Genomic DNA, 57,671 nt, shown 5'->3' with positions numbered 1-57,671 from the left:
CCTGCGGGAGACTACGGGGTGGGGGACAGCTTGGTTTCAGGGCTTGGACAGGGACGAAGGACGGAAGACGGAGGACGGAAGAGAAACCCGAACAAAAGCCGAATTCACCTTCGTCCTATCACCTTCGTCCTCTGTCATTCCCTGAGGTGCTCCAACGCCTCCCGTAACTCGTGGCGTGCCCGGTGGATGTAGGTCTTCACCGTGCCCAGGGGGAGGTCCAGCGTGGCGGCGATTTCCTCGTAACTCCGGCCCTCGACGTGGCGGAGCATGATGCAGTTGCGGTATTCGGGTCGCAGCTTGCCGATGGCCTGCTCGATGATGGCGCCCAGCTCCCGGGAGGCCAGTTCGTCGAGAGGGGACTCGCCCTGGTCGGCCAGCTCAAACGAGGTGGACTCCACCTCGGTGGAGGTGGCGGCGTGCGGGGAGCCGTCCATCGAGACCGTCTCCAGCTGCCGACGCCGCAGGTGATCGATGGCGACGTTGTTGGCGATCTTGAACAGCCAGCTCGAGAACTTGAACTCGGGCCGGTACTTGTCGAGGTGGTTGAGGACCTTGATGAACGCGTCCTGCGCGAGGTCCTCGGAGGCCGCGGTGTCGCGCACCATCCGGTAGATGAGCGAATAGACGGGGCGCTCGTAGCGCCGGATCAGCTCACGGAACGCGGGTTCGCGTCCCTGCTGCGCCAGCACCACGACGTCGGCGTCGGGAAGATTCGGAAGGTCGAGTGCAGGACGGGGCATTCGCTCTGGGGAAACTTGCCCGCGTGAAAGTCGTCGGGCAACTTTCGAGGCTATGACGACAGCGCTAGACCGCGAGACGCGGGAGGCCGAAGTCGCCGCCTCGAACGCCTCGGCGACGGGGAAGCGCACGTACGTGCAGCGGATCTTCTCCGAGATCGCGCCGCGCTACGATCTGCTCAACCGCCTGCTGTCGCTTGGGATCGACCGCCGCTGGCGCGCGCGGGCGCTCAAGCGGCTGGCGTGGACGGCCGCTCCGACTGGGACCTACCTCGACCTCTGCGCGGGCACTCTGGACGTTGGCGCCACGCTCGCCACGCGCGAGGGATTCGGCGGCCACATCGTCGGCGCCGACTTCGCGCAGCCCATGCTGGTGGCGGGATCAGGAAAGGCTCCCCGCGCGGTGCTGCAGCCGGTGGTGGCCGACGCGCTGTCCCTCCCGCTGCGCGACAACGCCTTCGACGGCGCCATCGTGGCCTTCGGCATCCGCAACGTCGCGGACCTGGACAAGGGCCTCGCGGAAGTGCTGCGAACCCTGAAGCCCGGTGCGCGGTTCATCATCCTGGAGTTCTCGACGCCACGCGTGCCGATGGTGCGCGCGGCGTACCTGTTCTACTTCCATCGCATCCTACCGCTCATCGGGCGACTGATCAGCGGGCACAAGACCGCTTACACCTACCTGCCGCGCTCCGTGGCGAACTTCCCAGAGACGGGTAAGCTGGCCGAGGCGATGACGCGCGCCGGCTTCCGCGACGTCAGCTGGGAGACGCTGACCTTCGGGATCGCGGCCGTGCACGTGGGGACCAAGTAACGTGACGCTCGACACCCTGCAGCAGTTCATCGCCGCCATCGAGGCGCGCGGCGAACTGCGCCGCATCACGCAGCCCGTGAACGTGCATCTCGAGATGTGCGAGATCACCGACCGCGTGATGAAGATGCCGGGCGGCGGGCCGGCCCTGCTGTTCGAGAAGCCGGTGCTGCGCGACGGTTCCATCTCGCAGTATCCCGTCGGCATCAACCTCTTTGGGTCCATGACCCGCATGGCGATGGCGCTCGGTGTCGAGCGGCTCGACGAGCACGGCGACCGCATCACGAAGCTGCTGGACCTCAAGGTGCCCGAGGGATTCCTCGGCAAGCTGCAGCTGCTGCCGCGCCTGATGGAGGTCGCCAAGTTCCCGCCGAGGATGGCGTCCGGCACGCCGGCCTGTCAGGAGATCGTCTGGCAAGGCGACGACATCGACCTCGACAAGCTGCCGGTGCTCACGACCTGGCCCGAGGACGGCGGTCCGTTCCTCACGATGACGGCGGTGGTGAGCAAGGATCCGCAGCGCGGCATCCGCAACGTGGGGATGTACCGCGTGCAGCAGATGGGCAAGCGGCACGTCGCGATGCACTGGCAGCGCCACAAGACGGGCGCTGCGCATTGGCGCGAGATGGCGGAGAAGGGCGAGAAGATGCCGGTGTGCATCGTCATCGGTTCCGACCCGGCCTCGATGTATTCGGCGTCGGCGCCGCTGCCGCCGAACATCGATGAGTTTATTTTCGCGGGATTCCTCCGTCGTGCCCCGGTGCAGCTCACGAAGGCCGTGACCTGCGACCTCGAGGTGCCGGCCGACGCGGAGATCGTGATCGAGGGCTACATCGATCCCAAGGAAGCGCTGGTGGTCGAGGGCCCGTTTGGCGACCACACGGGCTACTACTCAGAGGCCGACCTGTATCCGCGCGTGCACGTGACCGCCGTGACGATGCGCAAGAACGCCGTGTATTGCGCGACCATCGTCGGGCGCCCGCCGATGGAGGATTTCTACCTCGGCCACGCCACCGAGCGAATCTTCCTGCCGCTGCTCAAGCTCACGACGCCGGAGATCGTGGACTACCACATGCCGGCCGAAGGGATCTTTCACAACCTCGTGTTCGTGAGCATCAAGAAGCACTATCCCGGTCAGGCCTACAAGGTGATGAACGCGCTCTGGGGTGCGGGGCTGATGTCGCTGGCCAAGGTGCTGGTGGTGGTGGACGATTGGGTGGACGTGCGTAACCCGCAGGAAGCCTGGTGGGTGGCGCTGAACAACATCGATCCCGAGCGCGACACACGTTTCACCATGGGGCCAATCGATGTGCTCGACCATTCGAGCCGTGCGTTCACCTACGGGTCGAAGATGGGCATCGACGGCACGAAGAAGTGGCCCGAGGAGGGCTTCACGCGCGACTGGCCAAAGGTGATCGAGATGGATGCCGAGACGAAGGCCAAGGTGGATGCGATGTGGCCGTCGCTGGGACTGGGGAACGCGAAGTGAGCAACGCCTCGGCAGTAGGCGCGAAGGCACGCGAGGGCCAGACCTTCTCGGGGGAGTCCACGTTCGCGCGCTGGATGAGCTTTGTGAAGCTGCCGCATACGGTGTTTGCGCTGCCGTTTGCCTTGGTGGGTGTGACGCTGGCCTCGAAGCTCGCGCCGATCTCACTGGGGATGCTTGGCTGGGTGGTGCTGGCGTTCACCAGTGCGCGTTGGGTGGCGATGGCGGTGAATCGCATCGTGGACCGCGAGTTCGACGCGCAGAATCCGCGCACCGCGCAGCGCGAGATCCCGCGCGGGGCGATTCGGGTGCGCGATGCCTGGCTCACGGTGGTGGTGGCGGCGGCGCTATTCGTGTGGGCGGCGGCGCAGCTGAATCCGCTCTGTCTCTACCTCTCGCCTGTCGCACTGGCCTGGGTGTGCTTCTACTCCTTCACCAAGCGCTTCACGCGCTACGCGCACCTTGTGCTCGGCCTTGGCCTCGCGATTGCCCCGGTGGGCGGCTTCCTCGCCGTGACCGGCCTGTGGAGCGAACCGTGGTGGATGTTGATCGCCCTCACGGTGGCGGTGATGACTTGGTCCGGCGGCTTCGACGTCCTGTATGCGTTGCCGGACGTCGAGTTTGATCGCTCACAGGGACTGCACTCGATTCCGGCGGCAGTGGGTGTCCCGCGCGCCGTTGCGATCGCGCGCTTGCTGCATGTGACCACGGTGCTCGCGCTCGCGGCGACCGTGTGGGTCACGGGAGGCGGGTGGTTCGCCTGGGCTGGCGTCGCTACGGCCGCCGTGTTGCTCGGCTACGAGCACTCGCTGGTGAAGTCCGACGATCTCAGCAAGCTGGATGCGGCGTTCTTCACCATGAACGGTGTGATCTCCATGACGTTCTTCGCGTGGATGCTCCTCGACCGGATCTTCGGTTGATGTCGCGCGCTGCTGCGGGCCACGCGCCAATCGTGATGGCGATGACTGGGGCCTCCGGTGCGCCCTACGGCATCCGCCTGCTCGAGCAGCTACTCGTGGCCAAGCGACAGGTCTCGCTGATCGTCAGCTCGCACGGGTTCCGGCTGCTCAAGACGGAAAGCGATGTGGCGGATCTTGATGCGCTGCGCTCCGTCGTGGGCGCGGAGCGCTTCGACCGCTGCGTCACCGTCTATGACGATGGCGACCGCGGCGCGGCGCCGGCGTCGGGATCGCATCTCGCAGGTGGGATGGTCATCTGTCCTTGCTCGATGGGCACGCTGGCGAGCATCGCGGCGGGGACATCGCGCTCGTTGGTGGAGCGTTCGGCGGACGTGGCGCTCAAGGAGCGGCGTCCTCTCTTGCTCGTGACCCGCGAGACGCCCTTGTCGCTGATCCACCTCGAGAACATGCGCCGGCTCACGATGGCTGGCGCCACCGTGATGCCCGCCGCGCCGGGCTTCTACCACCGGCCGACGCAGGTGTCGGAGCTGGTGGATTTCATCGTGGCACGCGCACTCGACCACTTGGGCGTCGAGAACTCACTGGCCCCGCGCTGGGGCGCGCACGCGGACGAGGCGTGAGTCCACCGATCCGCGTGGGACTCATTTCTGACACGCACGGCCTGCTGCGACCCGATGTCCACGAGGTCTTTGCCGGCGTCTCGCAGATCCTGCACGCGGGCGATGTCTGTTCCGACACGATTCTCGACGAGCTAGCCCTGATCGCACCCGTGCAGGCCGTGTGGGGGAACTGCGATAGCCCGTGGGACCCGGCGTTGCGGGAGTCGCTGGACGTCTCGATTGGCGGCCTCCGCATTCACGTGCAGCACGGGCACGAGCTGGGGCGCCCGAAGCCCGCCAAGGTCGCGGCCGCCTACGACGCCGACGTTTGCGTGTATGGCCACACGCACGCGCAGGTGATTGAGCGCGTCGATGGGCGTCTGATTGTGAATCCTGGTGCGGCGGGGCCGCGGCGGTTCGACCTCGAGGCCTGCGTGGCTATCCTGACGATTGCCCACGGCAAGGCTGAGGCCGAGCTGGTTCCGCTGGCCGAAATGTAGGTCGCCCGAGTGAACGCGCTGGCCGCGCTGGCTTGCGCGCGATGGAACCTATTTCTTGGGGCCGAACGCCTTCACGGCATCAAGGAACGCCGCGGGGTCCACGGGCTTCTGCAGGAACGCGGCTGCACCGTGTTTGCGGACGCGCTCGTGTGCAGCGGGATCGGCGGTCGCCGTGAGCACGAGGACCGGAATCGCGGTCGTTTTTGAGGACTGCTTCAGCTTGCTGAGTGTCGCGTGTCCATCGCCGGCGGGCATTTGGAGGTCGAGCACGATCAGGTCGGGTGCGGGACTGCGCATCGCCGCCATCATCGTGCTGGCGCCATCGAATGCGGGGACTGCGGTGTGGCCTCCCGATCGGAGGACCTCGCACAGCAGGGTGGAGAGCTGTCGGTCGTCGTCGGCCACGAGAATGCGCATCCGAGGAAGATTCCCGGGCCGCCGTCCGCTCGCAAGAGCCGACCGCTGGAGGGGTGCGGTGTCGCAGCTACGGCAAGCGCCGCAGCGACATCGTGATGATTCGCATCGGCGCCGCGCCCTCGCGCAGGAACTCGCCGATCTCCTCCCAGGTGTCGCTCGCACCGCGCCAGATGGTGTAGCGCACGCGTCCGCCGGGCACGGGGAAGCCCCACACGAGACTGTCGCCGCGCATTTCGACGCTAGGGACCACACTGCGTCCGTCGCGGTGCGTGCGCATCGCCAGCGCGCCCGACTCGTCCAGCCACAGCGTGGCGGCGGCCTCGAAGTTGATCGTGCCAGTCTGCGGGTCCCGGCCCGTTCCACGGATGATCAGCACCGTCCCGCTGGCCCCGCGCACGACGTCCTCGTGCTGGCGCACGGCGATGGGCTGTCCGGGACCGGAGACCACGCGCGCGTCGCCCTCCCATTGGCCGACCATCCAATCGACGGCGGCAAGCGCGGTGTTCGCCTTGGCGATGGCCTGCGCGGCGGCGGGGTCCTGGGCCTGCACGGATGCGGCGGCCGCCAGCGTGCAGAAGGTGATGGCCAACAGCTGGCGCAGGACGACGGTCAGGCGATGCGGCATTGGATCCTCAGGTCGGGGACGGTGCAGGCTACACTCGCGGCAAGTCGGGGCGCTTGTATCTGCGCGACATCCCGCTTGGCGCGCCAGGCTCAGGGGCGCACGCCGCGGTGATCCGTGCGTCCGAGGCTGTGCGCCACGTGCGAGGGTGGAAGCCCCGTGAGCTGCACGAACTCGCGCGTGAGGTGGGCGTGGTCCACGAACCCCGTCTCCGCCGCGATGCGCGACCAGGTGCCGTCCTGGCGTTCGAGTCGCTGCGCCAGCGCGCTCCGCAGGCGGCGCACGCGCGCCCACTCGCGCAGCGTGAGGCCGGTTGCCGTGGGGAAGCGTCGCTGCAGCTGGCGCAGCCCGACGCCGAGATCCTCGGCGAGCCGGCCCATGCGCAGCTCACCGCCCTCGGCGGCAATCCGTTGGATGGCCGCGCGCACGATCGCGTCGGGTTCGTCCGCGTCCGCGAGTCTCGTAGAGGCCCACGCGTCAAGCGAGGCGACACAGCCGCGCATCGCGGACTCCGAGAGCGCGTCTTGCGGGACGCGAAGCGACTCGCGAAGCCCGTCGGCCCACCGAGCGAGCGCGATTGGCGCTGGACCGAGCTTGTCTCGGAGCTCCCGAGCCGGCACACCAAAGAGGCGGCCGGTCGCATCGGGCCAGAAGCGCAGGCCCAGCAGCGTCACGCCCGGCGTGATCGGCGGCTGAAAGGCGACGATGCGCGGGCCCGTGCAGAGCAGGGGGCCGCGCACCGCGCCGGCCGCGATGGGCAAGGCCAAGCTGAGGCAGCCATCCGGCCACACGGTGTACGGTTGCGATGGATCCGGCGCACGCTCCGCGCGAAAGCTCCAATACGACATCACCCACTGACGCGTGGCGTCAGTGGGTGAGTATTCCGAGTATTGGAAGGCTGTGGCGGTCACGCCCAAGCATACATCGCGGCGCTAGCCGATGGTCAGCCCCAGTCGCAGCGTTCGCCCCATCTGCGGCAGTCCGCACTTGTCGTACATCGCCCGGTCAAAGACGTTGTCCATCTGCAGGGTGGCGCGGATGGCACGCCAGGCGCGCGATGCCGACCAGCGACGGGTGAGCCCGAGGTCCAGCGCCTCGGCGCCCGACTGCTCACTGAGCGATGGCGATGAGGGATTTGAGCACTGCGTGGCGCCGATGAAGCGCGCGCGCGCCTCGCCCTCGAGCCCGGCGAAGAGCGGCGCGGTGAGGAACAGCGAGCCGAAACGCTCCGGCACATCCTCCGGCATGCGCTGCGTGGGGTCGGAGATCGTGGCGTCCTCGATGCGGGCGCGCTGCAGCGTGAGGTCGCCGCGAAGGCTGGCGCCCCAGAGCATCGTGCCGGCGGTGAGCTCGACGCCGGTGCTCTTGAAGCGGTCGCGATTCACGCGTTGGAACTGCGTGCTCGGCAGGGTGATGCGCACGACGGCGTCGTCGATCTGCTGCGTGAAGGCGACGACCTGCACGTCCATCAGGCCGCGGACGAAGCTTGCGCCGACCTCGCCACTGCGGGCCGTCTCGGGGCGGAGCGCCGGGTTCGGTTCGAAGCGATTGAGCGCGCCGGAGTAGAGCTCGCGCAGCGCGGGGAATCGCTTGCGCTCGCTGAGTGAGGCGTGGAGGCGCAGTCCCCGCTGCGGCAGCAGCCACGTGGCGCCGCCGCGCCAGCCGAGTCCGGACTTGCGACCCAGGGGCGTGCGGCCGCCGGCTTCGGTGGTCGTGGCGGCGTCCTGCGAGAGGCCGGCGGTGAGCGTCAGCCTGTCCATTGGGCGATAGTCGAGCTCGGAGGCCAAGCTTGTGAGCCGCTGGCGATACGTCGCGGTCGGATTCGTATTGACCGTCTCCAGATACCGAACCTGGGCATCCGTGAAGCTGCCGCGCAGCACGAAGCGCTCGCCGAGCTGCTGGTCGAAGGTGCCGCGCAGCGAAAGCGTGCGGTCCTCGCCGCGCTCGGTGCCCGTCACGCTGGAGTAGGTCCGGTCGCCGTAACTGTTGATGGCGATCGTGCCCTCCGTGAGGCCGACCGAGAGCTCGGCGTCGCCGATGCCGAGGCGGCTCCTGATGGCGCCGGTGCCAGCCGAGATGGCGCCGATGCGCCGGTTGACCTCAGGATTCCGCCAAAGGCGCGGCGATGCGACGTGCATCTCAGGGGCGACGCCGCGCTCGCCGTCGAGCATGCTCACGAAGCCCGAGAGATAGCGGCCCTGGGCGTGCTCATAGCGAAGGCCGGCGAAGGCGTCGAGCGAGCGGTTGTCGGTGTTGAGCCGCAGGGCATCGGTCGTGCCCGCTTCGTCGAGCGATCCCGGGCGCACCATCCCGGGCGTGTCGCGCCAGCCAGCGCCGACCCGTGCCTGCAGCGTGCTGGTTGCCGAGTGCTTGAGCGCGCCGCCGGCGGTCAGTGCCGTGCGGGCCGCGCCGAACTGGTCGATCTGAAGGTCCGCGCGCGTGACGCGGGCGGGGGCGCGGAACGCATCGTGCTGCTCCCAGAGCCGCGCGCTGACCACGCCACCAATGGCGTTCGGGCCGGCAAGCAGCGACGAGAGGCCGCGCACGTAGTCGACACTCTGAGCCCCGGTGAGCGGGATGGCCGAGACGTCGGCGCGCGCGTCCCAAGTCAACGAGAGGGGGACGCCCTCGAAGAGCACGGCGGCCTGCCGCGACTCGGAGCCGCGGACGGAGATCTCGTTCTCGCCGCGCGAGTTCTGGCGGATATAGACGAAAGGCAGGCGGCGCATCACCTCGCTCATCGACGGGGCGACGACGGCACCGGGCATCGCGTCCGGCGCGATGGTGACGGCGGCGGCGCTGCCGATGACGCGTGGCGCGTATGCGGCGCGGACGCGAAGGGCTTCGACGGCCTGGGCACTGTCTCGCGCGGTGGAGTCTGGACGGGCCTGGGCGTCCACGGCGGCGCCGCCCAGGGCGAGCAGCGCGAGAATGAGGCAGGATTGACGAGTGGTCACGCTGGAACCTACGCAGGATCTGGCCGTCCCGTTGCCGAGTCGGTGGTCCGATCGGCTCAGGCGCTCTGGCCCGCTACCGCTTGGGTCGGGAAGGGGGTGGTACGGTCCAACTCCTTGGGAAACTTCCGGAACCAGCCGGCAACGAGCAGCACTTCGTCGACTTCGTGGCCCGGCACCGTGCGCTCAACGAAGCGGCCACCCCGGGTCAGCTCGGCGATGCGCCGTGCGAGCAGGGCGCGTCCCGCCGCGTCGCGCGGGGTGGGCAGCTCGTCGCGGATGCAGCCGCGACGCACGATGTAGGTGCGGTCATTGCCGTCCACGCCCGGCAGGTCGTAGGTGAACGACAGCGACTCCAGTGCGAATCGCAGACGCACGAACTGTTCGCGCAGGCCCTCGAGCCGCTGGAGCTTGTCGCGCCAGAAGGCGGCGCGTTCGAAATCGAGCGAGTCGCTGGCGGATTCCATGCGGCCGCGCAGGAGATGCATCGGGGCGTCGTCGGCCCCTTCAAGGAAGGCGCGGGCCGCGGCAAACGCGGCGTCATACTCGCGCTCCTTCACGGCGGCCACGCAGGGCCCGAGGCAGCGGCCGATCTCGTGGCGGATGCAACCGGGTGTGCGCGGGGCAACGTTGGGAAACTCGACCTGGTCCGCGAAGAACATCGGCGTGCCGAGGGCACAGTCGCGGAGTCCCAACGCGTCGTTGAGCTCGCGGATGGCGTCGCCAAGTTGCAGGGCGCCGCGGAAGGGGCCGTAGTAGGTGCCGTGCTCGTCCTGTCCCGCCGCGCGCACCACCTGCAGCCGCGGGGCCGGCCCGCGCGAGATGCGCACGAAGGCGTGGTACCGCGCGTCGCGTTTCATCGCGACGTTGTAGCGTGGCTTGAGCTGCTTGATGAGGCGCAACTCGCGTAGGAGCGCGGCGAACTCACTGGGCTGCTGTTCCCAGGTGACCGTCGCGGCCTCGCGCAGGATCCGCGCGCCCTTGTCCTTGGGATACTGCGCGCGGAAGTAGCTGAGTAGTCGGGTGCGAAGCGCCTTGGCCTTTCCGACGTAGATGACCTCGCCTTCCGCGGAGGTCATGCGATACACCCCGGGGACGTTGCGCGCGGTGTCCTTCACCACCGCGAGCAGGTTGTCGATGCGCATCTCGACATCCTTGGGCGGGGCGAGCGGACCGCGGCGGCGACGACGGCGGGGGCTCATCGCTGGCAGCTCCCGCACCACACGGTGCTCCGGCCTTCCAGCCGATGCGTCTCGCGCAGCGGTTCGCCGCAGCGCGGGCAGGGCAGTCCACCGCGGCCGTAGACCTGCAGCTGTGCGGCGAAGCCGCCACGGCCACCGTACGCGTCCTGATAGTCGCGAAATGTCGTGCCGCGGGCGGCGATGCTGGCGCGGAGGATCTCGCGTAGCGCGGCGAGCAGCGCTGCTCCCTGTGCGCGCGACACGCGGGCCGCGGCGCGCGTGGGACGCAGTCCCGCCGCGAACAGCGACTCGTTGGCGTAGATGTTGCCCACGCCTGCTAGACGAGCTTGATCCATCAACACGGACTTCACGGCGCGACGCGACCCCCGAAGGATTCCCGAAAATCGCTCGGCGGTGAGGGCTGGGTCAAGCGGCTCGGGGCCGAGGCTCTGGTCCCATGCGGTGAACTGCGCCGGACTGAGCAAGGCGACCGTGCCGAGGCGGCGGACATCGCGGTAGGCGAGTCGACGGCCATCGTCGAGTGACACGAGGATGCAGGAGTACGGGTCACCCTCGGCGCCCGTCGCGGCGGCCGCTCGCGGCCCGTGGTCTCGCGAGCTGAGGGTGCGCGGGCGCTCCGCGTCGCGCAGCAAGAGCGCGCCGGTGAAGCGTGGGGTGACCACGACGCTGCCGCGCTCGCCGAGGCCAAGCACAATCGACTTCGCGCGCCGCCAGACCCGCACGATCGTCGTACCGGTCAGTGCGCCTTCAAATGACGCGGCCTCGCGCGCGGCTGCCGCTCCGCGCAACGCGCGTCCTCCCCGCGTCGGGTCGCGCAGCACGTCCGCTCGCAGCACCTCGACCGAACGCACAACGGCGCCGCGGAGGGCGCCGTCGAGGTCGCGGGCAATGGTTTCGGTCTCTGGGAGTTCGGGCACGGCGATGAGACGCGTGCGCCTACTGCATCCGTGCGAGTTCGCGCCAGCCGATATCACGGCGGTACTGCCGGCCCTCGAAGCGCACATCCGCCGCACTGCGGCCGCTCAGGGACTGCGCCTTCTCCAGGGACTCGGCGACCGCGGTCACGGCCACGACGCGTCCGCCAGCGGTGAGTAGCTCGTGGCTCTTCGCGTCGCGCTTCGTGCCGGCGTGGAAGACGGTCACGCCGGCGCATGGAGCGGGCAGCGCGATCACGTCGCCCGAGCGCACGCTACCCGGATATCCCTCGGCGGCCACGACGGTGGTGACCGCTGCCCCTGGATGCCACGCGAACGGTTGGAAGCTCTCGACGCTGCGCCCCTCTGCAATCGCCTGCATCGGCGCCAGCAGCGACGACTTGAGCATCGGCAGGATGGCCTGCGTTTCGGGATCGCCGAACCGGCAGTTGAACTCAACGACCTTGGGGCCGTCCTTGGTGAGCATCAGCCCGGCGTAGAGCAGCCCGGTGAACGGACAGCCCGCGTCGCGCATGGCGCGGAGTGTGGGCAACAGAATCTGTTCTGTCACCTTCGCAAGCAGTGCCGGCGTCGCAAGCGACACTGGCGTGTAGGCGCCCATCCCGCCCGTGTTCGGTCCAGTATCGCCCTCGCCAATCCGCTTGTGATCCTGCGCCGCGAGCATCGGTAGGACGTGCGTGCCGTCGGTGAGCGCAAAGAGCGAGAGTTCCTCGCCCTCCATAAACTCCTCGACCAGCACCTCGGCGCCCGCATCGCCGAACACCTTGGCGTCGAGCATGTCGTCGATGGCTGCCTCAGCCTCGGCCGGCGTCTGCGCAACAATCACGCCCTTGCCCGCGGCGATGCCGCTGGCCTTCACGACCACGGGTGCGCCGAGTCGGCGGACCTCGGCCTTTGCTTCGGGAATCGTGGTGAACGTGCGCGCGGAGGCCGTGGGAACGCCGGCCTTTAGCATCAACTCCTTGGCGAAGCGCTTGGAGGTCTCGATGCGCGCAGCGTCCTGCGTGGGGCCAAACACGGCGAGGCCGGCGGCGCGGAAGCGATCCACGATGCCGAGCGCGAGTGGCGCCTCCGGCCCGACCACGGTAAACGCCACGGCTTCGCGCTGCGCCAGCGCGAGGAGGCCTGCGATGTCAGTCGCTGAGACAGCCTCGCATCGCCCGAGTTCGGCGATGCCGGGATTGCCAGGAGCCGCGATGATCTCGGCGGCGGGAGCGTCCTGCTTGAGCTTCCAAGCGAGGGCGTGTTCGCGACCCCCGCCGCCGACGATCAGGATCTTCAACGGCTGGCGCCTCGCACGGCGTCGGTGAAGGCATCGCGGGCGCGCTTGACCGTGTCACCAACCTTCTCGGCGGCGGCCTTCGCCTGGTCGGCGTAGTAGTTGGCGCCCTGCTTGATGTCGTCGCCGAGGCCCTCGCCACGCTTCACGTCGGCGCGGCGCGTGTACTCGCCCGCGAGGATGCGCGCGTACTCGCCGCTCGCCGTCCAGCGCTGCAACTCACCGGCGCGAATGGTGGCGAACGGATGCGTCTGGAAGGCCGTGTTGATGGCCTTGAGCACCGTGTCCCAGGCGGAGTCGTCGTACTCGTACTCGCGGCTCTGCTCCTTGAAAGCGTCGAGATTGAGCGTGTCCCCGAACTCGCGCCCGCCGGCCAGCTTCATCAGCGTGGTGAGCACCAAGTCGGGATCCTGCACGCCGAGCAGCGCGGCGCGGTCGCAGGAGAGCTCGCTCTTGCGGTACCACTCGAGGATGGCGAGCTGGAAGGGCAGGATGGCCACGCCGGCAAGGAAGGGCAGATTGCCGATGCCCAGCATCAGGATGATCTGCGCGATCGTGCGATACGTGACGTGCCCGCTCATCACGTGGCCGAGTTCGTGCGCGAGGATCGAACGCAGCTCGTCGGCTGTGAGGTGTTCGATGGCCGCCGAGTTGATGACGACGAAGGGCTCGCCGAAGCCGACCGCACCCGCATTCACGTTGGGCGAGGCGGTGACGAAGAGCTGCGGCCGCGTGGGCCAATCGAGTGTCTGCAGGACCTCGGTCCACATCGCGTCGAGCTGCGGACGCTGCGTGGGGCCCACGCGCACGGCGCTGGCAGTGAACAGATGGCGCACGCCGCGCTCGCCGAAGGCCTTGGCGAAGGCGTTGACGGCGGTGTCGAAGCCAGGGAGGGCGCGCATCGCCGAGAGGGCGGCGCGGTCCGCGGGATGCTCCCAGGTCTTGGACGCGATGTCGGTCAGGATGGTGCGGGCCATCGGAGTCTCCTTCGGGGTCAGAGCCCCTTGAAAGCCTGCTCGAGGTCCTCGAGCAGGTCCTGCGGGTCCTCAACGCCGCATGAGAAGCGGAGCAGGCCGTCCGTGATGCCGATCTCCGCGCGGCGCGCCGGGTCCACCGAGGCGTGTGTCATCCCCGCCGGCTGACATACCAACGATTCCACACCGCCCAAAGATTCGGCCAGCGTGAAGACCTTGAGGCGGGTGACGATCGTGTTGGCATTGGCCTTGGAGCCGGTCTCGACGGAGACCATGCCGCCGAAGCCGCTCATCTGGCGCTTGGCCAGTTCGTGCTGCGGGTGCGAGGCCAGCCCAGGATAGAACACCTGCTCGGCGCCGACGCGCTTGGCCAGCCAATCGGCGACCTGCCGGCCGTTGGCATCGTGGGCCCGCATGCGGAGCGCCAGCGTCTTGGTGCCGCGCAGGGTGAGCCAGGCATCCATAGGGCCGGGTACTGCCCCTGCAGAGTTTGCGATGAACTGGATCTTCGCCGCGAGTTCGTCGTTGTTCGTGACGGCGACGCCACCGATGAGATCCGAGTGGCCGTTGAGGTACTTCGTGCTCGAATGCCAGACGATGTCGGCGCCGAGCAGGAGCGGCGACTGGAAGATTGGCGTGGCGAAGGTGTTGTCGACGATGGTGAGCGCGCCGGCCTTCTTGGCGATCTCGGCGGCGGCCTTGATGTCGGCCAGCTGCATCAGCGGGTTGGTCGGCGTCTCCAGCATCACCGCGACCGTCTTCTTGGTCATCGCGTCGGCGATGTGCTGCGGGTCGCGCATGTCCACCCAGGTGAACGACAGCCCGAAGTGCTGCAGCAGCTTGTCGAAGAGCCGGAAGGTGCCGCCGTAGACGTTGGCGCCGATGACGATGTGGTCGCCCGTCTTGAACAGCATCATCAGGGAGTTGAGGCAGCCCATCCCCGACGAGAACGCGAAGCCGTGCTGCGCGCCTTCGAGTGCGGCGACGTTGCGCTCGAGCGCCTCGCGGGTTGGGTTCTTGCCGCGCGCGTACTCGTAGCCCTTGTTGACCCCCAGCGCTTCCTGCGCGTAGGTGGAGGTCTGGTAGATCGGGGGCATGATGGCGCCCGAGGTAGCGTCGGGGCGTTGGCCGGCGTGGATGGCGCGGGTGGCGAGTCGCGCGGCGAGGTCTTCGGGGAAGATCTTGGTCATTGCCACAATCTAGCTGGAATCACGAAGGCTGGTCGTGAGCTGTCGCGGCCCACTACGCCCCGCGCTCGGTCACGGTACGACCCAGAAGCTCCCGCGAACCCGAATCGCCTTGATGGTCGTCCCGTCGGTTGTTGCGGCCTCGAAGTCAAAGCGCCCGAACAGCTTGGACGGGGTGGACTCGAGGATCTCAAGTTCGCCGGCCCGCACCAGGTAGTACTCGGCGAGCAGCGGATTCCCAGATGCGGGAACCCTGACCGTCGGCACGAGTGGTGGCTGAAAGGCCAGCGCGCCGTAGACGATGGATCCCGTGAGCAGCGCGCACTCGGGACTCGCGAGGTCGGCGGTGGACCCAAACTTGATGGCAACGTCACCCTCGGTGGGCTCCAGTGCGACGTCGGGACAGAGCAGGGCCCCAGGCGAGGTCTCGAGTGCGGCGGAGCCGCTCACTGAAGCAGCGACCGCGCCGCTTACCACCGCGGAGAATGCCCCAGGGGTCGCGACGAGCTCGATCTCGGGCTCCGTGGACGGCAGGCACGCGCTGGCGATGCAGCTGCACGCAATGAGTGCCAGGGCTCCGCGTCGGGTTGGGACTCGAATCATGTGTGGTGGAAGAAGGCCGGCGTTCGTGCGGCGACGCGCCTGAACTTCGTCGCTCCGCGGCCACTAGGGCAAGCGCCGGGACTTCGGGCAGCGTGTGCGGAGCTCGACGGTGTCGTGCCGGCACTGTGATGCGAGATCACGGAGGGGGCCAGGAACGTGCTAACGTATGGACATGACCGACATTCTGTCGCTGGCCGAGGCCCTGGCCCAACTCGAAACACCCGCCTTGCTGCTCGACCTCGAGCGCCTCGACCGCAACATCGCGCGCCTGGGGGGGCACTTGGCTGCGCTGGGCGTTCCGTTGCGCCCTCACGTGAAGACCGCCAAGAGCGTGCCGATCATCCGACGCGTGCTCGAGGGGCAACCGGGTGGCGTCACCGTCTCCACGCTGCGCGAAGCCGAGGCCTGCTACCAGGCGGGCATTCCTGATCTCCTCTACGCAGTGGGCCTCGCGCCGCAGAAGCTCCCACACGTGGCCGCATTGCGCGCCCGGGGTGCGTCGCTGACCTGCATCCTCGATAGCGTCGCGATGGCTACGATGGTCGCGGAGTTCGCTGCATCCCGGGCACTCAGCGTCCCCGTGCTGATCGAGATCGACAGCGACGGGCACCGCTCCGGCGTAAAGCCCGATGCGCCCGAACTCCTTCAGATCGCGGCCGCGCTCGGCGACAACCTGCGAGGGGTGCTCACGCACGCCGGCGAGTCCTACGGCTGCGTGACCGCAGACGCGAAGCGTGCGATGGCGGAACAGGAGCGCGCCGCCGCGGTACTCGCCGCCGAACGGCTCCGCGACGCGGGCTTCCGCTGTGACACGGTCTCCGTGGGCTCGACCCCAACCGCGTTGTTCGCCGAGCGGCTCGATGGCGTCACGGAGGTGCGCGCGGGCGTTTACGTCTTCCAGGATCTGGTGATGGCGGGCATCGGTGTCTGCGACGTGGATGACATCGCCATCTCGGTGCTTGCCACGGTGATTGGACACCAGGTGAAGAAGGGATGGCTCATCACGGATGCGGGTTGGATGGCGCTCTCGCGCGACCGCGGCACGGCGACTCAGGCCGTGGACCAGGGCTATGGGGTGGTCTGCGACGTGCTTGGCCAGCCGATTGACGGGCTGGTGGTGCACAGCGCCAATCAGGAGCACGGAATTGTCACGGCGCGTGGTGGCGGCGCCTGCGATCTCGCGCGATTCCCCATCGGCACGCCACTGCGCATCCTCCCCAATCACGCCTGCGCCACGGCCGCGCAGTTCGGGGAGTACCAGGTGCTCGCCGATGGCGCGTTGCAGGTGGAGCGCTGGGTCCGCTTCAACCACTGGTAGTGGCGCCCGCGCGGGCTTCAAGAACCGCCGCCGCGCGACCGACACTTGAGGGAAACCCTCCCGTGGTCGTGAATGGCTGAAACCGAGCAGCGCCGCGAGTACTATCGGCTGGAGTATCCGGTCATTGAGCGTCCGTCCTTCGTGATGAAGGAGCGGCGGCTTGAGGTATCCGACCTCTCCGAACGTGGCGTTGCCCTGGTAGTGACGCCTGAGACGCCGGTGTTCCCGCTCGGCTTCGAGCTTGAGGGCACCATTGCCTTCCGACACTCGACGCCGCTTGAGGTGAAGGGGCGCGTGGTCCGCCATCAACCCGGCTTGATCTGCGTGCAACTGGTGGACCAAGTCGTGCCGTGGAACAACGTGCTCGCCGAGCAGCGCGCCATCCTCAAGCGCTACAGCGTCGTCGGCTGACGCGGGCCGCGGCCTAGTGCGGCGCGGCCGTGCTCTCGATCCACGGGCCAAGCGACTCCCGCACACGCCGCCACGCCGTGCCCACCGCCCAGCCGGCCAGGGCCGCCAGCTCCTCGAGGCTCGGGTCGGCCTTCTCACCCAGCGACTGCAGGATGCGGCTGCGCATCCGCATCACGATTGGCGTGCCGACCGTGATCCCGTTGAAGTAGGGATCGTAGCGCGTGCCGATGCCTTCGATCAGCGCTGCCGTGCGCGCGAAGTACACGAGGTCGCGCGGGAGGATGACCGGGAAGTCATAGAGCGAAGTCATCACCTGGTCGGCGAGCATCGTCTCCATGCGTTCCTTCGTGGTGCTGCGCTTGATGCTCAGCTCCACCAACACCTCGGACAGGCGCAGGATCTCGCCGGGGTCGGCGCCAGGCGCGATGAGGCCGAGGCGGCGGAAGCCATCGGCGACCGCCGCCGGGTCGCGGCGGATCGAGGCGAAGACCGTGCGGATCAGCGCGAGCCGCAGGTGCGCCGGCACCCGCACCATCATTCCGAAGTCGAGCAGGACAAGCCGGCCGTCGGTGGAGAGCAGCAGGTTGCCGGCGTGTGGGTCGGCGTGGAACAGGCCGTCCACCAGCATCATCTGCACGTAGACCTCCAGCACCAGTCCGGCCAGGCGCATGGCGTCCGCCGAGTCGGGCGGCAGGCGGTCAACACGGCGGCCCTCGATGAACTGCAGCACCAGCACACGCTGCCGTGTCAGCTCGTGCATCACCTCGGGAATCACCACGCGTGGGTTCGTTGCGAAGTTCGCGCGCACTTCGGTCGCGTACTCGGCCTCGAGCCGAAAGTCCATTTCTTCGCCGATGCGCGTGGCAAACTCTTCCACCAGCGCCTGGACGCCGAGCACGTGTGGCACGGGCCAGCGTCGTGCCAAGCGCAAGGCAATCGCTCGCGCGCTGACGAGGTCGCGCGCCACCGCCTGCTCCACGCCGGGCCGCAGCACCTTCACGGCGACATCGCGGCCACGCCAGCGGGCGCGGTGCACCTGGCCGAGGGACGCTGCGGCGATCGGCGTCGTGTCCAACGCCTCAAACACCTGCGACGGTTCGACGCCGTAGGCCTCGCGCATCTGGCGCTCGATCTCGGGCCAGGGAACGGGCGGCACCTGATCGGTCAGCGAAGCAAGTTCGCTGAGGTATGGCTCGGGAATGAGGTCGGCCCGCGCGCTGAACACCTGCGCGAGTTTCACGAAGGTTGGGCCCAGCGCGACCACGCGCGCGACGAGGCGCCGCGCGCGTCGGCGATGAAACTCCGGTGTGCGCGTCACCGGTCGCCCGAACCACAGCCAGCGGCGGTAGTCGCGGACGAACGAGAGGGCCAGTGGCCCGAGAGCGAGGAGGACTCGAATCGTGTGCACGGGTCTTCCAGACACCTAACGTCCGACCGTGGCGTTCGGTGTCGGGCCGATGCCTACCAGCGGATGGCGGTGGCCGGGCCCGTCTCGAAGCGCGTGGTGCGCACGTCGCGTGGCTCGCGGCTGCGACCGATGATCCGGTCGAAGGTCGAGAAGCGGAGCACCAGCGCGCGGTCGCCCGGACCGCGCGAGAGCGGCACGCCCAGATCCACGCGGTAGACGCGACGGCCGCCGGACGGATAGGCGCCGTACAGCGAGACGCCCACGGACGACATCAGTGGGGAGTCCACGCCGAAGGGGACGTCGCGCGCCCAGAGCTGGCCGACATCTGCAAAGGTCCCGACCGCCAGGTCGAAGCGCGCCGCGCTGCCCGTCACTAGCCAACGATCCTCGGCGCGCGCGACGATGCGTTGCCCGCCGGCCCGCTGCGACTCGCCGTAGCCGAGCAGACCGCCCTCGACGTCGCGCATGGTCAGCTGTGAGGGCAGGGGATGCCCCTCGAGCACGCTGCCCTGCAGCGTGAGGGTGCTCGTGCGACGCTCCGAGCGCAGGCGGAACCAGGTGAGGTGCACGTGGCCGACGCCGAAGCGCCAGGTGCCGTCGCCGAGGGCCTGGCGGATGCGGCCCTCGAAGTTCGCCTGCAGCGAGACGAACGAGCGTGGCGTGCCGGCGCCCAGGTAGAGTCCGCTGGCGATCAAGTCATCGCGGTCAGGGCCGATGCCTGGACCGAACACGAGCGTCAACTCGGCGCCCTGCGCAATGTCCTGTTCCGCCCGTAGTGCGTCGAAGCGGCCCGCGCGACGGAAGCGCAGCGCGCGCAGGCCCACCAGCGCCGCCACGTGGTGCGACTGAAAGACCCCGTAGTGCGCGTCGAGGGTCGTATCCGTCACGGGCTGCAGCCCCGAATCCGTGACGAATACCAGGTTGCGATCCGCTTCCGTGTAGGAGCCGAGCATGGCGAGTCCCGCGATGCCGATCAGGCCGCGGCCCGGACGGCCGATGCGCTGCAGCACCCCGAACTGATAGGCGCTGCGCTGCACACGCGCGGCGGCCGTCTCCGCCGTGTTGCGATAGACGTTGTCGTATCGCTCCGCCGTCGAGAGCTGCAGCAGGAAGGCATTGGCCTGTGCCTCGGCCAACAGGGGCTGCACCAGCGTAAGCCGCGCGTGGCCGCCCAGTGGGGCGAAGGCGCCCGAGACCGTGAGGTCGCGCGGCCCGCCCAGGAAACCGGGCTGCCCGTAGTGCGCCCCGATGCCGTCACGGTAGGCGTCGCCGCGCTGAAGGGAGCCAATCAGCGTGGTCCCACGCTCCTGGAAGTCGAGCGTGCCGAGCCGGATCTCATCGAGCTTGAGGCCGCGCAGTCCACCGCCAACGACCAGGGGAAACTCGTTCACGACGTCCACGCGAATCCGCACGCGCCCGTTGCCGTCCGCCACGGGTGTGATGGCTGCCGAGGCCACGAAGGGCAGGCGGCGGATCAGGCGTTCGGAGTCCGCGCGATTCTGCTCGAGGCAGGGCGCGTCCTCGCGGATGCGCAGGTAGGCCCGGATGACGTCTGTGTCGGCGTTGTCGAGGCGTCGGCCGCGGGCAGAGGGGTCGGTGGCCTGGCGCTCGCCCGCCCGCAGGCCGCGGGCGGCGGGTGCGTAGCGGTAGACGTCGATGCGGGAGATGGTCTCGCCGTTGCACGTCGCGAACTCCGGCTCGACGACAGGCGTGACGGCCGCTGGGGGAGCGTCGGCGACGAACACGGCCGGAACTTGGCGGCCCGTCTCCGGCCCGGCAAGACAGCCCGCGTGCGCCGCGCCATATTCCGCGCGTGCGAGCGTCCCAATGGTTCCTGCACGAGCGCGGCCCAGCGCCCGTGTCGCTGTTCTCGGAGGCGGATCGTGCCGCGCTCGCGGCGGCGCGCAGGCTGGCGCCGACGCCGCTGCATCGTGCCAAGGGCCTGGCCGGCAGCCTCGGCCTCAAGTCGCTGCGGCTCAAGGACGAGACGGCGCGCGAGGACCTACCGGCGTTCAAAATCCTCGGGGCGGGATTCGCGATGGCGGAGTTGCGTCGACGCGGCCTTCTGGCAGCGGGCGCGACCGTCGTCTGCGCCAGCGAGGGCAACCACGGACGCGCGGTGGCGCGCTCGGCGCGCGAGCTTGGGCTCCGGGCGCGTGTGTACGTCGCGGCGCAGGTGAGCGGGGAGCGTGCGGAGGCGATTGAACTCGAAGGCGCGGAGCTTGTGCGCGTGGACGGCAGCTACGACGACGCGGTCGCGCGCGCCGCCGCCGACGCGGCCCGCGATGGCTGCACGGTCGTGTCCGACACCTCGTACGAGGGCTACGAGGAGATTCCCCGGCTGATCATGCTCGGCTACACGCGGCTGATGGACGAAGCGAGCGTGCAGTGGAAGAAGAAGCCGCCTGAGCTTGTGGTCGTGCAGGGTGGTGTCGGCGGCCTGGCGGCGGCGGTGGCGAGTTGGTACGCGATGCACCCCGAGCGACCGCGGCCACGGCTCGTGGTGGTCGAGCCGCTCGGCGCGGCTTGCCTGTTGGCGAGTGCGCGCGCCGGTGCCTTGACGACGGTTCCCGGACCTCACGACACGATGATGGGCGGCCTGCGCTGTGGCGCCGCGTCGTCGGCGGCGTGGCCGGCAATCGCGGCGGGATTCGATGCCTTTGTGGCCATTGACGACGAGTGGGCGCGCCGCGCGATGCGGTTGCTCGCGCGTCCCCCCGGCGAGGACCCGGCGATTCCCGTGGGAACGTCCGGAGCGGCGGGCGCAGGGGCGCTGCTGGCCCTGCGCGAAGAGCCAGGGCTACAGGAGCTTCGCGACGCATTGGGCATCACGCCGCGCACACGGGCCATGGCCCTGCTCACGGAAGGCGTCACCGAGCCGGCGCTGTACGCCGAGATCGTGGGCGGCACCGGCCGCGCGCGGCTGCGCTAGAGGCACGGCCCCTTGCCACGTTCGCTAACGTTCCAAGGATGAGCGCCTCCACCGCCGCGTACCTCGCCGTCGCCGCCGTCACCGGCCTGCCGCTGCTGGTACTGGTTGCGTTGGCGACGTCGCCCCGTCCGTTGGGACGCGTGTTGCCGTGGCTGGTGTCCTTCGGCGCGGGCGCGTTGATCGGCGCGGCCGTGTTTCATCTGTTGCCCGAGGCCTACGAGCGCCATCCTGACGTTCGGTTCGTCGCGATCGCAGTCGTAGCGGGCGCAGTCGGAAGTTTCATCCTCGAGCGACTGCTGCACCGCCTGCAGCACACGTCTCACGAGACGCCGGCGCCCGCACCATCGCTCTCGGCGTTCGACGATCCCGCCATGGTCGCGGTGAGTGCCATCGCCGACGGCGCGCACAACTTCGTGGACGGTGCGCTGATTGCCGCCGCGTTCCTGGCCGGCGAAGGCAGTGGCCTCACCGTCGCCCTCGCGATGCTCGCCCACGAACTACCGCGCGAGATCGGGACCTTTGGCGTCTTCGTGCACTACGGCACGCGGCCGAGCCGGGCACTGCTTCTCTCGCTGCTGACGGGTGCGCTCGCGTTCCTCGGGGCCGGCTTCACCTTCTGGCTTGGCGCGGCGACCGCGACGGTCGCCGAGTTGCTCGTGCCCTTCGCTGCCGGTTCGTTCCTTTTTGTCGGCGCCGCCGTGAGCATTTCGCAACTCAAGGCCCAGCGCACCTGGGATCTTCCCTTGCCGCAGCTCGCGGCCAGCGCCGCCGGTTTCGCCCTCAGCGCCCTCGCCGCCGCGTTCGGCGGTCACTGACCCCTCTCTCGCGTGAGGAGGATGTTGATGCGCCATCTGTTCCTGCTGGCCGCCCTCGGCCTGCCGATTGCCCTGCCCGCGCAGTCGGCGCGGCCGAGCCGGACCTATCCGCAGCTTGAGGCACTGTTCGCCGAGTGGCGTGCCTTCGAGCAGCCGCCGCGAGTCGACGGCGCGCCGGACTACTCGGCGGCCACCAACGCGCGCCGGTTGCAGGAACTCTCGGCCTGGCAGGCCCAGCTGCGCGCGCTCGACACCACCGGGTGGAGCGTGCCGGAGCAGGTGGACTGGCACCTGGTGCGCGCCGAGATGAATGGGATGCAGTACCACCTGTCGGTGCTCAAGCCCTTCGCGCGCGACCCGGCGTACTACGCGTCGGTACGCACGGCCGAGAGCGACACGCCGGCAGAGGAAGGCCCGACGATCCACGGTGCCATCCGGCTGTGGCAGTATCCCATCTGGCCGCGCACGGTGCTGGACCAACCGCGCGCACTCAATCGCGATGAATCACGACGACTGGCCACCGCGCTGCGCGGCGTGAAGCCGCTGCTGGCCCAGGCGCGCGTGAACCTTGCGGCGAGCAATGCGCGCGACCTCTGGGTGGGTGGCGTGCGCGCGTTCGAGAATCAGTCGACGGCGCTGACGCGGCTCAAAGAGCGCGTGAACGAGTTCATCGGGGGGCGCTCAGGCAGCGCGGACGACCGCGCCCTCCTCGCCGCCATCGACGAGGCAAAGGCGGAGACCGATGCCTTCGCGCAGTGGCTGCGCGACGAGGCCCCGAACCGCAGTGGCCCCTCGGGCATCGGCGTGGAGCAGTACACCTGGTTCCTCAAGCACGTGCTGCTGGTGCCGCTGACCTGGCAGGACGAGGTCACCATCACGCAGCGCGAGCTCGCGCGGGCGCACGCGGCGCTGCGGCTGGAGGAGTCGCGCAATCGCTATCTGCCGGAACTCTCGGTGGCCAACACGCCGGAGGACTACGCGTACCGGCAATCCATCGCCATCCCGCGTTGGATGGAGTTCGCCACGGGCCACGATCTCTGGCGGATGGAACCGTGGATGGAGCGCGCCCTGCGCGAGCGCATGCCAGCCTACGCGCCGGCGGAGACGCGGGATTTCTTCATGCAGGCCACCCAGCGCGACCCGATTCCATTGTGGACGCACCTCTACCACTGGTGGGACAACGGGCGCATGCGCTACGAGCCGCACGCCAGCACGATCCGCCGCGGGCCGCTGCTCTACAACGTCTGGATGAGCCGCGCCGAGGGCATGGCCACGGCGATGGAAGAGTGGATGATGCACGCCGGGCTCTACGACCTGAGCCCGCGCACGCGTGAGGTCGTGTGGATCATGCTCATCACGCGCGCGGCGCGTGGGCTGGGCAACCTCTACGCGCACTCCAACGAACTCACGATGCAGGAGGCGGGCGAGATCCACGTGCAGTGGACGCCGCGTGGCTGGATGCGGCCGGATGCGTTGTTGGGCTCCGAGCAGCACCTGTATCTACGGCAGCCGGGATACGGCCCGAGCTACGTGACCGGCGGGCGGCTGATGGAGGAAACGATGGCGCTGCGCGCTCGGCAGCTTGGCGACGATTTCTCGCTGCGGCGCTTCTTCGATGAAGTGAATGCGGCCGGGATGATTCCCGTGTCGTTGATCCACTGGGAGCTGACCGGCGATGCGCGCATGCTACGCGCGCTGGGCGACGACCAGCGGCTCGGCCCGCCCTGCCGGGGCTGTTGATTCGCCAGGCGCGGTGAGTTGGGTCCCGCGCGCCTCGCGGCAAAACCGCGAAGCGCGCCCACCGCGGCGCCGATGCAGAACGCCCCGGCCGCCACTGCGTGGCGACCGGGGCGTCTGTCCGTCGGATGTCGTGCTTACGAGATCACGACGTTCTGCAGGTCCTGAATGGTCTTGCGGAGCTTCTCGACCTTGTTGTTGTCGCAGGAGTTCCGCGCGTCCGTGGCGAGCTCGTCGGCGAGGCGACGGAGCTGCTGGGCCCGCGCGGCGCCCGTGGCGCGCTCGGCGTTGCCGATGGCGGTGCGCACAGTGTTGACCCGCGCGTCCGTCATGCAATTGTTGCGCTGGGCCTGGTCCAGATAGGCCTTGGCCAGTGCGAACGTCGTCGGCCACTCGATCTGCGGCTGGCCCTGGGCGTTCAGCTGGTCCCAGCGCACCGTGTTGGCCGCGTCGATCTCGTTCTGCGAGAGGAACTCGCTCGGCGTGAGCTGCGCGATGTCCATGCCGCGCGCGATCTCCGAGCTGATGATGTTGCCGTTGTACCAGTACACGGACCAGGAGCCGCCCATGTCCATGCGGTCGCCGCGGACCGGGCCGCGGTCGAAGAAGGCGATCTCGAAGGGCTTGGCCGGGTTGGACCAGTCAAACACCGAGATGCCGCCCTGGTACCAGGCCTGCACCATGATGTCGCGGCCGGGCACCGGGATCAGCGAGCCGTTATGGGCCACGCAGTTCTCGTTCGAGGTCTGGACGGTCGGGATCTTGTAGTAGGAGTGGAACTTCATCTTCTTGTTCTCGATCGTGAAGATGGCGTTCGCGCCCCACTCGTAGTTGTCGGTGTCGCGGCACTTCGGCGCGCCGCCGCCGCCCCACTCGTCCGAGAAGAGGATCTTCGAGCCGTCGTTGCTGAAGGTGGCCGAGTGCCAGTAGGCGAAGTTCGAGTCGGCCACGGCGTCCAGGCGGACCGGGCGCACCGGGTCGGAGATGTCGAGCAGCAGGCCGTGGCCCTCACAGGCGCCGCCGGCCAGGCCGAGCGCCGGATACACCGTGATGTCGTGGCACTGGGAGCCGGCGCTGAGCGGCGAGCCGGGGCCGGCCGCGTTGCCGAAGAAGCCGTTGACGATGCCTTGGGCGGCGCTACGGAAGGCGGCGGAGTCGGCGCCAGTCACCTGGGCCACGCCCGTGCCACCACGCGCCTTCACGATGCTGTCGAGCTGATTACGCACGAAGTTCCCGCCGAGCACGATGTCCGCGCCGGTCTGCGGGTTCTTGACCACGAAGCCACCGGCGGCGCGGGCAGCGGCCGCACGCTCCGCGGCCTCCTTCGCCTCGGCGGCGGTGGGACCGTGGCTCGGCGGGTTCGTGAGGCCCGCGAAGATGTTCGCCCGGTTCACGATTGCGGCCGCCGACGGGTTCGCCAGCGGCACCTTGATGATCTCGATGCGCAGCAGCGAGGAGTTCGGGTTCTCGGCCGGGTTCTCGTTCACGCAGCCCGCGAGTTCCTCGTTGGAGCGCACGCCGGCCGAGCCGGAGACGTAGATGTAGACGTTCTCGCGGTCCTTCGGGTCGGCCAGCACCGTGTGCGTGTGCGAGCCGCGGCAGGTCTGCACGTTGGCGACCAGCTTCGGGTCGGCGATGTTCGTGATGTCGAACACGCGCACGCCACGGAAGCGCTCCTTGTTCACCTGGCCCGGCGCGCCGCCGGGTGCGCAGTCCACGCGGCCGTTGAAGGCCTCGGCCGAGAGGAAGAGCAGGTTGCCGTACACGGAGACGTCATTCTGCGAGGCCGGGCACACCATCGCCTTCACGATCTTGGGGCTCGCCGGGTTGGAGATGTCCCAGATCACCGGGCCGTTGTAGTTGCCCTGGATGACGTAGTTGCCGGTGAAGGCGAGGTCCGAGTTCGTGATGCCGAGGAATCCCTCGGGCGAGCGCGCCTCGGCCACCACGCGCATGTTCGACACGGCCTTGCCGGCATCGAAGAGGCCGGCCGAGAGGCCGACGCGTGCGTCGTTCATCGGGTTCATTGCGCTGGCGGGGGCCGGCGTGTCGGCGGCCGGCTGCTGCGAGCAGGCGGCGACGAGGGCCAGTCCGGCGAGCGACAGCGCCGCACGACGGCGCGAGTTCAGCAGGGACATCAGCAACTCCTCTGAGGGTAAGAAAGCGCCGGCAGCTACCGCACGCCGGGTGGAACGGAACGAACGGGGGTTGGGGCGGGGGCCCCGACGGCCAGCAGTCGGTCGATGCCATAGGCGATGCCGGCCGCCACCAGCCCACTGAAGATACCTATAGGGATTGAGGTGTCACCCCACGCGACGGGGGCGACCCCGGCGGCGACGGCGAGCACGCCGACCCAGAGCCAAGAGACGGCATTGACGCGCCGCCGGAGGCCGAGCCGGAGCGCGATGAGCGTCGCAGCAAGCGCGCCGTAGCCCAGTTGGGCCCAGCTCTGCACCGTCTGGCCGATGGTCTCGGCCGTCGCGATGTCGCGAAGGCCGCCGGAGATTCCCGTGTAGACGCATCCCGCCGCCATCACGACGCCCGCGCCAAGCCCGATCCGCTGGGAGATGGCGAGTTCCTGGTGCCCGGCGGCGGTCTGCGCTGGACTCACTGCGGCGGAATCCCGCCGCGCTCGAGCAGCATCGTCAGCATGCGGCGGATCTCGGTGGTTTGGTCCACCTCGACGTCCGCTGCAAACTTGAAGATCGTCTCGTCCTGCGCGCCCGCGCGCGAGGCCTGCAACTCGCGCACCATCGTCACGGCACCGCGGTGGTGCGCGATCATCCGCTGCAGGAACAGCAGGTCGAAGCTCTCGCCGCGCGCAGCGTCCAGCTCCGCGAGCTGTTCCGCCGAGAGCATCCCGGGCATCGCGGCGTCGCCCGCGTGTCCGCCGGACATATCGTGTCCCGCGTGCTCAGCAGCCGCTCCGGCCATGGGCATCGTCACGCTGCCGGTGCTGTCGACGCTGGGTGCCACCTGATTGCGGTCGCCAAGCCAGCGGCGCATCAGCGTGATCTCGTCGTTCTGCGCGTTGATGATCCGCGCCGCGAGCCGCTGCAACTCAGCGCTCGCCCCGTGCGTGGGCGCCCAGCGCGAAATCTTGATGGCCTGCGCGTGGTGGTGGATCATCCCGCTCATGAAGGAGATGTCCGCCATCGTGTACGGGTAGCGCAGCGAATCGAGACGCGCGCGCTCGATACCTGAGAGTTCGGCCGGGGACGGCGTCGACGGGCCGGATCGGCCCGAGCAGGCGGCAAGGCCGAGGGCGGCGGCAACGAAAAGGGTCGGAATTCTAGGCATTGGATTGGTCTTCGGCGGATTCGACACGCCACCCGCGAGTGGGGTTGGCTCCCAGCCCAATCTACTGATGTTGGCCGGCTTCCGTTTCAGGAGATTTTCGCCGCGGCGAGCCCGTTCGGCAGCTGTCACGACTTGAGACACCCGCAACGTCGCCGACACCCTCGGCGCGGCTCATAACGTGTTGTTGCAGATAGCGTTAGGTGGCTCTGTAACAGTGGCGCAAGTCGACGGCCTAGGGGGCCGACATTCGTCACTGTACGGTAACGGGCTCGTGGAAGTCCTCACTCGAATCCGCCTTCAGCAACTCGGACCCGGCGTTCTGCGCTGGGTCCCCGCACTGTGACCTGCCATGTCGATCTCCGCTCGCCTCTTTTCACTCGTTCTGGTCGCTGCCCTAGTCCCCGGGGCCGCCGCAACCGCCGACGCCCAGTCGAGCACACGCTCGGGTGTGTCGTCGCTGTGGCGTCCGGCCACGACGCCGGCGCGCGACACGGTCCGGCGCACGCGAGCCGTGTCGACTCCCACGCGCCCGGTGGTGAACCCCCGGGTCGATTCGAGCGCGGCCGAGGCCAAGCCCGCCGGCGCCGACTCGGCGTCCGCACCTGCGGCTGACGCACCGGCCGTCGTGACCTACTCGGCGGAGGAAGTCGCCGAGATGTTGCGCGCACTGCTCGTCGATGCCCCGCGGCGATGACGGCAGAGCTGGCCGCGGCGATGTCGAAGGTCGAGGTCGAGATGGACTCGATGCGTCGCGAGGTCGCCACCTCGCGTTCGGAGACCGCGACCGCCAAGCAGCGCGCCGACCGTGCGCTGGCCGGGATCGGCAACTTCCGCTTGAGCGGCGACGTGCGCGTGCGCTATGAGCAGCAGGTGCAGGGCGCCGGCTTCGTGACGCGGCATCGTGAGCGGACGCGGGCGCGCCTCAACCTGACCGGTGATGTGAGCGAGCGCCTCAGCGGCGGGATCTCCATCGCCTCCGGCGACCTGGTGGACCACCAGTCGTCCAACCAGACGCAGACAAACGTCTTCAGCCGCAAGACGGTGGGCCTGGATCGCTTCTTCATCCAGTACAAGCCGGCCGGCGCGACGGGCTTCGCCGTGATCGGCGGCAAGTTCCCCTACGCCTGGGAGCGCACCTCGCTCACGATGAGCAACGACATCAATCCGGAAGGCATTGCGCCGTCCTTCACCTGGGTGCGCAAGGGTCGTCTCGAGCGCGTCGCGGTGATCGGCTACATGCTGCCCTTCTGGGAGGTCTCCTCGGGCGACGACAGCTACGCCGTCGGCGGACAGCTGCAGACGCGCTGGCGCCTGACGCCGAAGTGGTCGGCGCGCGCCTCGGTCGGCACGATGGCCTTCGAGGGTGCCGATGCGATTGCCGTGGGCGCCGCGAAGGGCAGCGTGAAGCCCTCGGCGCCGTCCGCCAACGCGCTGCGCCGCGACAGCACGAACACCGTGCTCGGCTTCGCCAACAACTATCACCTGGACGATGTCGTCCTTCGTGCGGACTACAGCGGCTTCGCTGGCTGGCCCGTGACGCTCGAAGCGCACGCCGTGCGCAACCGCTTCGCGCCGTCCGGCGAGGGCTTCGCCTACCGCGCGGGTGTCAGCGCCGGCCAGCTCCGCGAGATCAAGGACCTGCAGTTCACCTGGGCGCTGTTCCATATCGGCCGCGAGGCCGTCATCGGCACGCTCAATGAGCAGGACCTGCGCGCATCGACCAACGCCGCGACGCACCGCTTCGGTGCCTCGCTGCGCATCCTGCCCAACGCTGTGTTCAATGCCGCCCTTTGGCGCGGCCGCCTGCTGGATCCGCGCGCCACGACGTCCCTGCTGCCAGCGGGCACGCGCACGACCTGCGTCGGTGGCGGCGCCTGCCGCGAGCCTTGGCTCAACCGGATCCAGGTCGACGTCGCCTACACGTTCTGATTCACCCGACCTGATTCACCACGCTGTTCCCCCTCCCGTTCCTCTTCAATTCACCACGCGTTCTACGCACGTCCAGGAATCGACAGATGTCGTCTGCAAAATTCACCATTTCCGCGAAGGTCATCGCTCTCGTCAGCTCGGCGCTCGTCCTGGCCGGTGTTGCGGTCGGCATCCTCTCGTACCAGGGCGTCCAGGCCCACAACGGCTAACAGGCAGCGCTTGAGGAGCAGGACCTCGCGCGCGTCGTTCAGGTGCAGTTCAAGATCCAGGTGCAGGAGTGGAAGAACCTGCTGATCCGTGGCGGCTCGCAGGAAGGCTTCGAGAAGTACGCCTCGGCCTTCGTGCGGACCGACGAGGAAGTGGCCGAGCAGGCGAAGACGCTGCTCGCCAAGGTGGCCGCCCCGGAAGTCCGTGCGCAGGTCGAGCGCTTTACCGAGGCACACGGCGAGATGAGCCGCGCGTACCGTGCGGCGATGGCGGAGTTCGGCGCCAGCGGCGGCCGTGATCAGGCCAAGGCCGACAAGGCGGTGTCGGGCATCGACCGCGCCCCGACGGCCCTGATGGACTCGGCCGTTGCGCAGATCGGCGTGGGCCTGGCCCAGTTCGCCGCGTCGCAGCGCAAGGTCACCACGGTCACCAGCATCACGATTGTCATCTTCCTGGTGTCGCTGATTCCGATCGCGTTGGTCGTCGTGAACCGCAGCATCCGCAGCCCGCTGCAGAATGCGGTGGCACTGTTCGACCGCCTTGCCGACGGCGATCTCACCGTCCGTATGGAAGTGGAAGGCAACGACGAGATCGCGAAGATGGGTGACGCGATGAACCGCGCTGCGACGGCGATGCACGACAGCGTCGTGTCGATTGCCGGCTCGGCGGCCGCGCTGGCCGCCGCCTCCGAGGAGCTCTCGGCGGTGTCCACGCAGATGGGTGCCGGCGCCGAGGAGACCTCGACGCAGGCTGGAGTGGTGTCCGCGGCGGCGGAGCAGGTGTCGCGCAACGTTGGCACGGTGGCGGCTGGCACCGAGCAGATGAGCGCCTCCATCAAGGAGATCGCCTCCAACGCCTCGCAGGCGGCGCAGGTGGCCATGGGCGCGGTGAAGGCGGCCGACGAGGCCAACGGCACCGTCGCGCAGCTGGGCAACTCCTCGCAGGAGATCGGCGCAGTCATTAAGGTCATCACGAGCATCGCGGAGCAGACGAACCTGCTGGCGCTGAACGCGACGATCGAGGCCGCGCGTGCGGGCGAGGCGGGCAAGGGCTTCGCGGTCGTGGCCAACGAGGTGAAGGAGCTGGCCAAGGAGACGGCGAAGGCGACGGAGGACATCGCGCGCCGCATCGACGCCATCCAGGGTGACTCGCAGGGTGCCGTGACCGCCATCGGCCAGATCGCCGCCGTCATCCGCCAGATCAACGACATCTCGGGCTCGATCGCCTCGGCGGTCGAGGAGCAGGCCGCCACGACGGACGAGATCGGCCGCAACGTCGAGCAGGCCGCACGCGGCTCGGGCGAGATCGCCGGCAACATCACCGGCGTGGCGACCGCCGCGCAGAGCACCAGCCAGGGCGTGCAGAACGCCAAGCAGGCGGCGCTCGAGCTGGCGCAGATGTCGAGCACGCTGCAGGCGCTGGTCCAGCGCTTCAAGGTGGCGTCGAACGGCGCGACGTCCGTGCCGTCGGGTTCCTTCCGTCGCGCCGCCTGAGGTCACGATGCACATCACGACAGCTGGGTTGCTGGTGGGACTGCTGGCGGCTGCGGCCGCCAGTAGGATCTCCGCCGAACAGACTCGTCCCGCTGCGGCCACGGAAGTCGTTGCCGACAGCCTGAACATCCGCGACGTGGTCTGGCAGATCCAGTTGGAGCGTCGCGCGCGCGAGCACGCGGCCTTGCGGGGCCCGACGGCGTTGCGGCGCCTCGGCGTCATCGGGCGCGAGAGCGCCGGGCCCTGGGAGCGCTAGTCGCCATGGGCAGAAACACCGAGGGCCGCCGGAAGGCGGCCCTCGGTCGTTTCGTCCAGGCCCGACGTCAGACGGAGACGGCCGTCCCGTTCGCGCAGACCATCAGCATCCCGCCGCTCTGGCCGACCTGGATGTTCTCGTAGTCGAGGTCCACGCCGACGATGGCGTTGCCGCCCATCGCCTGGCACTGCTCGATCATCTCCTGGATGGCGATGTCCTTGGCCTTGCGGAGCTCCTGCTCGTAGGCCGCCGAACGGCCGCCGACGATGTCGCGGATGCTGGCGAAGATGTCGCGAAAGATGTTCGCGCCAAGGATGGCCTCGCCGCTGACGATGCCGAGGTACTTCTTGATGGGGCGGCCTTCGAGTTCGGAGGTGGTGACGACGATCACGGGTGTCTCCTGTCGGTGAGGGTCGTGTGCTGCGGTCCTATCGTGCCCTCACTACGTGTCGCCGCGTCGATTGTTACGGCGCCGGCTCCCGGAGCCAACGGCCGTTGAGCATCACGCCGCGCAGGCTGCGGAACGCACCCACGCCCTGTGCGGGATCCTCCGCGAGCACGAGTAGGTCGGCGCGCTTGCCGGCCGTGAGTGTCCCGAAGTCCTCGCGGCGCATCGCGCGGGCGCCGTTGCGCGTCGCCATCACGACCAGCGTCTCCGGCGGGATGCCCGCGCGCTGCATCGCCTCGAGCTCCGGGTGGATCGACGCGCCGTGGAGGGTGAGCGGGTTGCCCGCGTCCGTGCCGACGGCGATCGTCGCGCCCGCGGCGTACAGGCGACGCAGGTTGTGCGCCATCGTGCTGTCGCGCCGCGCGGCGCGCGCCTCCGCCTGGTCGCGCACGATCAACAGGGCCAGCGGGTCCGCGTAGAACTCCTGCAGGGTGCCGGCCTCGGCGATCAAGGCCCGTGTCTTCGCGTCCACGCAGCCCAGCGTGTCGTCGATGTCCGGCACCTGGCCTGCGGCACCGGCAAAGCGCGCGCGACGCGCGTTGTTGCCCACCAACAGCGTGGGCACGTAGACCGTCTGCGCGGCCACCAGGTCAGCGACGAACGCCGAGTCCACCTCGGCGTTCTCGACGGAGTGCACGAGCATATGCGCGCCCTCGCGCACGGCCGTGTGCGCCTCGCGCAACGAGGTCGCGTGCACGATCAGCGGCAGGCCCTGCACGCGTGCCTCGGCGGCCACCGCGGCAAAGCGCCGGCGGATCTCCGGCCACTGGTCATCGGGCGCCGCGAGCAGCCAGACCTTCACGGCGGCGGCACCCATCGCCTTCAGCGCGCGGACGCCCTCGACACCGGCCTCCTCGCTGGTGAGCATGATGAACGTCGAGTCGCCGGGGATGGACAGGATGTCGCGGCCGGCGTGCGAGATCAGCGGGCCGGCGGCAAGGAAGTGCGGCGCGTTGCGGCGGGCGGCGTCGCGCTGTGCCTGCTGCACGGTCCAGCGCATGCCACCCACATCGAAGGCGGCGGTGATGCCGGCGCAGGTCCAGCTGTTGTACCAACGATCGGGGTCGTCGCGCAGGGCGCGCTGCAGCGAGTCGTAGGGGTAGCGGGCGCGAAGGTCGAGTCCATCCGGACGGCCATCCATCCACCCGGTCTGTCCGACGTGCACGTGGGCATCCACGAGCCCCGGTGTGACAACGGCACCGCCGAGCGAACGCGTCGTGGCGCCATTCGGCACGGGGCAGTCCGCGCGCGACCCGGCGCAGGCTACCGTGTCGTTGGCGACGAGCACGACCGCGTCAGCAATGGCGGGCCCGCCGCGGCCGTCATAGAGCTTGAGGTCGGTGAGGGCGACGACAGCGGCGTCCGACGCATCGCCGCCGCAAGCTGTCGTGAGCAGCCCAACGAGGGCAGCGACGGCAACCTGCGGCCACGCACGCCGAATGCGCCTCGCAACGCCAATCGCCTCACGCCTCACCGTCGTCCGCCTCACTGCGGCCAGCCGCCCTGCGGCATCCGCGGCGAGATCCGCAGCGCGTTCTTGTAGTAGACCTTCTTCAGCACCTCGTCCGGCAGGTCGATGCCGTAGAGCTTCCAGAACGCGTGATAGTCGCGGTAGTAGTCGAAGTAGTCATCGCGTGTCTCGAACACGCGCCAGTAATACGGATACTCCCCGGGCTGGAAGGAGTCCTTGCCGAAGAGGATGCGGTCCTGATACTTCACGAAGAAGTCGCGCGAGGCGCGCGGCTGGCGGCCGATGTCGTAGAGCACCGCGCCGACCTCGACGAGGATGTTCGGCATCTCGTCCATCATCTTGGAGAGGCGCGGCAGGTCGTTGGCGTGCCAACCCATATGCGCCACCACAAAGGTCGTGTTCGGGTTGCGACGGATCATATTGTCGCGCTCCGTCATCAACTGCTCGAACTCCGGATCCTCGGGCGCCGAATAGCGTCGGTTCGGGAACAGGGCGAGCTCGAGCCAGCGCTCGTTGTGGTTGTCGATGGGCTGCCAGAACTCCGGCGGATCGGCCGTGTGGATGAACACCGGCAGCCTGAGGCGCGCAGCGGCTTGCCACACGGGATCCAGTGCGGGGTCATCGATGCGCAGTCGCGTGCCGTCGGCCTTGCGCGTGCTGAGGCCCAGGCCCTTGCCGATCTCGCCGATGCCGACGGCTCCGACCTTCGCATCCTCCTCGAGCGCCGCGATCGCGCGCTCCGCCCAGCCCGCGCTGCCCACGCCATTGAAGTCGATGCCGGTGAGGAAGCGGATGCGGTCGCGCATCCGCGGCGACGACTGGGTCATCGCCACCACCCGCTGCAGGTTTGCCCCGCGGATGTTGTTGGCGGCGACGATCACCCGCACGCCGATGGCGTCGAGGTCGTCCGCCAGCCCGTCCAGCGCCTCGGCGTCGTTGAGTTGGACCGTCGGATGGCCGTGGTAGTCGATGGCCGGGAACTTGGCCTTGGGCACCAGATGCTCGGGCGCCACGAGTGTGTTGCGAGGGCGGTAGTCCACGATCGACGGCGCGGGCATCGTCGGTGCCTGGCAACGGCCGGGCCGCACCTCGGTCATGCCGGCGGGACATTCCTCACCGGGCTGGATCGTCGTGCCTTGGGCGCCGCGACCCGGGGGCTGGGCCAGCAGCAGGGTCGGGGCAGCGACGGACAGCAGGAGCAGTGCGCGCATGGACGTCTCGATGTCAGGGAACTGAAACCGCGCGGAGCGCGGCGGACCGAAGAACTATAGCGCAGGGCAGCTGCGGGTTCCCAGCGACCCTGCGACGTGCCACCCACCAACCACCACTGACGCTGAAGTCCGCGGCTCCCTCCTATGCCGCGCGCTCGTGCCTCCCATCCGCGTCGAGGACTCCGGCGTCCACGAGCACACCTTCGAGCGCATCCGGAATCATCGACGGCCACAGCAGGAACCCGCGCAGCAGGACCAGCGGGCGCGGCTGGCGGCCCCTCGTGCGGTAGTGGAATCGCGCCCACAGCTCGTAGGCAAACGACAACGCGCCGCCGAATGCCGCGAACAGACACCAGGTCGCGACCGCGACCGCCAACGGCAAACTGATGAGCATCCACGCCAGCACGCCGTACGCCACCACGAGCCCTCCGATGCGAATGCTGCGTAGCACCGGGTTGAACACCAGGCAGCAGCCCGTCCACAGGGCCACGCCCAGCAACATCAGGGCCCAGGTGACGTCGACGTACCAGACTCGCATCGTGCCGCGACGCCTACGGACGGACGCCCGCGTTCACCGCCGGCGCCGCGTGACGCCAGGGCTGCGGCGGCAACTCGCGCTGACGCGGCCAGACCTCATTGAGCGTCGCGCCCTCGTACATCCGGCCGCCAATCAACACGTAGCGCACCGTGTTCGTGTTGCGGATGTCGGCCAGCGGGTCGGCATCCAGCACCACGAGATCGGCGAGCTTTCCCGTCTCGATGCTGCCGAGGTCGCCGTCGAGGCCCAGGGCCTCGGCGCCCATCAGCGTGGCCACGCGCAGGGCCTGATGGTTGCTCATTCCGCCGGAGTGCACGAGCCAGAGCTCCCAGTGGTAGCCGAGGCCCTGTAGCTGGCCGTGGCTGCCGATGCCGGCCTTGCCGCCGGCATCGATGATGGCCTTTACCTGCGCGGCGTGCTCCCGGAAGTGGAACTCCTCGTCGCGGAACCAGCCGGCGGCGCCGGTGTCGCGGCGGCGCGTCTTGTCGTCGAGGTCGTCCGACGGCGTGAAGTGCTGCAGCTTCGCGTCGTTGTGCGGGTTCTCCCTCGTATAGAAGTAGTTCTCGGCCCAGGGTCCGCCGTAGGTCACGAGCAGCGTCGGCGTGGTGACGGTGCCCGAGGCGGCGAAGAGCTGCTGCACGTCCTCGTAGAGCGGCGTGATGGGCAGGTTGTGCTCGATGCCCGAGTAGCCGTCGAGCGCCATCGTGATGTCGGTGCGGTACGCGAGGCCGGCCTCGGTGGTCGGCATCAGCTTGAGCTCGCGCGCGGCCATCATGATCCACTGTCGCACCTGCCGATTGCCGGCGCCGTACATCTTGATGGTCTGCGTGCCGTAGTACTCGCTGTAGCGCTTGAGCACGTTGCGCGCCTGGTCCAGCGAGCGGATGCGTTCGCCGGCGAAGACACCGGGCCCGGTGCTGTAGACGCGCGGGCCGATGATCTGGCCCGCTTCCACGCGGTCGGCGTAGCTCAGCACGTCGGTGGTGCCGGTCTGCGGGTCGCGCGTGGTCGTCACACCGTAGGCGAGGTTCGCGAGCAGCGCCCAGGGCTGCGTGGTGTGCAGGCCTGGTGAGTGGCGGAAGTGCGAATGGGTGTCCACGAAGCCGGGCACGACGGTCTTGCCACTCACGTCGATCACGCGGGCACCGGCGGGCACGTTCACGCTGCCGCGCGCGCCGACGCCGACGATGCGGCCGTTGGTCACGACGATGTCGGCGTTGTCGATCACTTCATCACCGCGCATCGTCACGGCCCGTGCGCCGCGCAGCACCACGCTGCCCTGCGGAAGCGCGCGTGGGGCGTTGATGCGCACACGCACTTCCCGCGGCTTGTAGCCGGCAGTGCTGTCGGCACGCGCGGTAGAGTCACGGCGTGCGCCGGCCGCGCCTGCCGCAGTGTCGGTGGCCGGTCGGGCACGACGGGCGAGGCGCAGCGAGTCCTCCACCGCCTTGGCGCGGTCGAGGTCGTACGAGACCAGCGCGTTGCCGATGGACCAGAACACCGTGCGGCCGTCCGCGCTCCAGACGGGGAACTCGCCACCAATGTCCGACAGCCGCTTCACCGGCGTCGCGGCGTTGTCGGGGTTGGCGACCGAGATCACGGGCGTCGTCCCGCCGATGCGCGGCACGGTCACCGTATAGAAGTCATTGCCAACCTGCGCCAGCGCGAGATCGCCGCGCGGGGCCATGCGCACGCGGCCGGCGCTCGGCGCGTTGCCGCCGCCGGCGGCGGCCTGTCCCGTCACGCGTACGTGGGCCTTGTCGTCCGTGCCATCCCAGCGGAACGAGACCAGGCCCTGCTGGCCATCGTAGGCATAGATGCGCTCGGCATCGCTGGTGAAGTGTGGATCATCGAGGCCGCCCGCCGCGCGGATCACGGTGGTGGTGCCACCGTCCGCCGGCACCCACACGAACTTCGCGGACTGCCCGCCATTGAAGCGCTGGATGGTCTCGCGCAGCTCGCGTGCGTCGGCGCGCATCGCCACGATGCGGCGGCCGTCGGGCGACCAGGCGGTGGAGTAGTAGGCCGCCACGTCGCGCGTGAGGCGCGTGGGCTGGCCACGGCCATCGGCGCGCAGCTTGCCGAGGTAACCGCCGGCATCGCCCCAGGCCGCAAACGCAATCCACTGTCCGTCGGGTGACCAGGCTGGGAAGAACTCGCCATCCGCCGTGCTCGTGAGCCGGCGCGGCTCGCCTTCGGGCAGGTCCATCACATAGAGGTCGCCGAGCGCCGAGAAGGCGATGCGCCGTCCATCGGGTGAGGGCACGGCGTCCCGGATCTGTCGCACCGCGAAGGTCGGCGTGTCCTCGATCGGATACTGGAACTTCACCTCGGGACCGATGCCGATGTCGAGCGCGGCGGAGAAGGGGATCTTCGTCGCCGCACTTCCGTCCGCGGGCACGCGCCAAATCTCACCGCCGTAACTCATCACGATGCTGCGCGAGTCCGGCGTCCAGTCGTAGCCCGGCAATGCGTCGGTCTCGAGCTGCGCTTCCTGGTTGTCGCGCTGGATTGGATACGCGAGCCAGCGCTCCTCGCCCGTCGCCAGCTCGCGCAGGCGCAGGCCAGTCTTCTCGTCGTGTCGGCTGCCGTAGGCCAACCACTTGCCGTCGGGCGAGACGGCGGGACGGAAGGCCGAGCCGTATCGACTTGTCATTGTTGTGCGCGTGCCGAGGTCGCGATCGTAGGCGACGAGTTGGTACTGCGGCATCGCGGCGTTGTATTGCCAGTTGCCCGCGCGCTGGGCGTAGTACATCGTGCGGCCATCCGGCGTGAACGTCGCGCTGAGCGCCGACTGCCCGTTCGGCTCGCGGATCATCTGGATGCCGTTGCCGCCATCAATATGGTAGAGGAAGATCTTCGGTCCGCCGCTCACGCTGCGCGTGACGGCCACGTACTTGCCGTCCGGCGTCCACTCGGGAGAGACGTAGAGGTCGTCCGAGGTCTTCGAGAGCTGGATGGTGTCCGACGCATCCGCGGAAATCACCCAGAGATTGTTGCCGCCGCTGCGGTCGGAGATGAAGGCGATCTTGCTGCCGTCTGGGCTCCAGCGCGGTTGCGCGTCGTGGGCCATGCCGCTGGTGAGCCGCGTGGCTTCGCCTCCGGTGATGGGCAACGTGTAGAGGTCGCCGAGCAGGTCGAAGACGATGCGTTGGCCATCGGGGCTGACGTCCACCGACATCCAGGTGCCCTTGGTGACCGTGGTGCGGAGATGGCGCGCGGCCTCGAGCGGCAGCGGATTGCGCGAGGCGTTGCGGGCCGGGGTCGCGGTGCCCTGGGCGGGCGCACGCTCGGCGACGAGGCCAACCAGGGCAAAGGCGGCGAGCCACAGGAACGCGCGCGCGCGCAGGGAAGTCGAGGGCACCATCACGAATCTCCAGGCAGCGGGAATCGGCCACGCGCGACACGGGGTCGCGACCCCCAATGTTACCGGCGCGGGGCGATGCCCGACACCTGTGCCCTAGCCGGCGACGAGCGCGGCGACCGCGGACAGGCTCAGTGTACGGCCCTGCTGCGTGAGTCCCTCGAGCGCCTCTCGTGGCACGCTGGCCTTCAGCGCCTCGATCTTCGCGGCCAGGCCGGGCGCCATCCCGTGTTCGATGACCACGCCGGCGCGCTCGACCAGCGCCTGCGCGGCCGCCCCGAGCGTGACGGCGATGTCACGTCTTCCGGCGGCGGACTCCGTCGCGGCGAGGCCGAGGAGAGCCTGCCCCGTCGCCGGCGCACTCCCGATCTCATCGGCGCTGCGAAGCGCACGCAGGAAGAGCTTCCTCGCGGCAGCAATGTCCCCCGCGGCCAGCGCGAGATAGCCCTGCTCGCCTTGTACGCGCGCGAGTTCAGGCTTGTCGCCGACGGTTTCGAACGCGACCTCCGCCTCGCGGTATCGCTCCATCGCGCGCGGGACGTCGCCGGAGGCGAAATGCATCTGCGCCAGGAAGCTGAGGGACATACCGCCGCCTTCGTTGTCGCCAATGCGCCGCTGGATCTCGTGCGCACGCTCCACCTGCGCCTTACCGCCAGGGAGGTCGCCGCTGAGGAAGCGGTGCAGACCGCCGAGCGTGAGGGTCACGCCGTAGACGAACTCGTTGCCCGATTTCTCGACCAGCGGCAGGGCCGACGCGAGCTGCTCGCCCGCCTCAGCGATGCGGCCGAGCCCGAGCATCGCGTAGCCTCCTCCGGTGCGGCCGAAGCCACCAACGGCGAAGTCCCCGACCGCCAGTCCCTCGGTGGACATCGTCATCCAGTAGGCAATCGACCGGTCGAGCTCGCCCGTGCTGGCGAGGACCATGCCCGCGGCGAAGTTCGCCAGCGCGCGGCCCAGCGTCGGCGGCCGATCCTTGGCCAGCGCCAGGAGCGTCTCGACCGCATCGAGCACCACGAGGTGCAGTCCGACGATGTGGATGTAGAACGTCAGGGAGCCGCAGAGCAGCATGCCCTGCTCAACGGCATCCGCGTGGCCCGACTTGGCGCGCGAGAGCAGCCAGCCGATGGCGGCGAACAGGTTGGCGTTCTCCCGCTTGCCCAGCCGCATCGCGTCCGTTTGCGTCGTGCCTTGGATGCCGGCGGCCACGCGCATTGCGACGTCGACGAAGTGGCGGGCGTGCGCATCGCGGACGGCTTCCACCTCGCCCCGTGTGTGCAGCTGCTCCGCCGCAAACGCCCGGATCGTCTCCAGCAATCCGTAGCGCTCGCCACCATCCGTCACGCGCACGAGCCCCTTCTCGACCAACGACGCCAACTCGTCGAGCGCGCGCCAGCGGTCGCCGGGCTCGTAGCAGACCGCCTCCATGGCATCGAGCGACCAGCCCTCCTGGAACACCGACAGGCGCTGCAGCAGCAACTGCTCTTCCGGTGTCAGCAGCGAATAGCTCCAACTGATCGTGGCGCGCAGGGTGCGTTGGCGCTGCGGGAGGTCGCGGTCGCCCGAGGTGAGCAGGTCCAGCGCGTGGTCGAGCCGTTGCAGCAGCGCCGCCGGTTCGAGGATGCGCGTGCGCGCCGCCGCCAGTTCCAGTGCCAGCGGCAGGCCGTCGAGGCTGCGGCAGATGCCGCTCACCGCCGCGGCGTTCTCCGCCGACAGCACGAAGCCGGGCCGTACCTTCTCGGCGCGTTGCACGAACAGCGCGACGGCCGGGCAGGCCAGCGTCTCCTCGAGCGCGGCGCCGGCGCTCGGGAGCTCCAGCGGCGGCAGTGCCAACTCCACTTCCGCGCTGATGCGTAGCGGCCGGCGGCTGGTGGTGACCACCTGCAGCGACGGACAGCGTGCCACCAACGCCGCGATGTCTTCCGCGGCCTCCACGACCTGCTCGAGGTTGTCGAGGAGCAGCAGCACGCGGCGCTCGCCCACGAGCGACGCGAGCGCATCCAGCGCACTTCGCCCGTGCGCTTCGTTCAGGTCGAGCGCCGTGGTGACGGTTGGCAGGACCTCGGCGGGATCGGTGACGGAGGCGAGCGAGACGAAGGCGCTGCCGCCCGGATATTCGGCTGCAACGCGACGCTGCAGCGCAGACGCGAAGCGCGTCTTTCCGGTGCCGCCGTACCCGGTAATGGAGAGCACGCGCGCGCCGGCCGCGAGTTGCGCGGCGGCATCCTGCAGTTGCGACTCGCGTCCCAGCAGCGCGGTCGCAAAGGCGGGCGGCGCCTTGTCGATGGCGGCCACGCGCGGCGTGGCACCACTCGAGCCAAAGACCAGGGCTGGCTTGATGGCCGCCCGCCACTCGAGCAGCGATCCGTAACGGTCCTCCGCCTTCTTGGCCATCGCGCGCGCGATTGCCTCGACCAGCGTGTCCGGCAGGTCCGTGCGCGAGGCCGCGAGCGACGGCACCGGTTGCACGGCGTGTTTCACCAGCACCGCCATCGGCGTCGGGGCCTCGAAGGGCGGCGCGCCGGCCAGCATCTCGTAGGTCACGCAGCCCAGCGCGTACAGGTCGGTGCGCGCATCCACCTCGTCGCCGGCGCCCTGCTCGGGGCTCATGTAGTGCGGCGTGCCGAGTGAGAGGCCGACCTCGGTGAGCTTCTCGCCGCCCTGCTGCCGCACCGCCTGGGCGATGCCGAAGTCCGCGACCACGGCGTGGCCGTTCTCCAGCAGGATGTTCTCCGGCTTGATGTCGCGATGCACCACGCCGCGCGAATGCGCGTAGTGCAGTGCGTCGGCCACCTCGTCGGCGATGCGCAGTGCCTCGTCGGTGGGCAACGCGCCGACACGCGTGAGGCGGTCCCGCAGCGTCTCGCCCTCGACGAAGGGCATCACGTAGAAGAGCGACCCTCCCGCCTCGCCCGAGTCGAAGAGCGGCAGGATGTGCGGGTGCCGCAGGTTCGCCGTGGTGGTGATCTCTTGGAGGAAGCGCTCGGCGCCCAGCGCCTCGGCCAACTCCGGCCGCAGGACCTTGATGGCGACCTGGCGATGGTGGCGATGGTCTTCGGCCAGGAAGACGGTGGCCATGCCGCCCGCGCCAAGCTCGCGCGAGATGGCGTAGCGGGACTCCAGCGCGGCGGCGAACGACTCAGGGAGGGATTTCACGCGGGGGAAGATGCGTCCCGCCGCGCCCGAGGCAAGCTCGCCCGCTAACGGCTCCCGTTGTCCATGTCGGACACGATCAGCCAGCGGCCATCGCCGCCCTTCCGCAGGGTGAGCGTGAACTTGCCCATGTCGCCCGGCGCCTCGCCGTAACCGTACGCGCCAATGATGTAGCCCACGTTGCCGTCGGTGGCGAAGGCCACTGCGCGCAGGCGCAGCGGCCCGCCGCCCTGGCCGGTGTACACGCGGCGCATCGCCTCGCGGCCACGCACCGGCGGGCGACCGGGCTGCAACACGAAGCCATCCTCGGTGAACAACTGCACGAGGGCGTTGGCGTCACCGGCGCGCCACGCGGTCTCGTAGTCGCGCAAGACGCGGTCGAGTGCGGGAGGCAACTCGACGGAGGGCAGTGCTTCGGCCGCTGCAGGCCCCGACTGCCCTTGCACGAGCGTGGGAACCATGAGCACGGCCAGGGCCAGGACAAGGCGTCGCAGCGCCTCAGACAACCACGCGCCCTCGAAACCCCCGCGCTGCATAGTACGACTCCGCGCCATTGTGATAGGTGAACACGGCGCCATAGCGCCAATCACAGAATAGGGCACCGCCGAGCTTGCGAATGGTTTCCGGCGTCCGGATCCAGCTCGAGGTCTTGGCGTCGAAGCGACCCAACTCCTGCAGCGCACGGTACTGCGCCTCGTCGAGCATCTCGACGCCCATCTGCTCGGCCAAGGCCATCGCGCTGGCCTTCGGCTTGTGCTCCTTGCGCGCCTTGAGTGCGGCCTCGTCGAAGCACACGCTGCGGCGGCCTTTGGGGCTCTCGGCGCAGCAGTCCGTGAAGATGATGGCGCCGGACTTCTTGTCTCTGCCCGTCACGTCGGGCTCACCTTCCGTCCGCTCCATCTCGGCGAGTGTCCACAGCGTGGCCGGCGACTTCTTCAGCCGGCCCTCGACATCGCTCCAGCTGATGCCGCGGTGGCGGTCGGCGTTCTGCTCAAAGCGCTTCTTGAGCGTCGCAAGCAGCTTCTCCGCCTCGGCGGGCTTGAGTGTCGGGGTCTTTGGCATGGCTGGGTTACATGTTCCGGCGGTACTGCCCACCCACATCGAACAACGCCTTCGCGATCTCGCCGAGCGTGCAGACCTTGGTGGTCTCCATCAGCGCCTCGAAGACATTGCCATTGTGCACCGCAACCTCCTGCAGCTTGGCCAGCGCCGCCGGCCGCTCCTTGGCGTAGCGCTTGTGCACCGCCGCCACCGTGGCGATCTGTGCTTCCTTCTCCTCGGTGGTCGAGCGAATCACCTCGGCCGGCAACACCGTGGGCGACCCTTCCGACGAGAGGAAGGTGTTCACGCCAATCACCGGCAGTTCACCCGAGTGCTTGAGCTGCTCATATGCCAGCGACTCCTCCTGGATCTTGCCGCGCTGGTACATCGTCTCCATTGCGCCGAGCACGCCACCGCGCTCGCTGATGCGGTCGAACTCCTGCAACACGGCTTCCTCTACGAGGTCCGTCAGCCGCTCGATGATGAACGAGCCCTGCCACGGATTCTGGTTCTTGGTGAGCCCGAACTCGTGGTTGATGATCAGCTGGATAGCCATCGCCCGTCGCACACTCTCCTCGGTGGGCGTCGTGATGGCCTCGTCGTAGGCGTTCGTGTGTAGCGAGTTGCAGTTGTCGGCGATCGCGTACAGCGCCTGTAGCGTGGTGCGGATGTCATTGAAGCCAATCTCCTGCGCGTGCAGCGAACGGCCGCTGGTCTGCACGTGGTACTTGAGCATCTGCGATCGCGCCGCGCCCCCGTACTTGAGCTTGAGCGCCTTGGCCCAGATGCGCCGCGCCACGCGGCCGATGACCGCGTACTCGGGGTCCACGCCGTTGGAGAAGAAGAACGAGAGGTTCGGCGCGAAGCTGTCCACGGGCAAGCCGCGCGACAGGTAGTACTCGACGTAGGTGAAGCCGTTGGCCAGCGTGAACGCCAACTGCGTGATCGGCGTCGCGCCCGCCTCGGCGATGTGATAGCCCGAGATGGACACCGAGTAGAAGTTCCGCACGTCGTTCTTCGTGAAGTACTCCTGCACGTCGCCCATCAGCTTGAGCGAGAACTCCGTGGAGAAGATGCAGGTGTTCTGTGCCTGGTCTTCCTTGAGGATGTCCGCCTGTACCGTGCCGCGGACCTTGCTGATGGTCTCGGCCTTGATCTTGTCGTAGACATCACGGGGCAGGACCTGGTCGCCGGTGATGCCGAGCAGCATGAGGCCGAGTCCGTCGTTGCCCTTGGGCAGCGGGCCGTCGTACTTGGGACGGGGTGCGCCATGCGCCTTGAAGTAGGCGTCGATCTTGGCGTTGACCTCGGCCTCGAGCCCATTGGCCTTGATGTACTTCTCGCACTGTTGGTCGATGGCCGCGTTCATGAAGTACGCGGTGAGCATCGGCGCAGGACCGTTGATGGTCATCGACACCGAGGTCTTCGGGTCCGCGAGGTCGAAGCCCGAGTAGAGCTTCTTGGCGTCGTCGAGGCAGCAGACGGAGACGCCCGAGTTGCCGATCTTGCCGTAGATGTCGGGACGCTTCGCCGGGTCGTTGCCGTAGAGCGTGACGGAATCGAACGCCGTCGAGAGGCGCCGCGCCGGCAAGCCAGCTGAGACGTAGTGGAAGCGCCGGTTCGTGCGCTCCGGGCCTCCCTCGCCGGCGAACATTCGCGTCGGGTCCTCGCCCTCGCGCTTGAACGGGAACACGCCGGCCGTGAACGGGAAGCTGCCCGGCAGGTTCTCCTGCAACAGCCACTTGAGCAGGTCGCCCCAGCCCGTGTAGGTCGGCAGCGAGACCTTGGGCACGTGCTGATGGGAAAGACTCGTCGTCGTGATCGGGACGCGCACGTCCTTGCCGCGCACCTGGTACACGTACTCGTCGCCGGAGTAGGCGACCTCTACGTTCGGCCACGACTCCAGCGCGGCCCGGTGCTCGCCGTCGAGCTTGCGCTCCAGCTCCTCGCGCTTCTCGCGCAGCGGGGCGGCCGCATCGGCGGATCCGTCCGCGAGCAGGGCCTCCGCCTCTCGTGCCGCCTGCAGCTTGCGGGCGATGTCTGCCTGGTCAGCAGCGCGGCGGTTGTAGCCGCGGATCGTCTCCGAGATCTCCGCGAGATAGCGATTTCGCTCCGGCGGGATGATGCGCACCTTCTCCGAGTCGCCGCTGGCCTCGATCGTCGGAGCGAGGTCCGCGACACCCGTCTTCTCGACGATCCGGTCCATCAGCGCGCGATACAGCCGCGTGGTGCCGGGATCGTTGAACTGCGACGCGATGGTCGCGTGCACCGGCATCTCGTCAGCCGGTGCCTCAAAGCGCTTGTGGTTCCGCTGGTATTGCTTGCGTACGTCACGCAACGCATCGAGCGCGCCGCGCTTGTCGAACTTGTTCAGCGCCACGACATCGGCGAAGTCGAGCATGTCGATCTTCTCCAATTGAGTGGCCGCGCCGTACTCCGGCGTCATCACGTAGAGCGACACATCCGAGTGGTCGACGATCTGCGTGTCGCTCTGGCCGATGCCCGAGGTCTCGAGGATCACGAGGTCGAAACCGGCGACCTTGAGGATCGCGACGGCGTCCGCCACGTGGCTGGAGATCGCCAGGTTGGCCTGGCGCGTGGCCAGCGAACGCATATACACGCGCGGGTCGTGGATCGCATTCATGCGGATGCGGTCGCCGAGCAGGGCGCCGCCAGTGCGGCGCTTGCTGGGGTCCACCGAGATGATGCCGACCGTCTTGTCGCCGTGGTCCGCGAGGAAGCGGCGCACCAACTCGTCCACCAACGAGGACTTGCCGGCGCCACCCGTGCCGGTGATGCCGAGCACCGGCGTCGTGAAGTTGGCCGCCTCGGCGCGCAGCGCATCGAGCAGTGTCGTGTGCTCGATGCGGAAGTTCTCGGCGCCCGAGATGAGCCGGCCAAGCGCGCGCGCGTCGCGTCCACGGGCCTTCTCCACGTCCGCTGGGCCGACATCGCGCCCGGTGGGGAAGTCGCAGCGCGAGAGCAGGTCGTTGATCATCCCCTGCAAGCCCATCGCGCGGCCGTCGTCCGGCGAATAGATGCGCTCGATGCCGTAGCCCTGCAGCTCGGCGATCTCATTCGGCAGGATGACGCCGCCGCCGCCGGCGAAGATACGGATGTGCCCGCAGCCTTCCTCGTGCAGGCGGTCGTGCATGTACTTGAGGTACTCCGTGTGCCCGCCCTGGTACGACGTCATCGCGATGGCGTTCACGTCCTCCTGGATCGCGCAGTTCACGACCTCGTCCACCGAGCGATCGTGACCGAGGTGGATGACCTCTGCGCCGCTGGCCTGCAGGATGCGCCGCATCACGTTGATGGCCGCATCGTGGCCGTCGAACAGCGAGGCCGCGGTGACGATGCGGATCTTGTGCTGCGCCGTGTAGGGCTCCGCCGCAGCGCCGGAAGCGGGCTGCGGTGTCGGCGCTTTGGGCTTGGGTGCCCGGGCTGGCCGGGCAGGGGTCACGGTGCTCTGGGCCATCCGGAAAATCTAACAGTCTAGATTGCGCCTAGCGCCGCGTCTCGCGGCATTGGCCCCGATCTCGACCCACCCCGGAGTACTCCCGACTTGCCGCCCGACCAGACCAGCCCCACGCCCGTGCCCCGTTTGCTCACCGAGCTCGCGCAGAGCCGTCACACGCTGAAGGTGCTCGCCGAAACGCCGCTGAACGTGCAGACCGACCGCGCGGCTATCGAGCAGATGCTCGCGGCGGCGGGGTCCGCTCCATTCCACTTGATCCCTGCGCCCGAGCACCGCGAGGGCAGCACGATGCCAGGCATCGTGCCCTGGCGCTTCCGGTTGCTCGACGTCGCCGCCTGCCGCGCGCTTCGCGCCTGGCTCGTGTCGCGCGAGGACAAGAGCACGTATCCGCGCCTGCTAAACGCCTGCACCACGCTCGCGCTGGTGACCTGGCTGCCGGATGCACCGAAGTCGCCGCTCGACGCCGAGGCCGGTGAGATCTTCGCCGGCACGCAGCAGAACACGGAACATCTCGCGGCGACGGGCGCGGCGGTGCAGACCTTCCTGCTCGCCGCCACCGAACGTGGACTGCCAACGTTCTGGGCCAGTGGGGGACCCCTCAAGTCGAGCGCAGCGTTTGAGCATCTGGGGATTCCGCCGCGTGAGTTGCTGGCGGGCGCAGTCTTTGTGTTCCCGCCGGAACACGCGGGCGCCGAGACGATGCAAAGCAAGCTTCGCGACAAGCGACCGGCGCCAGCGGAGTGGTCTTGCTGGCTGTAGGTTCGAGGCAACCCAGGAGGGAAGCGATGCGCATCACACGTTCTGCCTTGGTCGCGGTGTTGGCCTCCGGCCTGACGGCCTGCGCCGGCGAGACCCCCGAGCAGGCCACCGCACGCATGGAGGCCGAGGCCACGGCAGCCCGCGCCGAGATCGTCGCCATCAACGCGAAGATGACGCCGTGGATGGTCAGCGGGCTCATCGATTCGACGATGGCGTACTACGCGGCCGACGCCGTCGTGATGCCGCCCGCGCTGCCGCAGGTGCAGGGCAGTGCGGCCATCCGGCAGTTCTTCGTGGACAATCCATTCCCTCCCGGCTCGGCGATGGAGTTCAAGGTCGCGTCCGTGGTTGCGAACGGCCCGGTGGCCGTCGAGCGCGGCACCTATACGTTCTCGATGCCGGCGATGGAGAAGAACCCGGCCGTGGCAATGACCGGGAAGTATCTCTCGCATTGGAAGCTCGTGGACGGCAAGTGGAAGATTGCGGCGAGCACCTGGTCGGACGACGCGCCAATGACCATGTGACCTAGGTCACGAGGAACTGCGTGGCGCGGCGCGGTCTCTCGACCGCTCGTGGTCCCGATGACAGATTGCGTCGTAGCAGTTGCGAACCCCCATCACGAGGACAGACATGCGCAAGCTCTTGTCGGCCGCGCTGGCCGCGGCACTGACGCTTGGTGCACTCTCCGACTCCGTCACGGCACAGGAGATGGGCACCATCGACGCCGGCTTCTTCGGCCGCTACTCACTCATTGACGAGTCTCTCTCGCCCGACGACGCGCTGTCGCTCGGGCTGCACTTCGGAATGTTCGTGTTCCGGAACTGGGCCCTCGAGACGCAGGGCAGCTACGGCGCGACCTCGGGCGATCCGTCCGCGAAACTGGCGCCGTTCTACGTGCGGCTGGCGTACCACCGCGCCTTCACCGACAAGTGGACCGGCATCATCGGTGCCGGCTGGGTGCGGGACAACACCGATCCGCCGGGTCCTGGCGACAGCTTCGCGGATGACGGCTTCTCCGGCTCGCTGGGCGCGCTCCGGCATTTCAACGATCGCCTTGCCCTGCGCTTCGACATCGTCGGCGACTACCTCCCCTCGCCGATCTTCGAAGGTCCGGGCAATGACCTCACCAACGTCAATCTCCACTTTCAGATGGGGCTGAACTGGCGCTGGGGCGTGAAGCCGCCGGCTCCCGACAGCGACAACGACGGTGTGCCCGATGCCCAGGACCAGTGCCAGGGCACCGCGATGGGCGCCTACGTGAACTACTTCGGTTGCGTGCCCGAAGGTGACGCGGACATGGACGGCGTGCTCGACTCCGCCGACCGTTGCGCGAACTCCCCGCGCGGCGAGCCGGTCACGGCGACGGGCTGCCCAGTGGATACCGACAACGACGGCGTCATCGACTCGGCCGACCGTTGCCCGAACACCCCGGCCGGCACCCGCGTGAACGCCACCGGTTGCCCGCTCGACACCGACGGCGACGGCGTGCTCGACGCCAATGACCGCTGCCCGAACACCCCGGCCGGCACCCGCGTGAACGCGCAGGGCTGCGTGCCTGATGGCGATGGCGATGGAGTGCCTGATCCGATGGATGCCTGCCCGAACACGCCGGCCGGTACGGCGGTGGATGCGCGCGGCTGCACGCAACTCTTCACGGCCGAGCGTCGAGAGATCGTACTCGAAGGCGTGACCTTCGCGACCGGCAGCGCCAACCTCACCGCGGAGTCGAACGAGATTCTCGATCGCGTGGCCGAGGCGTTGGTGAACAACCCCGAGGTGCGAGTGGAAGTGCAGGGTCACACGGACAACACGGGTTCGCTGGCCGGCAACAATCGTATTTCGGCGGCGCGCGCTGCCTCGGTGCGGCAGTACCTGATCTCCAAGGGCGTGGCGGCGAACCGCCTCACCGCCCGCGGCTACGGCCCGACGCGTCCGCGTGCGGACAACGGCACGGCCGATGGGCGCCAGCAGAACCGGCGCGTGGAGCTGCAGCGGATCGACCAGTAGTTCAGGTGTGACTTCGGCGGCTTCGGCCGTCGGTTGGGAGACGCCGCCCGGGCTTGGCCCGGGCGGCGTTTCTCATCGCCCTGGCCCCGTCTGCGGATGTGAGGATATTCCCCACAAGGAATAAGGTACCCCTTGATGGTATAGGTGCCCCGGTTTCGCGATGCTCCAAGCAGTCAGTCACCGGGAGCAGAGATGAAACACATCGTCATCCTTGGCGCAGGTACGGCCGGCACCGTCATGGCGAACCGCCTCGTGCGCGCCCTCCGTCGCGACATCCAGCGGGGCGAGACCTTCATCACGGTGGTGGACCCGGAGCCCCAGCATATCTACCAGCCGGGCCTGCTGTTCATCCCCTTCGGCGCCTACACCCGCGACGACGTGCTGCGGCCACGGCCGTCCACGCTGCCGACTGAGGTGCACTACATCGAAGGTGCCATCGAGAAACTCGACGCTGAGCACGACACCGTGACGCTCGAGACCGGCAAGGTCATTTCCTACGACCTCTGCATCGTCGCGACGGGCACGAAGATCGCGCCCGAGGAGACCGAAGGCATGCTCGGCGACGGCTGGCGCGACAAGGTCTTCGACTTCTATACGCTCGAGGGCGCGGAAGCCCTGGCCAAGGCACTGAACATCTTCGAGCGCGGCAAGCTGGTCATCAACGTGGTCGAGATGCCGATCAAGTGCCCCGTGGCGCCGCTGGAGTTTGCGTTCCTGGCGGACGCCTTCTTCACGGACCGCGGCATCCGCGACCGCGTGGACATCACGTACGTGACACCGTTGGACGCGGCCTTCACCAAGCCGCAGTGCAACAAGACGCTTGGGTACCTCCTGGCGGAGAAGGGCATCACGCTCGAGACCGAGTTCAACACTGGGCGCGTGGAGGGCGCCGAAGGCGAACTCGTGTCGTGGGACGAGCGCCGGATCCCGTTCGACCTCTTGGTGACAATCCCGGTGCACAAGGGGGCGGACTTCGTCGGGAGGTCGCCCGGGCTTGGCGACGCGATGGACTTCGTACACACCAACCCGCGCACGCTGCAGGCGGACGTGAAGCCCAACGTCTTCGCCCTCGGCGACGCGACCAACGTGCCGACGTCGAAGGCCGGATCGGTGGCGCACTTCGAGGCCGAGGTGCTCGAGCGCAACGTACTGCGCTACCTGCGCGGCGAGGCGCTGGAGCCCGAGTTCGACGGCCACGCGAACTGCTTCATCGAGACCGGCCACGACAAGGCGCTGCTGATCGACTTCAACTACGAGACCGAACCGCTGCCGGGCCACTTCCCCTTCGCCTGGGGCCCGATGCCCCTGCTCAAGGAGAGCCGGCTCGCCCACCTCGGCAAGCTCGCATTCCGCCACGTGTACTGGAACGCGCTGCTGCCCGGCCGCGACTTCCCCGGCATCCCCGCGCAGATGAAGCGCAGCGGAAAGGTCTTTCCCACCGAACCTGTCGCACTCTAAGAGGAGGCTCGTATGGCCACGCTCAATGCAGTCGCCCGCAACGCCGAGGGCTTCCTCGAGAAGGTCGAGGACTGGGATCGCGGACTCGCCCTCGAGATCGCCCGCGAGAACGGCATCCCGGAGCTCACCGACCGTCACTGGCTGGTCGTGAACTTCATGCGCGACACCTACATCAAGACGGGCAGCGCCCCGACCATCCGCTCGCTGGGCAAGGAGAGCGGCGTGGCGATCAAGGAGCTCTACACGCTCTTCCCCAAGGGCCCGGCCAAGCTGGCCGCCAAGATCGGCGGCATCCCAAAGCCCAAGGGCTGCATCTAACCGGCGAGGACGACTTCCATGACACTCCCATTCACGCAGGACATGGGCGCGGGCGCCGCGGTCGCGCAGCCGCAGCCGATCACGAAGGTCTCGATCATCGTCTCCAAGGGGTCGTTGGAGGGGATCTATCCCGCGCTGATCATGGCGAATGGCGCACGGATGGAGGGCATCGAGGCGAACGTCTTCTTCACCTTCTTCGGCATGGACGCCATCAACAAGGAGCGCCACGACGCGATCAAGGTCGCCACCGTGGGCAACCCGGGCCTGCACCTGGCCACCTGGCTGGGCGGCGTGCCAGGCATGTCGGCGCTGGTCACGAAGCAGATGATGAAGTCGATGGACAAGCTCGACATCCCGCCCATCCCGGAGTTCATCGAGATGATTGCCGACTCGGGCGCGAAGCTCTACGCCTGCAAGGCCAGCGTGGACATGTTCGAGCTGGAGAGGGACGACTTCATCCCGCAGGTGGAGGAGATCATCACCGTGGGCGAGTTCTACGAACTCGCGGCCGGCGGGCAGATCATCTTCACTTGAGCGGATCCAGCGTCATCGTGCCGATGGGCTTGGCACCGGGGTCCTGCATCCGGCGGTGGTAGTCGATCTGGCCGAGGTGGTACGCGAAGTGCGCCGCGAAGTGGAGCAGGGCGCGGCCGGTGCTCAGCTGCACGGTCGCGATGACGGCGGGGAACGGTGCCGTGAGGCGCGCCGCGGGGAGGGCGCGCAGCGCGGCATCGACTTCTGCGTGTGCGGCGCGCAGTTCTGCGGCCACCGCCGCACGCGGGAGCACCGTACCCGAGAACTCCGCCTCGCGGTCGCGCACGTAGCCGTTGCCGCCCAGCAGGTTGCCCACGAAGTGCCGCATATTGCCTGCGAGGTGTCTGGCCAGGGTGCCTCCGCTGTTCGTGAGCCCGGGGATTTTGGCCCAGAGCGACTCCTCGCTTGGGTAGGCCTCGACTTCGCGGGTGGCGGCGTCGATGTCGCGGAGCAGGACCAGTCGGATGTCGTCGAGCGTCATGGGGAGCACTCCAGGGCGAGGTGGCAGCGCCCTCCGTTGCGTGGGCGGTGCAGCGCTACGATGGGCCCTCGGAGCGCCTCGCGGCAAGTGTCCTGCAACCCTTCTGCCTACGTATCGTACTGAACGGTATGCGACCCTCACTTTCAGTCCTCGCGCTGGCTCTTGCCTGCGCCGCGCGAAGCTTGGCGCAATCTCCGGCGGCAGGCTCGGACCCTGCTGCCTCGCTTGTTGCTGCTGATCGCGCCTTGGGTGCCGCCGCGCCCAGCCGCACAATGTTGCAGGCGCTCGCGGCCGCCTTCGCTGAGGACGTCACGATGCCTGACGGTCCGCGCGGCTTTGCGGATGGCCGCAGCGCCGTCCTGGCGGCCCTGGGCCGCGACACGCTGGCGGCGACCTCGCGCCTTCGGTGGGCGCCAGCGCGCGCCGCCGTTTCCGGCGACGGGAGCCACGGTTTCACGATGGGCTTCATGGAGATCCAGCGCGCAGACGGGTCGCGCGTGCCACTGCGGTACCTCGCGTACTGGATTCGCGGCGCGGAGGGTTGGCAAATGCGCGTCTTCCGTCGCGCGCCGCGCGGGGAGGGTGCGGTCGATACCGCCTATGCGGGCTCTCTGCAGGGGCCGGCCACCGGCGGCATCGTCCCGGCCCCAGCGTTGGAAGAGCGTCGCGCCGAACTGGCCGCCACGGAGCGCGCCTTCAGCGACTCGTCGCAGACGATCGGGCTCGGGGAGGCCTTCGCCCTGTTCGGGCATCCGCAGGCCTGGCACCTCAATGGGCCGGCGGGTCCGGACCTGGTGCGCGGGCGTGAAGCCGTCGTGCGCTCCGTGTCGACGGGCGTGCCGCCGGGCACCAGCCCCTTCGTTTGGGGCGCCGACCGCACGCTCGTCGCGCCGAGCGGCGACTTCGGCGTGAATCTCGGCGTCATCCTGCGGGCGGAGGCCCGTGGGCTGCCTGGATTTCCGTTCTTCACGGTGTGGATGCGGGGTCGCGACGGCCGCTGGCTCTACATCGCGGAATAGAACTTCGGCCCGGCGCGGCCGCAGCGACTGCTCGACGTGCCTCGGCAGGCGGACAGAGCTGCCTCGCGCGGCTACATTCCCTGCGATGGCTCCCGCAGCGATTGCCCTCCCTGACGACAGCGCCGGCAGACGCCGACTGAAGATTGCCTTTGTCGGTACGCACGGCGTGGGCAAGACCACGCTGTGCTTCGACCTCGCGGCGACGCTCAAGCGCTTCGACTTCGGCGTGGACCTGGTGAAGGAGGTCGCGCGGCGCTGTCCGTTGCCGATCAACGAAGGTACGACCTACGACGCGCAGGCGTGGATCCTGCACACGCAGATCGCCGAGGAGATCGCCGCGCAGTCGCAGTACGAGGTCGTGGTCTGCGACCGCTCGGTGCTCGACAACTATGCGTACTTGGTCGCCAAGGTCGGACGCCGACCGGAGCTCGACGCCCTCGTGGCCGACTGGATCCGTGGCTACGACGCGCTATTTAAGGTGCCGGTGATCCAGGCGCCGAGCTTTGACGGCACGCGGGCGGTCAGCCGTGCGTTTCAGTTGCAGATCGACGAGACCATCGACGCCCTGGTGCGCGACTTCGCGGTGCCGGTCGTCGCCCTCGATCCCCGCGATCGCGATGGTTGGGTGCCAGCCGTGCTGCAGGCCCTGGAGCTGCCCCTCAGCCCGCCGCAGATCGAGCTCTTCGGCTAGGCCTGCCGCGAGATCGCGATGCGGCTCGGCTGCTTGTACTGCGAGAGCCGCGTCCCGCACCAGGCCTTCACGGCATCCTCGGTGAGGTCGTCACTCATCGCGACGATCTCCAGCGCGATCTCGTGCTCCCGCGTGGCGTCCGGAACCGCGACGACGCGGGCGGTCAAGACGCCGGGCAGGCCCGACAAGGCGCCCTCGATCTCGGCTGGATAGATGTTGAAGCCGTTGCGCGTGAACATCGGCTTGTAGAGACCACGGAACTCCACGCGTCCGTCCTCGCGCAACTGCCCGCGGTCACCGCTGTGCAGCCACCCGTCGCGGGTGCGCAGGCCGGCACTGTTTGCACGCGCCGTCGCAGGGACGGGGCGCATCGAGCCCACCGGGCCGACTTCACCGACGTATCCACGAAACACCGTGTCCCCAGCCACGCAGATCTCGCCCTCGTTCCCGACGGGGCATTCGGCACCGGACTCCGGCTCGCGGATGCTGACGCGCAGGCCCGGGAACGGCAGCCCGAGCGCGCCGTGCACGTTCTCGTGCTGCACGGCGTTGAACAGCGCCACGGGTGAGGCCTCCGTAAGCCCGTAGCCCTGCCGCAGCTCCACGCCGGTCGCGGCCAACCATCGCTCCTGCAGGCCGACGGACAGCGGCGCGCCCCCGCAGATACACAGCCGCAGGGCCTGGGCATCGAAGCGGCCTCCGCGGCGCTCGATGGCCGCCAACATCCCTGCGAACACCGACGGAACGCCGACGATCTCCGTGATGCCCTCGCGCTCCACGGTGTCGACGGCGGTCAGTGCGTTGAACCGCGGCATCGTGGTGACGCGCGCGGCGGCAAACAGCGGCGCCATCAACGACACGGTGAGCCCGAACAGGTGCGAGAACGGCAGCACGGCCAACAGGTGATCGTCCGGCGACTGTGCCGCCGCCTGTACCGTCTGCCGCGCGTTGGTGATCAGGTTGCGGTGCGTGAGCACCGCGCCCAGCGGTCGGCCCTGCATGGCGCTTGTGTAGACGATGGCGCACTCCTCGTCGCGGCCGGGGGAGTCGGCGTCGCCCTCGAGGTCGAGTCCGAAGTGCGAGCCGAGGTCGAGTCGCAGCGGCGATGGGTCGTCGGCCCGCGAGAGGAAGGTTGCGCCTCGCGGGGCCTCGTCCAGCAGCACCCGTGGCAGACCGGCTGCCAGCTTGTGCTGGAGGGACGCAATCGTGAAGACGGCACCCACCGACGCGTCGAGCGCCTGATGTCCGACCTCGAACGGGCTGGCCAGTGGATTCACCAGCACGCTGCCGCGGCCGTCGCTGGCGGCGAGGGCCGTGAGGAACTGTGGGCAGGTCGGCAGGAGGATCGCCGCGCGCTTCCCGGCGAGGGCACGCACCAGCGCCGGGCAGCGCTGCAACAGCGTGAAGCCTGCTGCAACAAGTGCCGCCGCGGGCTGTCCGTCGATGCTGCCGCCGCCAGCGGCGGCACGGAGTGGGAGGAGGTCCATGCTTTGGGCAGAAGGTGGGAGGACGAAGGCCGAAGGACGAAGGCCGAAGGACGAACACACACGTCGGGCTGCGGTCGAGGTGCTGCTTCAACGTGAGCGGCGGCGGTCCATCCTTTATCCTTCGTCCTCCATCCTCCATCTTAGTTGAATGTCCGATCCCCGCTTGATGATCAGTGTGTCCGGTATCCGTGGTCGCGTCGGCCATGGATTGACGCCGGAAGTCGTCGCCCGCTATGCCGCCGCGTTTGGCGCCTGGGCCGTTGCCGGGGCCCGCGCGCAGGGTGGCAAACCGGCGGTAGTGCTCGGACGCGACTCGCGGGTCACCGGACCGATGTTCCACTCGGTGACGCGCGCGGCGCTGGAGTCCGTAGGCGCCGACGTCATCGACATCGGACTGACCACGACCCCCACGCTGCAACTGGCGGTGGAGCACCATCACGCCGCTGGCGGGCTGGGCATCACGGCCAGCCACAACCCGATCGAATGGAACGCGCTCAAGTTCATCGGACCTGATGGGCTCTTCCTGAGCGCTGAGCAGGGACGCGAGATGCGCGCGCTGGTGGATGCGGGCATCCCCTACGCCACCTGGGACCGGCTCGGTGTCGCGCACTTCGACAACGACGCCATCGCTCGCCACCTGGACGCCGTGCTGGCGCTGCCGTTCATCGACGTCGCGGGAATCCGTGCGCGGAAGTTCACGGTCGCCTACGACGCCTGCCGCGGGGCGGGTGGCGCGGTGATTCCGCGCCTGCTGGAGTTGCTCGGCTGCGAGGTCCACGCCATCGAACTTGAAAGCGATGGCCGCTTCCCGCGCCCGCCCGAGCCTGTTGCCGAGAACCTGGGCGCGCTCGAGGCCCTGGTACGTCAGACCGGAGCGGCGATCGGCTTCGCCACCGACCCGGATGTCGACCGCCTCGCATTGGTGGCCGACGACGGCCGGGCGATCGGCGAGGACTACACGCTGGCGTTGGCGACACGTGTCGTGCTGCGACACCGCCAGGGTCCCGTGGTGACGAACCTGTCCACCAGCCGCATCGTCGACGACATGGCCGCTGAGGGCGGGGCGGCGGTGCAGCGGGCGCCGGTGGGAGAGGTGAACGTGGCCTTGGCGATGCGCGCGGCAGGCGCCGTCATCGGCGGCGAGGGGAACGGCGGGGTCATCCTACCCGAACTGCACCTCGGCCGCGACGCCCCGCTGGGCGTGGCACTGCTCTTGCAACTTCTTCACGAGGATGGGGACTCCCTGTCCAAGATTGTGTCACGCTTCCCGCGTTACGCCATCATCAAGGACAAGCTCGACCGTCCGGACCAGCCGCTGGACGCCGTGTATGCGGCGCTACGGTCTGCCTTTCCCGACGCCGAGGCCGACACGCAGGACGGCCTTCGGTTGGCGTGGGCGGACCGTTGGGTGCATATCCGACCCAGCGGAACCGAACCGATTGTCCGCGTGATTGCTGAGGCACCGACAGCGGACGGTGCCAAGGCCCTCGTGGACCGGGGTCGCGAGCTGTTGGCGCAGTTGGCATAGGGGACGAAGGCCCGCTTCATCCTTACGACTTACAACTCACTACTTACCACTGCCTTTATGTGCGGTATCGTCGGCTACATCGGCCCCAAGCAGGCCCTTCCGTTCCTCATTGAGGGGTTGAAGCGCCTCGAGTACCGCGGCTACGACTCCGCCGGCGTCGCGCTCTTCGACGGCGAGGGGTTGGAAACCCGCCGCGCGGCCGGCAAGATCGCCAAGCTCGAAGGCGCGCTCTCTGCCAACCCGGTGACCGGCAAGGTCGGCATCGCGCATACGCGATGGGCCACGCACGGTCCGCCGACGGAGCGCAACGCGCATCCGCACCTCTCCACGGACGAGACCGTGGCCGTGGTGCACAACGGCATCATCGAGAACTCGAACGTGCTGCGGCAGCAGCTGATCAAGCTGGGCCACACCTTCCGCTCGGACACGGACACCGAAACCCTCGCCCATCTGGTGCAGGAGCTCTTCGCGGGCTCGCTCGAAGAGGCCGTGGCGGCGACGCTGCGCCAGGTCGAGGGCACGTTTGGCATCGCGGTGGTCTCCAGCAAGGATCCCGAGAAAATCGTCGCGGCGCGCAAGGGCAGCCCGCTGCTGGTCGGCGTCGGCGAGGGCGAGTACTTCCTCGCCTCCGACGCCTCGGCCATCCTCGCGCACACGCGGCAGGTGGTCTACCTCGACGACGGCGACCTCGCGGTGCTTACGCCGACGGGCTACAAGGTGATGGACATCAACCACACGCCGGTGCGCCGGTCGGTGGAGCACATCGAGTGGGACCTGGCCGCCATCGAGCGCGGCGGTTTCGACCACTTCATGCTGAAGGAGATCTTCGAGCAGCCGCAGACCATCGAGAACACGATGCGCGGCCGCCTCGTGCTCGAGGACGGGACGTCGAAGCTCGGCGGCATCAACATGAGCCACGACGACCTGATGAACATCGACCAGGTCGTCATCACGGCCTGCGGCACCAGCTGGCACTCGGCGCTCATCGGCGAGATGCTGATCGAAGACTTCGCGCGCATCCCCACCGAGGTGGAGTACGCGTCGGAGTACCGGTATCGCAACCCGATCGTGTCGAGCCGCACGCTCTGCATCGTCATCTCGCAGTCGGGCGAGACGGCGGACACGCTGGCGGCGATGCGCGAGGCCAAGCGCCGCGGCGCCAAGACGCTCGGCTTCGTCAACGTGGTCGGTTCGACGATTGCCCGCGAGGACGACGGTGGCGTGTACCTGCACGCGGGTCCGGAGATCGGCGTGGCGTCCACCAAGGCGTTCACCAGCCAGGTGATTGCGCTGGCACTGCTCGCGCTCAAGCTGGGCCGCAAGCGCACGGTGAGCGTTATGCGCGGCAAGAGCTTCGCGCAGGCGATGCACGCGCTGCCGGCCCAGGTGCAGGGCATCCTCGACCGCGCAGCGGAGATCGAGAAGATCGCCGAGCAATACAAGGACGCGAAGAACTTCCTGTACCTGGGTCGTGGCTACAACTTCCCGACCGCTCTTGAGGGCGCGCTCAAGCTCAAGGAGATCAGCTATATCCACGCCGAGGGGTATCCGGCCGCGGAGATGAAGCACGGTCCGATTGCGCTGATCGACGAGAACATGCCGGTGGTGTTCATCGCGCCGCACGATGCGGTGTTCGAGAAGGTGGTCTCGAACATCCAG

General features: G+C 68.7%; 51 protein-coding genes (1 of these 51 only partly in view). 24 read left to right on the top strand and 27 right to left on the bottom strand.

Features of this window, described 5'->3' with window-relative positions; translation table 11 throughout:
* Window positions 1–134: 134 nt before the first annotated feature.
* Window positions 135–740: a sigma-70 family RNA polymerase sigma factor gene (locus tag KF709_03520; GenBank protein ID MBX3173451.1), complete on the bottom strand. Its 606-nt coding sequence runs from the start codon at window positions 738–740 to the stop codon at window positions 135–137.
* Window positions 741–792: 52 nt separating this feature from the next.
* Here KF709_03520 and KF709_03515 point away from each other — a divergent pair, with 52 nt between their 5' ends.
* Genes KF709_03515 through KF709_03495 form a run of 5 tightly spaced genes read left to right on the top strand, consistent with a single transcriptional unit; the run spans window position 793 to window position 5,050 of the window.
* The gene (locus KF709_03515) at window positions 793–1,548 is read left to right on the top strand and encodes a ubiquinone/menaquinone biosynthesis methyltransferase (protein MBX3173450.1); all 756 of its coding nucleotides are present in this window, start codon (window positions 793–795) and stop codon (window positions 1,546–1,548) included.
* A 1-nt stretch (window position 1,549) separates the two neighbouring features.
* Entirely contained in the window at window positions 1,550–3,034 is a 1,485-nt protein-coding gene (locus KF709_03510) for a menaquinone biosynthesis decarboxylase (protein MBX3173449.1), read from the top strand.
* Entirely contained in the window at window positions 3,031–3,951 is a 921-nt protein-coding gene (gene ubiA, locus KF709_03505; GenBank protein ID MBX3173448.1) for a putative 4-hydroxybenzoate polyprenyltransferase, read from the top strand. The genes KF709_03510 and ubiA overlap by 4 nt, the downstream gene beginning before the upstream one ends.
* Entirely contained in the window at window positions 3,951–4,571 is a 621-nt protein-coding gene (locus KF709_03500; GenBank protein ID MBX3173447.1) for a UbiX family flavin prenyltransferase, read from the top strand. The genes ubiA and KF709_03500 overlap by 1 nt, the downstream gene beginning before the upstream one ends.
* Window positions 4,568–5,050: a metallophosphoesterase family protein gene (locus KF709_03495; protein MBX3173446.1), complete on the top strand. Its 483-nt coding sequence runs from the start codon at window positions 4,568–4,570 to the stop codon at window positions 5,048–5,050. The genes KF709_03500 and KF709_03495 overlap by 4 nt, the downstream gene beginning before the upstream one ends.
* Window positions 5,051–5,098: 48 nt before the next feature.
* Here the strand turns inward: KF709_03495 and KF709_03490 are convergent, their stop codons facing one another.
* From KF709_03490 to KF709_03445, 10 genes are all read right to left on the bottom strand, one after another.
* Window positions 5,099–5,467 (bottom strand): response regulator transcription factor, encoded by a 369-nt coding sequence (locus KF709_03490; protein MBX3173445.1) that lies wholly within the window; start codon window positions 5,465–5,467, stop codon window positions 5,099–5,101.
* Between the two features lie 67 nt (window positions 5,468–5,534).
* Window positions 5,535–6,092, bottom strand: a complete 558-nt coding sequence (locus tag KF709_03485; protein MBX3173444.1) for a hypothetical protein — start codon at window positions 6,090–6,092, stop codon at window positions 5,535–5,537.
* Between the two features lie 89 nt (window positions 6,093–6,181).
* On the bottom strand, window positions 6,182–7,000 hold the full coding sequence (locus tag KF709_03480) for an AraC family transcriptional regulator (GenBank protein ID MBX3173443.1): 819 nt from the start codon (window positions 6,998–7,000) through the stop codon (window positions 6,182–6,184).
* Window positions 7,001–7,021: 21 nt separating this feature from the next.
* Window positions 7,022–9,046, bottom strand: coding sequence for a TonB-dependent receptor (locus tag KF709_03475; GenBank protein MBX3173442.1), 2,025 nt, complete (start codon window positions 9,044–9,046; stop codon window positions 7,022–7,024).
* A 56-nt stretch (window positions 9,047–9,102) separates the two neighbouring features.
* On the bottom strand, window positions 9,103–10,245 hold the full coding sequence (locus KF709_03470) for a GIY-YIG nuclease family protein (protein ID MBX3173441.1): 1,143 nt from the start codon (window positions 10,243–10,245) through the stop codon (window positions 9,103–9,105).
* A complete protein-coding gene (gene mutM, locus KF709_03465) occupies window positions 10,242–11,162 on the bottom strand; it encodes a bifunctional DNA-formamidopyrimidine glycosylase/DNA-(apurinic or apyrimidinic site) lyase (protein ID MBX3173440.1) in 921 nt (306 codons plus the stop codon). The genes KF709_03470 and mutM overlap by 4 nt, the downstream gene beginning before the upstream one ends.
* A gap of 19 nt (window positions 11,163–11,181) precedes the next feature.
* Window positions 11,182–12,462: a phosphoribosylamine--glycine ligase gene (gene purD / locus KF709_03460; protein ID MBX3173439.1), complete on the bottom strand. Its 1,281-nt coding sequence runs from the start codon at window positions 12,460–12,462 to the stop codon at window positions 11,182–11,184.
* Window positions 12,459–13,436 (bottom strand): M48 family metallopeptidase, encoded by a 978-nt coding sequence (locus KF709_03455; protein MBX3173438.1) that lies wholly within the window; start codon window positions 13,434–13,436, stop codon window positions 12,459–12,461. Before KF709_03455 ends, purD begins: the two co-directional genes overlap by 4 nt.
* A gap of 17 nt (window positions 13,437–13,453) precedes the next feature.
* A complete protein-coding gene (locus KF709_03450; protein ID MBX3173437.1) occupies window positions 13,454–14,623 on the bottom strand; it encodes an aminotransferase class V-fold PLP-dependent enzyme in 1,170 nt (389 codons plus the stop codon).
* 69 nt (window positions 14,624–14,692) lie between these two features.
* On the bottom strand, window positions 14,693–15,070 hold the full coding sequence (locus KF709_03445) for a hypothetical protein (protein ID MBX3173436.1): 378 nt from the start codon (window positions 15,068–15,070) through the stop codon (window positions 14,693–14,695).
* A gap of 325 nt (window positions 15,071–15,395) precedes the next feature.
* On the opposite strand from KF709_03445, the gene KF709_03440 reads away from it, so the two are divergent.
* Window positions 15,396–16,541 carry an alanine racemase gene (locus KF709_03440; GenBank protein ID MBX3173435.1) on the top strand — a complete coding sequence of 382 codons (1,146 nt, stop codon included), beginning with the start codon at window positions 15,396–15,398 and terminating at the stop codon, window positions 16,539–16,541.
* 72 nt (window positions 16,542–16,613) lie between these two features.
* Window positions 16,614–16,952 carry a PilZ domain-containing protein gene (locus KF709_03435; GenBank protein MBX3173434.1) on the top strand — a complete coding sequence of 113 codons (339 nt, stop codon included), beginning with the start codon at window positions 16,614–16,616 and terminating at the stop codon, window positions 16,950–16,952.
* A 13-nt stretch (window positions 16,953–16,965) separates the two neighbouring features.
* Here the strand turns inward: KF709_03435 and KF709_03430 are convergent, their stop codons facing one another.
* Both KF709_03430 and KF709_03425 read right to left on the bottom strand, forming a co-directional pair.
* A complete protein-coding gene (locus KF709_03430; protein MBX3173433.1) occupies window positions 16,966–18,360 on the bottom strand; it encodes an AarF/ABC1/UbiB kinase family protein in 1,395 nt (464 codons plus the stop codon).
* A gap of 53 nt (window positions 18,361–18,413) precedes the next feature.
* On the bottom strand, window positions 18,414–20,105 hold the full coding sequence (locus tag KF709_03425; GenBank protein ID MBX3173432.1) for a hypothetical protein: 1,692 nt from the start codon (window positions 20,103–20,105) through the stop codon (window positions 18,414–18,416).
* Window positions 20,106–20,173: 68 nt separating this feature from the next.
* Between KF709_03425 and KF709_03420 the strand changes: the two genes are divergently transcribed.
* From KF709_03420 to KF709_03410, 3 genes are read left to right on the top strand one after another with little or no spacing between them, the layout of a single operon-like run.
* Window positions 20,174–21,292 (top strand): diaminopropionate ammonia-lyase, encoded by a 1,119-nt coding sequence (locus tag KF709_03420; GenBank protein ID MBX3173431.1) that lies wholly within the window; start codon window positions 20,174–20,176, stop codon window positions 21,290–21,292.
* Between the two features lie 38 nt (window positions 21,293–21,330).
* Window positions 21,331–22,107 carry a ZIP family metal transporter gene (locus tag KF709_03415; GenBank protein ID MBX3173430.1) on the top strand — a complete coding sequence of 259 codons (777 nt, stop codon included), beginning with the start codon at window positions 21,331–21,333 and terminating at the stop codon, window positions 22,105–22,107.
* A gap of 27 nt (window positions 22,108–22,134) precedes the next feature.
* Complete coding sequence (locus tag KF709_03410; protein ID MBX3173429.1) at window positions 22,135–23,847, top strand: DUF885 family protein; 1,713 nt, start codon at window positions 22,135–22,137, stop codon at window positions 23,845–23,847.
* Between the two features lie 134 nt (window positions 23,848–23,981).
* Here the strand turns inward: KF709_03410 and KF709_03405 are convergent, their stop codons facing one another.
* From KF709_03405 to KF709_03395, 3 genes are read right to left on the bottom strand one after another with little or no spacing between them, the layout of a single operon-like run.
* Window positions 23,982–25,982 (bottom strand): hypothetical protein, encoded by a 2,001-nt coding sequence (locus KF709_03405; GenBank protein MBX3173428.1) that lies wholly within the window; start codon window positions 25,980–25,982, stop codon window positions 23,982–23,984.
* A 35-nt stretch (window positions 25,983–26,017) separates the two neighbouring features.
* Window positions 26,018–26,455, bottom strand: coding sequence for a hypothetical protein (locus KF709_03400; GenBank protein MBX3173427.1), 438 nt, complete (start codon window positions 26,453–26,455; stop codon window positions 26,018–26,020).
* Complete coding sequence (locus tag KF709_03395; GenBank protein MBX3173426.1) at window positions 26,452–27,144, bottom strand: DUF305 domain-containing protein; 693 nt, start codon at window positions 27,142–27,144, stop codon at window positions 26,452–26,454. Before KF709_03395 ends, KF709_03400 begins: the two co-directional genes overlap by 4 nt.
* Window positions 27,145–27,493: 349 nt before the next feature.
* Here KF709_03395 and KF709_03390 point away from each other — a divergent pair, with 349 nt between their 5' ends.
* From KF709_03390 to KF709_03375, 4 genes are all read left to right on the top strand, one after another.
* The gene (locus tag KF709_03390) at window positions 27,494–27,838 is read left to right on the top strand and encodes a hypothetical protein (protein MBX3173425.1); all 345 of its coding nucleotides are present in this window, start codon (window positions 27,494–27,496) and stop codon (window positions 27,836–27,838) included.
* Window positions 27,835–29,073 carry a putative porin gene (locus tag KF709_03385; protein ID MBX3173424.1) on the top strand — a complete coding sequence of 413 codons (1,239 nt, stop codon included), beginning with the start codon at window positions 27,835–27,837 and terminating at the stop codon, window positions 29,071–29,073. Before KF709_03390 ends, KF709_03385 begins: the two co-directional genes overlap by 4 nt.
* Window positions 29,074–29,324: 251 nt before the next feature.
* On the top strand, window positions 29,325–30,773 hold the full coding sequence (locus KF709_03380) for a methyl-accepting chemotaxis protein (GenBank protein MBX3173423.1): 1,449 nt from the start codon (window positions 29,325–29,327) through the stop codon (window positions 30,771–30,773).
* Between the two features lie 7 nt (window positions 30,774–30,780).
* Entirely contained in the window at window positions 30,781–31,029 is a 249-nt protein-coding gene (locus KF709_03375) for a hypothetical protein (GenBank protein MBX3173422.1), read from the top strand.
* 67 nt (window positions 31,030–31,096) lie between these two features.
* On the opposite strand, the gene KF709_03370 is transcribed toward KF709_03375, so the two are convergent.
* The 9 genes from KF709_03370 to KF709_03330 all read right to left on the bottom strand — a co-directional run bounded on the left by KF709_03370 (window position 31,097) and on the right by KF709_03330 (window position 45,730).
* The gene (locus KF709_03370) at window positions 31,097–31,420 is read right to left on the bottom strand and encodes a heavy metal-binding domain-containing protein (protein ID MBX3173421.1); all 324 of its coding nucleotides are present in this window, start codon (window positions 31,418–31,420) and stop codon (window positions 31,097–31,099) included.
* A 73-nt stretch (window positions 31,421–31,493) separates the two neighbouring features.
* Complete coding sequence (locus KF709_03365; GenBank protein ID MBX3173420.1) at window positions 31,494–32,951, bottom strand: amidohydrolase family protein; 1,458 nt, start codon at window positions 32,949–32,951, stop codon at window positions 31,494–31,496.
* 11 nt (window positions 32,952–32,962) lie between these two features.
* The gene (locus tag KF709_03360; protein MBX3173419.1) at window positions 32,963–34,159 is read right to left on the bottom strand and encodes an amidohydrolase family protein; all 1,197 of its coding nucleotides are present in this window, start codon (window positions 34,157–34,159) and stop codon (window positions 32,963–32,965) included.
* 142 nt (window positions 34,160–34,301) lie between these two features.
* Window positions 34,302–34,697 carry a hypothetical protein gene (locus tag KF709_03355; GenBank protein MBX3173418.1) on the bottom strand — a complete coding sequence of 132 codons (396 nt, stop codon included), beginning with the start codon at window positions 34,695–34,697 and terminating at the stop codon, window positions 34,302–34,304.
* A gap of 13 nt (window positions 34,698–34,710) precedes the next feature.
* Window positions 34,711–38,061, bottom strand: a complete 3,351-nt coding sequence (locus KF709_03350; GenBank protein ID MBX3173417.1) for a PD40 domain-containing protein — start codon at window positions 38,059–38,061, stop codon at window positions 34,711–34,713.
* Window positions 38,062–38,157: 96 nt separating this feature from the next.
* Entirely contained in the window at window positions 38,158–41,214 is a 3,057-nt protein-coding gene (locus KF709_03345; GenBank protein ID MBX3173416.1) for a protein kinase, read from the bottom strand.
* Window positions 41,215–41,258: 44 nt separating this feature from the next.
* A complete protein-coding gene (locus KF709_03340; protein MBX3173415.1) occupies window positions 41,259–41,672 on the bottom strand; it encodes an SgcJ/EcaC family oxidoreductase in 414 nt (137 codons plus the stop codon).
* Window positions 41,673–41,709: 37 nt separating this feature from the next.
* A complete protein-coding gene (locus KF709_03335; GenBank protein MBX3173414.1) occupies window positions 41,710–42,273 on the bottom strand; it encodes a DUF4256 domain-containing protein in 564 nt (187 codons plus the stop codon).
* 7 nt (window positions 42,274–42,280) lie between these two features.
* Window positions 42,281–45,730 (bottom strand): methylmalonyl-CoA mutase family protein, encoded by a 3,450-nt coding sequence (locus tag KF709_03330; protein ID MBX3173413.1) that lies wholly within the window; start codon window positions 45,728–45,730, stop codon window positions 42,281–42,283.
* 117 nt (window positions 45,731–45,847) lie between these two features.
* Between KF709_03330 and KF709_03325 the strand changes: the two genes are divergently transcribed.
* The 6 genes from KF709_03325 (at window position 45,848) to KF709_03300 (ending at window position 50,806) form a co-directional block, all read left to right on the top strand.
* Window positions 45,848–46,489 carry a nitroreductase family protein gene (locus KF709_03325; GenBank protein MBX3173412.1) on the top strand — a complete coding sequence of 214 codons (642 nt, stop codon included), beginning with the start codon at window positions 45,848–45,850 and terminating at the stop codon, window positions 46,487–46,489.
* 26 nt (window positions 46,490–46,515) lie between these two features.
* A complete protein-coding gene (locus KF709_03320) occupies window positions 46,516–47,013 on the top strand; it encodes a DUF4440 domain-containing protein (protein ID MBX3173411.1) in 498 nt (165 codons plus the stop codon).
* Between the two features lie 106 nt (window positions 47,014–47,119).
* Entirely contained in the window at window positions 47,120–48,496 is a 1,377-nt protein-coding gene (locus KF709_03315; GenBank protein ID MBX3173410.1) for an OmpA family protein, read from the top strand.
* Between the two features lie 192 nt (window positions 48,497–48,688).
* Window positions 48,689–49,954, top strand: coding sequence for an NAD(P)/FAD-dependent oxidoreductase (locus tag KF709_03310; protein ID MBX3173409.1), 1,266 nt, complete (start codon window positions 48,689–48,691; stop codon window positions 49,952–49,954).
* Between the two features lie 12 nt (window positions 49,955–49,966).
* Entirely contained in the window at window positions 49,967–50,272 is a 306-nt protein-coding gene (locus KF709_03305) for a TusE/DsrC/DsvC family sulfur relay protein (protein ID MBX3173408.1), read from the top strand.
* A gap of 18 nt (window positions 50,273–50,290) precedes the next feature.
* Complete coding sequence (locus KF709_03300; protein MBX3173407.1) at window positions 50,291–50,806, top strand: DsrE/DsrF/DrsH-like family protein; 516 nt, start codon at window positions 50,291–50,293, stop codon at window positions 50,804–50,806.
* Here the strand turns inward: KF709_03300 and KF709_03295 are convergent.
* Entirely contained in the window at window positions 50,799–51,287 is a 489-nt protein-coding gene (locus tag KF709_03295) for a DinB family protein (protein ID MBX3173406.1), read from the bottom strand. The genes KF709_03300 and KF709_03295 overlap by 8 nt on opposite strands.
* Before the next feature lie 272 nt (window positions 51,288–51,559).
* Between KF709_03295 and KF709_03290 the strand changes: the two genes are divergently transcribed.
* Window positions 51,560–52,306 carry a hypothetical protein gene (locus KF709_03290; GenBank protein MBX3173405.1) on the top strand — a complete coding sequence of 249 codons (747 nt, stop codon included), beginning with the start codon at window positions 51,560–51,562 and terminating at the stop codon, window positions 52,304–52,306.
* A gap of 85 nt (window positions 52,307–52,391) precedes the next feature.
* Window positions 52,392–52,997: an ATP-binding protein gene (locus KF709_03285; protein ID MBX3173404.1), complete on the top strand. Its 606-nt coding sequence runs from the start codon at window positions 52,392–52,394 to the stop codon at window positions 52,995–52,997.
* On the opposite strand, the gene KF709_03280 is transcribed toward KF709_03285, so the two are convergent.
* Window positions 52,994–54,484, bottom strand: a complete 1,491-nt coding sequence (locus KF709_03280) for an AMP-binding protein (protein ID MBX3173403.1) — start codon at window positions 54,482–54,484, stop codon at window positions 52,994–52,996. The genes KF709_03285 and KF709_03280 overlap by 4 nt on opposite strands.
* Window positions 54,485–54,632: 148 nt before the next feature.
* On the opposite strand from KF709_03280, the gene glmM reads away from it, so the two are divergent.
* Together glmM and glmS are read left to right on the top strand one after the other, a co-directional pair.
* Complete coding sequence (gene glmM / locus KF709_03275; protein ID MBX3173402.1) at window positions 54,633–56,012, top strand: phosphoglucosamine mutase; 1,380 nt, start codon at window positions 54,633–54,635, stop codon at window positions 56,010–56,012.
* Window positions 56,013–56,069: 57 nt separating this feature from the next.
* On the top strand, window positions 56,070–57,671 hold the 5' portion of the coding sequence (gene glmS, locus KF709_03270; GenBank protein ID MBX3173401.1) for a glutamine--fructose-6-phosphate transaminase (isomerizing). It continues 225 nt past the right edge of the window; 1,602 of the gene's 1,827 nt are visible here — the first part of the coding sequence; its start codon is at window positions 56,070–56,072; the stop codon falls past the right edge of the window.

Source organism: Gemmatimonadaceae bacterium, from assembly GCA_019637445.1.
GTDB lineage: Bacteria > Gemmatimonadota > Gemmatimonadetes > Gemmatimonadales > Gemmatimonadaceae > Pseudogemmatithrix.
Note: the sequence above shows the minus strand (reverse complement) of the source record. Positions and strands in the feature narration are given on the sequence as shown.

What these genes read in the sequence shown, in the direction of transcription:
- KF709_03500 (MBX3173447.1), top strand. Translation starts at nt 3,951, where the DNA reads ATGTCGCGCGCTGCTGCGGGCCACGCGCCAATCGTGATGGCGATGACT.
- KF709_03305 (MBX3173408.1), top strand. Translation starts at nt 49,967, where the DNA reads ATGGCCACGCTCAATGCAGTCGCCCGCAACGCCGAGGGCTTCCTCGAG.
- KF709_03280 (MBX3173403.1), bottom strand. Translation starts at nt 54,484, where the DNA reads ATGGACCTCCTCCCACTCCGTGCCGCCGCTGGCGGCGGCAGCATCGAC.
- KF709_03310 (MBX3173409.1), top strand. Translation starts at nt 48,689, where the DNA reads ATGAAACACATCGTCATCCTTGGCGCAGGTACGGCCGGCACCGTCATG.
- KF709_03295 (MBX3173406.1), bottom strand. Translation starts at nt 51,287, where the DNA reads ATGACGCTCGACGACATCCGACTGGTCCTGCTCCGCGACATCGACGCC.
- KF709_03470 (MBX3173441.1), bottom strand. Translation starts at nt 10,245, where the DNA reads ATGAGCCCCCGCCGTCGTCGCCGCCGCGGTCCGCTCGCCCCGCCCAAG.
- KF709_03440 (MBX3173435.1), top strand. Translation starts at nt 15,396, where the DNA reads ATGACCGACATTCTGTCGCTGGCCGAGGCCCTGGCCCAACTCGAAACA.
- KF709_03355 (MBX3173418.1), bottom strand. Translation starts at nt 34,697, where the DNA reads ATGCGAGTCTGGTACGTCGACGTCACCTGGGCCCTGATGTTGCTGGGC.
- glmM (MBX3173402.1), top strand. Translation starts at nt 54,633, where the DNA reads ATGTCCGATCCCCGCTTGATGATCAGTGTGTCCGGTATCCGTGGTCGC.
- KF709_03415 (MBX3173430.1), top strand. Translation starts at nt 21,331, where the DNA reads ATGAGCGCCTCCACCGCCGCGTACCTCGCCGTCGCCGCCGTCACCGGC.
- KF709_03515 (MBX3173450.1), top strand. Translation starts at nt 793, where the DNA reads ATGACGACAGCGCTAGACCGCGAGACGCGGGAGGCCGAAGTCGCCGCC.
- KF709_03405 (MBX3173428.1), bottom strand. Translation starts at nt 25,982, where the DNA reads ATGTCCCTGCTGAACTCGCGCCGTCGTGCGGCGCTGTCGCTCGCCGGA.
- KF709_03390 (MBX3173425.1), top strand. Translation starts at nt 27,494, where the DNA reads ATGTCGATCTCCGCTCGCCTCTTTTCACTCGTTCTGGTCGCTGCCCTA.
- KF709_03485 (MBX3173444.1), bottom strand. Translation starts at nt 6,092, where the DNA reads ATGCCGCATCGCCTGACCGTCGTCCTGCGCCAGCTGTTGGCCATCACC.
- KF709_03330 (MBX3173413.1), bottom strand. Translation starts at nt 45,730, where the DNA reads ATGGCCCAGAGCACCGTGACCCCTGCCCGGCCAGCCCGGGCACCCAAG.
- KF709_03490 (MBX3173445.1), bottom strand. Translation starts at nt 5,467, where the DNA reads ATGCGCATTCTCGTGGCCGACGACGACCGACAGCTCTCCACCCTGCTG.
- KF709_03285 (MBX3173404.1), top strand. Translation starts at nt 52,392, where the DNA reads ATGGCTCCCGCAGCGATTGCCCTCCCTGACGACAGCGCCGGCAGACGC.
- KF709_03300 (MBX3173407.1), top strand. Translation starts at nt 50,291, where the DNA reads ATGACACTCCCATTCACGCAGGACATGGGCGCGGGCGCCGCGGTCGCG.
- KF709_03410 (MBX3173429.1), top strand. Translation starts at nt 22,135, where the DNA reads ATGCGCCATCTGTTCCTGCTGGCCGCCCTCGGCCTGCCGATTGCCCTG.
- KF709_03450 (MBX3173437.1), bottom strand. Translation starts at nt 14,623, where the DNA reads ATGACCAAGATCTTCCCCGAAGACCTCGCCGCGCGACTCGCCACCCGC.
- KF709_03385 (MBX3173424.1), top strand. Translation starts at nt 27,835, where the DNA reads ATGACGGCAGAGCTGGCCGCGGCGATGTCGAAGGTCGAGGTCGAGATG.
- KF709_03335 (MBX3173414.1), bottom strand. Translation starts at nt 42,273, where the DNA reads ATGCCAAAGACCCCGACACTCAAGCCCGCCGAGGCGGAGAAGCTGCTT.
- KF709_03360 (MBX3173419.1), bottom strand. Translation starts at nt 34,159, where the DNA reads ATGCGCGCACTGCTCCTGCTGTCCGTCGCTGCCCCGACCCTGCTGCTG.
- KF709_03520 (MBX3173451.1), bottom strand. Translation starts at nt 740, where the DNA reads ATGCCCCGTCCTGCACTCGACCTTCCGAATCTTCCCGACGCCGACGTC.
- KF709_03395 (MBX3173426.1), bottom strand. Translation starts at nt 27,144, where the DNA reads ATGCCTAGAATTCCGACCCTTTTCGTTGCCGCCGCCCTCGGCCTTGCC.
- KF709_03340 (MBX3173415.1), bottom strand. Translation starts at nt 41,672, where the DNA reads ATGGTTCCCACGCTCGTGCAAGGGCAGTCGGGGCCTGCAGCGGCCGAA.
- KF709_03375 (MBX3173422.1), top strand. Translation starts at nt 30,781, where the DNA reads ATGCACATCACGACAGCTGGGTTGCTGGTGGGACTGCTGGCGGCTGCG.
- KF709_03455 (MBX3173438.1), bottom strand. Translation starts at nt 13,436, where the DNA reads ATGGCCCGCACCATCCTGACCGACATCGCGTCCAAGACCTGGGAGCAT.
- KF709_03315 (MBX3173410.1), top strand. Translation starts at nt 47,120, where the DNA reads ATGCGCAAGCTCTTGTCGGCCGCGCTGGCCGCGGCACTGACGCTTGGT.
- KF709_03320 (MBX3173411.1), top strand. Translation starts at nt 46,516, where the DNA reads ATGCGCATCACACGTTCTGCCTTGGTCGCGGTGTTGGCCTCCGGCCTG.
- KF709_03435 (MBX3173434.1), top strand. Translation starts at nt 16,614, where the DNA reads ATGGCTGAAACCGAGCAGCGCCGCGAGTACTATCGGCTGGAGTATCCG.
- KF709_03290 (MBX3173405.1), top strand. Translation starts at nt 51,560, where the DNA reads ATGTTGCAGGCGCTCGCGGCCGCCTTCGCTGAGGACGTCACGATGCCT.